This window comes from Cellulomonas sp. JZ18, assembly GCF_009720485.1.
Classification (GTDB): Bacteria; Actinomycetota; Actinomycetes; order Actinomycetales; family Cellulomonadaceae; genus Cellulomonas.
This window is the reverse complement of sequence record NZ_CP045245.1, coordinates 2640082-2697032: the sequence shown is the minus strand read 5'-3', so window position 1 is coordinate 2697032 and position 56951 is coordinate 2640082. Positions and strand designations below refer to the sequence as shown.

At 77.1% G+C, this 56951-nt stretch carries 52 protein-coding genes and 1 pseudogene (2 of these 53 only partly in view); 31 read left to right on the top strand and 22 right to left on the bottom strand.

The features are described from left to right. Positions 1-145 carry the 5' end (the start) of an NAD(P)-dependent alcohol dehydrogenase gene (locus tag GC089_RS12250; RefSeq protein ID WP_155377901.1) on the bottom strand. 863 nt of this gene lie to the left of the window's left edge, so 145 of the gene's 1008 nt are visible here — the first part of the coding sequence; the start codon lies at positions 143-145; the stop codon falls past the left edge of the window. A gap of 115 nt (positions 146-260) precedes the next feature. Here GC089_RS12250 and GC089_RS12245 point away from each other — a divergent pair, with 115 nt between their 5' ends. After that, complete coding sequence (locus GC089_RS12245; protein WP_155377900.1) at positions 261-941, top strand: TetR/AcrR family transcriptional regulator; 681 nt, start codon at positions 261-263, stop codon at positions 939-941. Between the two features lie 4 nt (positions 942-945). Here GC089_RS12245 and GC089_RS12240 read toward each other — a convergent pair whose 3' ends face one another. The 4 genes from GC089_RS12240 to GC089_RS12225 all read right to left on the bottom strand — a co-directional run bounded on the left by GC089_RS12240 (position 946) and on the right by GC089_RS12225 (position 4498). Then, positions 946-1602 carry a response regulator transcription factor gene (locus GC089_RS12240; RefSeq protein WP_155377899.1) on the bottom strand — a complete coding sequence of 219 codons (657 nt, stop codon included), beginning with the start codon at positions 1600-1602 and terminating at the stop codon, positions 946-948. Continuing rightward, entirely contained in the window at positions 1599-2768 is a 1170-nt protein-coding gene (locus tag GC089_RS12235; RefSeq protein ID WP_155377898.1) for a sensor histidine kinase, read from the bottom strand. The genes GC089_RS12240 and GC089_RS12235 overlap by 4 nt, the downstream gene beginning before the upstream one ends. Continuing rightward, entirely contained in the window at positions 2765-3691 is a 927-nt protein-coding gene (locus GC089_RS12230; RefSeq protein WP_155377897.1) for a CPBP family intramembrane glutamic endopeptidase, read from the bottom strand. The genes GC089_RS12235 and GC089_RS12230 overlap by 4 nt, the downstream gene beginning before the upstream one ends. Before the next feature lie 153 nt (positions 3692-3844). After that, complete coding sequence (locus GC089_RS12225; protein ID WP_196250695.1) at positions 3845-4498, bottom strand: TetR/AcrR family transcriptional regulator; 654 nt, start codon at positions 4496-4498, stop codon at positions 3845-3847. 157 nt (positions 4499-4655) lie between these two features. On the opposite strand from GC089_RS12225, the gene GC089_RS12220 reads away from it, so the two are divergent. From GC089_RS12220 to GC089_RS12205, 4 genes are all read left to right on the top strand, one after another. Then, positions 4656-7232, top strand: coding sequence for an MMPL family transporter (locus GC089_RS12220; RefSeq protein ID WP_155377895.1), 2577 nt, complete (start codon positions 4656-4658; stop codon positions 7230-7232). Positions 7233-7333: 101 nt separating this feature from the next. Next, positions 7334-8125 (top strand): hypothetical protein, encoded by a 792-nt coding sequence (locus tag GC089_RS12215; RefSeq protein ID WP_155377894.1) that lies wholly within the window; start codon positions 7334-7336, stop codon positions 8123-8125. Positions 8126-8221: 96 nt separating this feature from the next. Then, positions 8222-8836 carry a uridine kinase gene (locus GC089_RS12210; protein ID WP_155377893.1) on the top strand — a complete coding sequence of 205 codons (615 nt, stop codon included), beginning with the start codon at positions 8222-8224 and terminating at the stop codon, positions 8834-8836. 64 nt (positions 8837-8900) lie between these two features. After that, positions 8901-9524, top strand: a complete 624-nt coding sequence (locus GC089_RS12205) for a hypothetical protein (RefSeq protein ID WP_155377892.1) — start codon at positions 8901-8903, stop codon at positions 9522-9524. A gap of 12 nt (positions 9525-9536) precedes the next feature. On the opposite strand, the gene GC089_RS12200 is transcribed toward GC089_RS12205, so the two are convergent. Beyond that, positions 9537-10205: a TetR/AcrR family transcriptional regulator gene (locus GC089_RS12200; RefSeq protein ID WP_155377891.1), complete on the bottom strand. Its 669-nt coding sequence runs from the start codon at positions 10203-10205 to the stop codon at positions 9537-9539. Positions 10206-10301: 96 nt separating this feature from the next. Here GC089_RS12200 and GC089_RS12195 point away from each other — a divergent pair, with 96 nt between their 5' ends. The 3 genes from GC089_RS12195 (at position 10302) to GC089_RS12185 (ending at position 14247) form a co-directional block, all read left to right on the top strand. Then, on the top strand, positions 10302-11615 hold the full coding sequence (locus tag GC089_RS12195) for an MFS transporter (RefSeq protein ID WP_155377890.1): 1314 nt from the start codon (positions 10302-10304) through the stop codon (positions 11613-11615). 109 nt (positions 11616-11724) lie between these two features. Further along, a complete protein-coding gene (locus GC089_RS12190) occupies positions 11725-13320 on the top strand; it encodes a DEAD/DEAH box helicase (protein ID WP_155377889.1) in 1596 nt (531 codons plus the stop codon). Positions 13321-13743: 423 nt separating this feature from the next. Next, entirely contained in the window at positions 13744-14247 is a 504-nt protein-coding gene (locus tag GC089_RS12185) for an FBP domain-containing protein (protein WP_155377888.1), read from the top strand. Positions 14248-14316: 69 nt separating this feature from the next. Here the strand turns inward: GC089_RS12185 and GC089_RS12180 are convergent, their stop codons facing one another. From GC089_RS12180 to GC089_RS12165, 4 genes are all read right to left on the bottom strand, one after another. Then, positions 14317-15237 carry an alpha/beta fold hydrolase gene (locus GC089_RS12180; protein WP_155377887.1) on the bottom strand — a complete coding sequence of 307 codons (921 nt, stop codon included), beginning with the start codon at positions 15235-15237 and terminating at the stop codon, positions 14317-14319. Positions 15238-15348: 111 nt separating this feature from the next. After that, positions 15349-16044: a response regulator transcription factor gene (locus GC089_RS12175; RefSeq protein WP_155377886.1), complete on the bottom strand. Its 696-nt coding sequence runs from the start codon at positions 16042-16044 to the stop codon at positions 15349-15351. Beyond that, complete coding sequence (locus tag GC089_RS12170; protein WP_155377885.1) at positions 16041-17474, bottom strand: sensor histidine kinase; 1434 nt, start codon at positions 17472-17474, stop codon at positions 16041-16043. Before GC089_RS12170 ends, GC089_RS12175 begins: the two co-directional genes overlap by 4 nt. Positions 17475-17581: 107 nt before the next feature. Further along, positions 17582-18256: a heme oxygenase (biliverdin-producing) gene (locus tag GC089_RS12165; RefSeq protein WP_155377884.1), complete on the bottom strand. Its 675-nt coding sequence runs from the start codon at positions 18254-18256 to the stop codon at positions 17582-17584. A gap of 228 nt (positions 18257-18484) precedes the next feature. Here GC089_RS12165 and GC089_RS20120 point away from each other — a divergent pair, with 228 nt between their 5' ends. From GC089_RS20120 to GC089_RS12130, 8 genes are all read left to right on the top strand, one after another. Further along, positions 18485-18568, top strand: coding sequence for a putative leader peptide (locus GC089_RS20120; RefSeq protein ID WP_370514112.1), 84 nt, complete (start codon positions 18485-18487; stop codon positions 18566-18568). A 206-nt stretch (positions 18569-18774) separates the two neighbouring features. Beyond that, positions 18775-20181 (top strand): dicarboxylate/amino acid:cation symporter, encoded by a 1407-nt coding sequence (locus GC089_RS12160; protein ID WP_155377883.1) that lies wholly within the window; start codon positions 18775-18777, stop codon positions 20179-20181. Positions 20182-20419: 238 nt separating this feature from the next. Next, complete coding sequence (locus GC089_RS12155) at positions 20420-21487, top strand: response regulator (RefSeq protein ID WP_155377882.1); 1068 nt, start codon at positions 20420-20422, stop codon at positions 21485-21487. Next, positions 21484-22452 carry an ATP-grasp domain-containing protein gene (locus GC089_RS12150; RefSeq protein ID WP_155377881.1) on the top strand — a complete coding sequence of 323 codons (969 nt, stop codon included), beginning with the start codon at positions 21484-21486 and terminating at the stop codon, positions 22450-22452. The genes GC089_RS12155 and GC089_RS12150 overlap by 4 nt, the downstream gene beginning before the upstream one ends. Further along, positions 22449-23213, top strand: a complete 765-nt coding sequence (locus GC089_RS12145; protein WP_155377880.1) for a PHP domain-containing protein — start codon at positions 22449-22451, stop codon at positions 23211-23213. The genes GC089_RS12150 and GC089_RS12145 overlap by 4 nt, the downstream gene beginning before the upstream one ends. Beyond that, complete coding sequence (locus GC089_RS12140) at positions 23210-24697, top strand: glycosyltransferase family 2 protein (protein WP_155377879.1); 1488 nt, start codon at positions 23210-23212, stop codon at positions 24695-24697. Before GC089_RS12145 ends, GC089_RS12140 begins: the two co-directional genes overlap by 4 nt. Beyond that, positions 24694-24885: a hypothetical protein gene (locus GC089_RS12135; protein ID WP_155377878.1), complete on the top strand. Its 192-nt coding sequence runs from the start codon at positions 24694-24696 to the stop codon at positions 24883-24885. Before GC089_RS12140 ends, GC089_RS12135 begins: the two co-directional genes overlap by 4 nt. Further along, a complete protein-coding gene (locus GC089_RS12130; protein WP_230684777.1) occupies positions 24882-26702 on the top strand; it encodes a cell wall metabolism sensor histidine kinase WalK in 1821 nt (606 codons plus the stop codon). The genes GC089_RS12135 and GC089_RS12130 overlap by 4 nt, the downstream gene beginning before the upstream one ends. A 32-nt stretch (positions 26703-26734) precedes the next feature. Here GC089_RS12130 and GC089_RS12125 read toward each other — a convergent pair whose 3' ends face one another. Then, positions 26735-29047 carry a glycoside hydrolase family 65 protein gene (locus tag GC089_RS12125; RefSeq protein WP_230684776.1) on the bottom strand — a complete coding sequence of 771 codons (2313 nt, stop codon included), beginning with the start codon at positions 29045-29047 and terminating at the stop codon, positions 26735-26737. 29 nt (positions 29048-29076) lie between these two features. Between GC089_RS12125 and GC089_RS19160 the strand changes: the two are divergent. Further along, positions 29077-29688 (top strand): annotated as a pseudogene (locus tag GC089_RS19160) (PfkB family carbohydrate kinase); the annotation flags it as partial. Between the two features lie 443 nt (positions 29689-30131). Here GC089_RS19160 and dinB read toward each other — a convergent pair. Then, complete coding sequence (dinB, locus tag GC089_RS12115) at positions 30132-31328, bottom strand: DNA polymerase IV (protein ID WP_155377876.1); 1197 nt, start codon at positions 31326-31328, stop codon at positions 30132-30134. 122 nt (positions 31329-31450) lie between these two features. Beyond that, positions 31451-32443, bottom strand: coding sequence for a DUF2891 family protein (locus tag GC089_RS12110; RefSeq protein WP_155377875.1), 993 nt, complete (start codon positions 32441-32443; stop codon positions 31451-31453). A 486-nt stretch (positions 32444-32929) separates the two neighbouring features. Here GC089_RS12110 and GC089_RS12105 point away from each other — a divergent pair, with 486 nt between their 5' ends. The 7 genes from GC089_RS12105 (at position 32930) to GC089_RS12075 (ending at position 38860) form a co-directional block, all read left to right on the top strand. Beyond that, positions 32930-33949 (top strand): hypothetical protein, encoded by a 1020-nt coding sequence (locus GC089_RS12105; protein ID WP_155377874.1) that lies wholly within the window; start codon positions 32930-32932, stop codon positions 33947-33949. After that, entirely contained in the window at positions 33946-34464 is a 519-nt protein-coding gene (locus tag GC089_RS12100) for a phage holin family protein (RefSeq protein WP_155377873.1), read from the top strand. Before GC089_RS12105 ends, GC089_RS12100 begins: the two co-directional genes overlap by 4 nt. Next, the gene (locus tag GC089_RS12095) at positions 34461-35219 is read left to right on the top strand and encodes a DUF3618 domain-containing protein (RefSeq protein ID WP_155377872.1); all 759 of its coding nucleotides are present in this window, start codon (positions 34461-34463) and stop codon (positions 35217-35219) included. Before GC089_RS12100 ends, GC089_RS12095 begins: the two co-directional genes overlap by 4 nt. 127 nt (positions 35220-35346) lie before the next feature. Beyond that, a complete protein-coding gene (rlmC, locus tag GC089_RS12090) occupies positions 35347-36471 on the top strand; it encodes a 23S rRNA (uracil(747)-C(5))-methyltransferase RlmC (RefSeq protein WP_155377871.1) in 1125 nt (374 codons plus the stop codon). A gap of 46 nt (positions 36472-36517) precedes the next feature. Continuing rightward, a complete protein-coding gene (locus GC089_RS12085; protein WP_370513996.1) occupies positions 36518-37552 on the top strand; it encodes an LLM class flavin-dependent oxidoreductase in 1035 nt (344 codons plus the stop codon). Between the two features lie 153 nt (positions 37553-37705). Beyond that, on the top strand, positions 37706-38368 hold the full coding sequence (locus GC089_RS12080; RefSeq protein ID WP_196250693.1) for an alpha/beta fold hydrolase: 663 nt from the start codon (positions 37706-37708) through the stop codon (positions 38366-38368). 72 nt (positions 38369-38440) lie between these two features. Further along, a complete protein-coding gene (locus GC089_RS12075; protein ID WP_230684775.1) occupies positions 38441-38860 on the top strand; it encodes a DUF5684 domain-containing protein in 420 nt (139 codons plus the stop codon). Between the two features lie 137 nt (positions 38861-38997). On the opposite strand, the gene GC089_RS18460 is transcribed toward GC089_RS12075, so the two are convergent. Next, positions 38998-40377: an NYN domain-containing protein gene (locus tag GC089_RS18460; protein ID WP_196250692.1), complete on the bottom strand. Its 1380-nt coding sequence runs from the start codon at positions 40375-40377 to the stop codon at positions 38998-39000. A gap of 117 nt (positions 40378-40494) precedes the next feature. Between GC089_RS18460 and GC089_RS12065 the strand changes: the two genes are divergently transcribed. Beyond that, on the top strand, positions 40495-42306 hold the full coding sequence (locus GC089_RS12065; RefSeq protein ID WP_155377868.1) for a SpoIIE family protein phosphatase: 1812 nt from the start codon (positions 40495-40497) through the stop codon (positions 42304-42306). After that, positions 42303-42581 (top strand): acylphosphatase, encoded by a 279-nt coding sequence (locus GC089_RS12060; RefSeq protein ID WP_155377867.1) that lies wholly within the window; start codon positions 42303-42305, stop codon positions 42579-42581. Before GC089_RS12065 ends, GC089_RS12060 begins: the two co-directional genes overlap by 4 nt. Before the next feature lie 17 nt (positions 42582-42598). Here the strand turns inward: GC089_RS12060 and GC089_RS12055 are convergent, their stop codons facing one another. From GC089_RS12055 to GC089_RS12030, 6 genes are all read right to left on the bottom strand, one after another. After that, entirely contained in the window at positions 42599-43009 is a 411-nt protein-coding gene (locus GC089_RS12055; protein ID WP_155377866.1) for a VOC family protein, read from the bottom strand. A 5-nt stretch (positions 43010-43014) separates the two neighbouring features. Further along, positions 43015-43461, bottom strand: coding sequence for a helix-turn-helix transcriptional regulator (locus GC089_RS12050; protein WP_155377865.1), 447 nt, complete (start codon positions 43459-43461; stop codon positions 43015-43017). A 49-nt stretch (positions 43462-43510) separates the two neighbouring features. Next, a complete protein-coding gene (locus tag GC089_RS12045) occupies positions 43511-44185 on the bottom strand; it encodes a hypothetical protein (protein WP_155377864.1) in 675 nt (224 codons plus the stop codon). Positions 44186-44237: 52 nt separating this feature from the next. Then, complete coding sequence (locus GC089_RS12040; RefSeq protein ID WP_155377863.1) at positions 44238-45137, bottom strand: ABC transporter permease subunit; 900 nt, start codon at positions 45135-45137, stop codon at positions 44238-44240. Then, complete coding sequence (locus GC089_RS12035) at positions 45124-46143, bottom strand: ABC transporter ATP-binding protein (protein ID WP_155379195.1); 1020 nt, start codon at positions 46141-46143, stop codon at positions 45124-45126. The genes GC089_RS12040 and GC089_RS12035 overlap by 14 nt, the downstream gene beginning before the upstream one ends. A gap of 79 nt (positions 46144-46222) precedes the next feature. Beyond that, positions 46223-47539 carry a hypothetical protein gene (locus GC089_RS12030; RefSeq protein WP_155377862.1) on the bottom strand — a complete coding sequence of 439 codons (1317 nt, stop codon included), beginning with the start codon at positions 47537-47539 and terminating at the stop codon, positions 46223-46225. A 94-nt stretch (positions 47540-47633) separates the two neighbouring features. Between GC089_RS12030 and GC089_RS12025 the strand changes: the two genes are divergently transcribed. From GC089_RS12025 to GC089_RS18455, 5 genes are all read left to right on the top strand, one after another. Next, entirely contained in the window at positions 47634-48311 is a 678-nt protein-coding gene (locus tag GC089_RS12025; protein ID WP_155377861.1) for a response regulator transcription factor, read from the top strand. After that, a complete protein-coding gene (locus GC089_RS12020; RefSeq protein WP_155377860.1) occupies positions 48308-49771 on the top strand; it encodes a cell wall metabolism sensor histidine kinase WalK in 1464 nt (487 codons plus the stop codon). Before GC089_RS12025 ends, GC089_RS12020 begins: the two co-directional genes overlap by 4 nt. 104 nt (positions 49772-49875) lie before the next feature. Beyond that, the gene (locus GC089_RS12015; protein WP_155379193.1) at positions 49876-53322 is read left to right on the top strand and encodes a bifunctional proline dehydrogenase/L-glutamate gamma-semialdehyde dehydrogenase; all 3447 of its coding nucleotides are present in this window, start codon (positions 49876-49878) and stop codon (positions 53320-53322) included. After that, positions 53319-54104 (top strand): alpha/beta fold hydrolase, encoded by a 786-nt coding sequence (locus GC089_RS12010; RefSeq protein WP_155377859.1) that lies wholly within the window; start codon positions 53319-53321, stop codon positions 54102-54104. Before GC089_RS12015 ends, GC089_RS12010 begins: the two co-directional genes overlap by 4 nt. Beyond that, positions 54101-55141 (top strand): triacylglycerol lipase, encoded by a 1041-nt coding sequence (locus GC089_RS18455; RefSeq protein WP_196250691.1) that lies wholly within the window; start codon positions 54101-54103, stop codon positions 55139-55141. Before GC089_RS12010 ends, GC089_RS18455 begins: the two co-directional genes overlap by 4 nt. 15 nt (positions 55142-55156) lie before the next feature. On the opposite strand, the gene GC089_RS12000 is transcribed toward GC089_RS18455, so the two are convergent. Beyond that, positions 55157-56581, bottom strand: coding sequence for a DHA2 family efflux MFS transporter permease subunit (locus tag GC089_RS12000; RefSeq protein ID WP_155379192.1), 1425 nt, complete (start codon positions 56579-56581; stop codon positions 55157-55159). A gap of 345 nt (positions 56582-56926) precedes the next feature. After that, a protein-coding gene (gene mtnN / locus GC089_RS11995; RefSeq protein WP_230684774.1) for a 5'-methylthioadenosine/S-adenosylhomocysteine nucleosidase crosses the window boundary here: on the bottom strand, positions 56927-56951 show its end. It continues 683 nt past the right edge of the window; the window shows 25 of its 708 coding nt (coding positions 684-708); its start codon lies off the right edge, out of view; the stop codon is at positions 56927-56929.

The following is a 56951-nucleotide window of genomic DNA, read 5'->3' as shown; positions in this document are numbered from 1 at the left end:
CCGCGCGCATCCGGACGAGCACCTCGCCCGGGGCGGGCCGCGGACGGGGGACGTCGGCGAGCCGCACGACCTCCGGTCCGCCGAAGCGGTCGGCGACCGCCGCGCGGGTCGTGGTGGACGTGGGCGCGGTGCTGGTCTCGCTCATGGCCGTCTCCCTTACGTCGTAAGTCTTACGTCGTAAGGTAGACCGTCCGCACCGCCGCGTCCAGAGGCCGGCCGCGGCCCCGTCGTACAGTGAGGGCCGATCGCGAGGAGGTGGGATGCCCACGCGCAGCACGGCTGCCCGCGCGCGCCTGACCCGCGAGCGCGTGCTCGAGACTGCTCGCGACCTCGCCGACCGCGAGGGCCTGGACGCCCTGACGATGCGCCGCCTCGCGGAGGCCCTCGGGGTCGAGGCGATGTCGCTGTACCACCACGTGCCGAACAAGGACGCGATCCTCGACGGCCTCGTCGAGCTCGTGTTCACCGAGATCGAGGCGGAGGTGGGGGGCTTCGGCTCCACGTCCACGCCCGGCACGTGGCGAGGAGACCTGCGTGCCCGCGTCCTCGGGGCGCGCCGCGTCCTGCTGCGGCACCCGTGGCTCCCGGGGCTGCTGGAGGCGCGCGCCGTGCTCGCGCCGACGATGGCGCGCTACGTCGACGGCGTGGTGGGGCTCATGCGCGACGGGGGCCTCTCCTACGACCTCGTGCACCACGCGCTGCACGCGCTCGGCAGCCGCATGTACGGGTTCACCCAGGAGCTGCGGCTGGACGACCCGGACGGCGGTGCCACCGAGATCGACCCGGCGCTGCTGGCGATGGTGCCGAACCTCGCGGGCATGCTCGCCGAGGTCGTGCACGACGACCCCGGGAGCACCCTCGGCTGGTGCGACGACCAGAGCGAGTTCGAGTTCGGCCTCGACCTGCTGCTGGACGGCCTGGAGCGGCTCGGGCGGCGCTGACCGCTCAGGTGACGATGCCGCGCCGGTACGCGTGGACCACGGCCTGCACGCGGTCCCGCAGGTCGAGCTTGGCGAGGATGCGGGAGACGTACGTCTTGACGGTCTCGTGGCTGAGGACGAGCTCCGCCGCGATCTCCGCGTTGGACATGCCCTGCGCGACCAGCCGCAGCACCTCGAGCTCGCGCGGCGTCAGCCGCTCCTCGTCCGCCCCGGGCGGCGGGCTGACCCGGCTGGCGTAGCGGCCGACGAGGCGGCGCGTCACCTCCGGTGCGAGCAGCGCGTCCCCGGCCGCGACGACGCGGATGCCGTCCAGCAGCCGCGCCGGTGGCGCGTCCTTCAGCAGGAACCCGCTCGCGCCCGCCCGCAGCGCCTCGTACACGTACTCGTCGAGGTCGAACGTCGTCACGACGAGCACCTTCACGGGATCGGTGACGCCCTCGCCCGCGAGCCGGCGGGTCGCCGCGATGCCGTCGAGGACCGGCATCCGCACGTCCATGACGACGACGTCGGGACGCAGCCGCCGCGCGAGCGCCACCGCGGAGCGTCCGTCCTCGGCGGTCGCCACCACGGTCATGTCGGGCTGGGCGTCGACGATCGTCGTGAAGCCGGTGCGGATGAGGGGCTGGTCGTCGCACACCAGCACGCGCAGCGGGTCGGTCACGTCGCGTCCCCCTGCGGCACGCGGGCGCGCACGACCCACGGTCCGCCGGGGCGCGCCCCCGCCTCGAGGTCACCGCCGAGCAGGGCGACACGGGCGCGCAGGCCCGTGAGCCCGCGGCCGCCGCCGGCCGGCACGACGGCGTCGCGCGGGTGCACCCCCGGCACGGCTGCCTGCGTCGCCACCTCCACCGTGACCTCCTCCTCGCCGTGCTGCACATGGACGGTCGTCGGGCTGCCGTGCGCGTGCTTGAGCGCGTTCGTCAGCGCCTCCTGGACGACGCGGTGCACGGCCACCGCCGTGCTGCCGGTGGTGAGCGCCGCCGCGCCCTCCTCGACGTGCTCGACCGGCTGCCCCGCCCGCCGCGCCTGCGCGACGAGCTCGCGCACGTCGCCCGCGGCGGGGCGCCGACCGGCGGTGGTCGCGTCCGGGTCCAGGACGTCGAGCAGGTGCCGCAGGTCGCCGATCGCGCGTCGTCCCGTGGCGCCCACCTCCGCGAGGGTCGCGTCGAGCCGTGCGGGGTCGGTGGTGAGGTACCGCGCGGCCTCGGTCTGCACGACCATCGCCGTGACGTGGTGGGTCACGACGTCGTGCAGCTCCCGGGCGATGCGCGCCCGCTCCGCGCCGCGGGACGCCTCGGCCACGCGCCGGCGCTGCGCCGCCTCGGCCGCCCGCGCCCCGCGCAGCCACGCGCCGGCGCCCCACGCGACCGCCAGGGCGAGGAGGAAGGCCACGTACCCGCCGACGTCCTCCCCGCCGCCCTGCCGGGCGACGCCGACGGCGAGCGCGACGTAGGCCGCGGTCGCGACGGCGGCGGTGGTGCGGCGGAACCGGTCCAGGTGCAGGCCGGTGCTCAGCAGCGCGATCGGCAGGGCGACGCTCGCCGTCGTGTGGTAGCCGCGCAGCTGGTCGACGGCGAAGCCCGTCACCACCAGTGCGAGGCACACGAGCGGCAGCCGCCGGCGCACGGCCAGCGGCGCCGCCTGCAGGGCGACCACCGCGACGGCCAGCGCGTCCCCGGGCCGCTGCGGCACCTCGCCGAGCTGCGTGCCCTGGCCCCGGAGCGCGGGGACCAGCGGGCTGAGCGCGAGCGCGGCGGCGAGGGGCAGGTCGCGCACGACGAGGGGCAGGCCGCGCCAGACCTCGGCGAGGCGTCGCGGGTCGCTCACGCCCCGACGGTAGCGGGCGGAGCCTGCGCGGGCGTCGCCCCGTCCGTCGCCCTGCCCGTCGCCCTGCCCGTCGCCCTGCCCGTCGCCCTGCCCGTCGCCCCGCCGGTGCCTACGGCCGTCGACCGGCGGCCGCGGCGGGGCAGCAGGCGCCCGCGGCGGTGCGCGAGCCGTAGGAACGCGACGGTGAGGGCGACGCCCGCGAGCACGGCGGGCAGGCTCGCCTCGGGGCCGAAGGCGCCCCCGGACAGCAGCACCGGCCCGGACGTCGCGCCGTCGAGCAGGCCCTGCGGCGTGCCGTTGCCGGACACCTCCGTGCCGAACACGCCCGACGCGACGAGGTTCCAGCCCAGGTGGATGCCGATCGGCAGCCACAGGGTGCGGGTCGCGGCGTAGGCGGCCGCCAGCATCGCCCCCGCCTCGATCGCCACGGCGGTGCCGCCCCAGAGGCTCGCGCCGGGGTTCGTGAGGTGCACGGCGCCGAACAGGACCGCCGTCAGGACCAGCGCACCCCACGTGCCGGCGCGCTCCTCGACCACCCGGAACAGCACGCCGCGGAACAGCAGCTCCTCGGTCACGGCCGCGGCGGTCATGAAGCCGACGAGCCCGAGCGCGGTCGTCGCCGACCCCGGTCCCTCGACGCGGTACCCACCGAGCGCCGCGACCGTCGCGATGACGGCCGTGAAGACCAGCGCCCCGAGGGCCACGCCGCGCGCGGTCGCCCCGGCGGCGCCGGCGCGCGCGACCTCGACGACCACCCGGCGCTCCGTCCGTGCGACGACCCATCGGTAGACGACGAGGGCGAGCGCGGCCGCGGCGACCCCCAGGACGAGGGTGGGCAGCCACCTCCCGTCGACCGCCGTCACGGCGGCGCTGCCGACCGCGGTGGCGAGCCCCACGGCTCCGAGCTGTGCGAGCAGGCGCATGACCGGTCCTCCCGTTCGTGCCGCGGTCGGTCGCCGCGGCCCGTCCCGGACGCTACGGAGCGCGTGCCGTGCGCCGGGTCCCCGTCACGCGGACAGCGCAGGTCCCTCGCGCGGGGGACAGGCGGCCCGAACGGGGTAGCCGACGGCGCCGGGTCAGCGGCGCGAGCCGCCCGCCCACCGCCGGGACAGGGCCGACGTCGCCTCGGGCGCCCCCGCGACCTCCAGCGGGGCGGTGCCCGCGGTGAGCCCGTCGACGAGCACCTGCAGGTAGCGCCGGTAGAGCTCGGGGTGCTCGGGGGAGTGCCGGGCGACCTCGGTGACCATCCACAGCACCACGACGAGGTCGTGCACCGTGACGCCGGCGCGCAGGTCGCCCTCGGCGGTCGCCCGTGCGAGGAGGTCGTCGATGGCGTCGGCGATCGCCGGTCCGGGGTCGGGGACCGTCTGCTCGTCGAAGGTGAGCGCGATGTCGCGCAGCCCGAGGTTGGCGGCGAGCAGCGCGGCGATGCCGTCGAGGACGAGCACGAGGCCGTCACGGGCCCGCTCGGCGCCGCGCGCCTGCTCCGCGACGCGCAGCAGGTCGCGCGCGGGCTCCTGCAGGGCCGCGCTCACGAGCTCGTCCTTGTCCGCGAACCGGTTGTAGACGGTCCCGACGCCGACGCCCGCGCGGTGCGCGATCTCGTTGAAGCCGACCGCGAGGCCGCGCTCGGCGAACAGCGCGCGCGCCGCCTCGACGATCCGCTCGCGGTTGCGCTGGGCGTCGCGGCGCAGGCTGCGGCCCGTCCCCGTCGCGCCCTCGACCGTCATGCGCGGCAGGCTACCGCTGATGCGGGGGATCAACTTCCGGCCCTCGTGCGTTGGAAGCGGATGACCGGCATCAAGTTCGTCGCCTACGATCCGGGTGCTCCCCCTCGGCCTCCGCAGCGTCGCGGTGCCTCCCCACGACCTCGCAGGAGAGACCTCCATGGCAGGACTGCTCTACCGGCTCGGCCGCTCGTCGGCCCGGCACCCGTGGCGCGTCGTCGCCGCGTGGCTCGTCGCGCTCCTCGTCGCGGGCGCCGCGTACCTCGGGTTCGGCGGCACGCTCGTCTCGACCGTCAGCATCCCCGGCACGGCGACCGACCGGCTCACGCAGCGCCTGCAGGACGAGCTGCCCGGCACGAGCGGCGGCACGGGCACGGTCGTCTTCTCGACCGCGGACGGCGAGGCGTTCGACGACGACCAGCGGACGGGCGTCGCCGCGGCCGTCGCCGCGGCGGCCGAGGTCGACGGCGTCGAGACCGCCGTCGACCCGTTCGCCACCGAGGCGCAGCGCGCGCAGCAGGCGCAGCAGCTCGAGGACGGGGCCGCGCAGCTCGCGCAGGGGCGCGCACAGCTCGAGGCCGGGGAGGCGCAGCTCGCCGCGTCGCGCGCGCAGCTCGACGCGGGCCAGGCGCAGCTCGACGCCGCCCGCGCGCAGCTCGAGGCCGGGGCGGCGGCCGGCGCTGCCGCGGGGGCGTCGCCCGCCCAGCTCGCGGCCGGGCAGGCGCAGCTGGCCGCCGCGCAGGCGCAGCTGGACGCCCAGCAGGCGCAGCTCGACGCCGGGCGCGCGGAGCTCGAGGCCGGTGCGGCCGAGCTCGAGGCCGGGCGTGCGCAGCTGGAGGCGCAGGAGCCGCAGCTCGAGCAGGGCCGTGCGCTGCTCGACATGGCCGCGGAGATCCGGCAGGTCTCCGAGGACGGCTCGGCCGCGCTGGCGACCGTCGTCTTCGAGGACCCGCAGTTCGACGTGACGCCCGAGACCAAGGACGCGGTGATCGCGGCGGTCGAGGGCGCGACGCCCGACGGCGTCGAGGTCGCGTTCTCCAACGAGCTCGCCTCGGGCGTGCCGCAGCTCGGCGGCGCCGCGGAGGCGATCGGCGTGGCGGTGGCCGTCGTGGTCCTGCTCGTCATGCTCGGCACGCTCGTCGCCGCCGGGCTGCCCCTGCTCAACGCGCTGCTCGGGGTCGGCGTCGCCGCGCTCGGCACGCTCGCGTTCTCGTCGGTCGTCGAGATGTCGTCGGTGACCCCGGTGCTGGGCCTCATGCTCGGCCTCGCGGTCGGCATCGACTACTCGCTGTTCATCCTCAACCGGCACCGCCAGCAGCTGCGCCGGGGCATGTCGGTGCCCGAGTCCATCGGCCTGGCGACCGGCACGTCCGGCAACGCGGTCGTGTTCGCGGGCAGCACCGTGCTCATCGCGCTGCTCGCGCTGAACGTCACGGGCATCCCGTTCCTCGGGCTCATGGGCACGGCGGCCGCGGCGAGCGTGGCGGTCGCGGTGCTGCTGGCCGTGACGCTCACGCCGGCGCTGCTCAGCCTCGCCGGCACGCGCGTCCTGCCGCGCAGGGCCCGGGAGGCTGCGGGCGAGGAGCACCACGCGCCCGCCCGCGTCATGTCCACGCCGCGCGCGGTGCTCTCGCTCGTGCTCGGCGTCGCGGTGCTGCTCGTGGCGGCGCTGCCGGCCGCCTCCATGCGTCTCGGCCTGCCCGACGGGTCGCAGGAGGCCACCGACACCACGCAGTACGCCGCCTACACGACCACCGCCGAGGAGTTCGGCGAGGGCGCGAACGGCACGCTCCTGGTCGTCGCGGACGTGCCGGACGGCGTCGCGCAGGACGAGCTCACGGGCCTGCAGGCCGACCTGGGTGCCGTGCTCATGGAGCAGGACGACGTGCGCGCGGTCGCGCCCATCGGCACGAACGAGGACCGCACGGTCCTCGCGTTCCAGGTGCTGCCGGGCAGCGGCCCGAACGACGTCGCCACCGAGGAGCTCGTGCACACGCTGCGCGACCTCACGGTCGACGACCCGGCGGCGACGTTCTCGGTCGCGGGCGTCGCCAGCGCCAACATCGACATCTCCGAGAAGCTGAGCGACGCGCTGCCCGGCTACCTCGCGCTCGTCGTCGGGCTGTCGCTGCTGATCCTCGTCATGGTGTTCCGCTCGGTCCTCGTGCCCCTCGTCGCGACGCTCGGGTTCGTGCTGTCGCTGCTGGCGACGTTCGGCGCCGTCACGGCCGTCTACCAGTGGGGGTGGCTGGGCGAGCTGTTCGGCGTGCACGACCCGGGCCCCGTGCTGAGCTTCCTGCCGACGATCGTCATCGGGATCCTGTTCGGCCTCGCGATGGACTACCAGCTGTTCCTCACCTCCGGCGTGCGTGAGGCGTACGCGCACGGGGCGACGGCGCGGCAGGCGGTCGCGGAGGGCGTGCGGGCCGGCCGGGCCGTCGTCACGGCCGCCGCGATCATCATGGTGTCCGTCTTCGCGGGCTTCGTGTTCTCGCACATCGCCGTCATCCGGCCCATGGGCTTCGCGCTCGCGTTCGGCGTGCTGGTCGACGCGTTCGTCGTGCGCATGACGCTGGTGCCGGCGTTCCTGCACCTGGTGGGGGAGAAGGCGTGGTGGCTGCCGCGCTGGCTGGACCGGCTCCTGCCGGACGTCGACGTCGAGGGCGCGCGGCTCGAGCGCGAGCACCCGGTCGTGCCGACCGGTGCCGGCAGCCGCGCGGACGCACCCGTCGCCTGACCACGACGGCGGGCCGTCGCACCGACCCGGTGCGGCGGCCCGTCGGCGCGTCCGGCCGGACCGGTACCGTGCGGCCGACGCACCCGTACCGAGGAGCCCGCATGGCCTTCATCCCGCCCGGACAGCGCTGCACCGACCTCAGCGACCTCGTCCGGCTGCTGCAGCGGTGGGTGGCCGAGACGTCCGAGGCCACCGTGTCCGACGGCGCCTCGGCGCACCCCGCGTACGTGACGGCCCTGCTCGGTGGGGTGGAGTGCGTCCTCGCCGGCGACACCACCCGCGCGGGGGTGCAGGCCTTCCTCGGCCGGATGGACCACCGCACGACCCTGTGGGTGGTGCCCAGCCGCACGGGGCGCATGTGCCGCGTGGCCGTGGGCGACGACGTGGCACCGCTCGACGGCTTCTTCCTCTACACCGAGCAGCCGTTCTGGGCGCCGCGGCTGCTCGACGCGGCGAACGTCGTCGCGGTGCGCGTGCTGCAGGCCGTCGCCGTGCTGCACCGGCGCGGGCACCAGCACGTGCGGGTGTCGCCGGGCATGTCGGCGTCGGGCATGTACTGGCACCTGACGCTGTCGGTCGCCCCGGGGTCGGTCGGCGAGGACGCGGGCCGGCGCGAGCTGTCCTGGTCGACGGGGAACGGCACGGACGTCGTCGGCCTCGACGTCACCGCCTCCACGACCCCCGACGCGGTCGCCGACGCCCTCGTCGCGGCCCTGCCCGCGTTCGGGCGCCCCTGGCGGGACTGGACCTACGCCGGCTGGTACGCCGAGCTGCTCGCGCTCGTCGAGCGCGAGCGGCGGCTGCCGATCTCCTTCGCCGACTGGTTCGACGAGTCGCAGGGGTGGGAGGTCGGCTGGGGGACCGGCGTGCGGTTCCCCGCGCCGCCCGTCTGACCCGTCCGTCCGACCCGTCCGTCCGACCTGCCCGTCCGACCCGTCCCGCCACGGCCGGCACGACGCCGCGGGACGTGCCGTGGTGGGGTGGTGCACGTGCCCGTCCGTCCCGTCAGCCCCGCCGCGCTCGTCGACCACGTCGTCGGCCTCGTGCTCGGCGGGGACGGGCGGCGGCGCGTCCTCGTCGACGGGGCGGCGCCGCTGCGTCCGGGCGACCTCGCCGACGCGCTCGTCGAGCCGCTGCGCGCGGCCGGGCACGCCGTGGCGCGGGTGCACGCGGACGACTTCCTGCGGCCCGCGTCGCTGCGGTGGGAGCACGGCCGGCAGGACCCCGACGCGTACCTGGAGGACCGGCTCGACGCGGGCGCCCTCGCGCGGGAGGTGCTCGACCCGTTCGCCGCCGAGGGCCGGTACCTGCCGACGCTGTGGGACGCGGCCCGGGACCGCGCGACCCGCGCCGCGTACGCGACCGTGCCCGAGCGCGCGGTCCTCGTGCTCGACGGCGAGCTGCTGCTCGGGCGCTGGTTCGACGCCGAGCTGACCGTGCACCTGACCGTGCGGCCCGCGACCCTCGCGCGCCGGCTGGGCCCCGAGCGGGCGTGGCAGCTGCCCGCGTTCGCCCGGTACGAGGACGAGGTCGCGCCGCAGGACGTGGCGGACGTGGTCGTGCGCACCGACGACCCGCGGCACCCGGCCCTCGTCGAGCGGTGACGCGCCGCCGGGCGGTGCCGTCCGGTGCGCCGGCCCACCCGGCGGTCCGGCTACGGTCGGGCGCGTGCCCACCGTGACGACCCCCGACCCTCCCGCGCCCGCACGCGCCCGCCGTGGCCTGCTCCCGCGGGCCCTCGTGCACGTCGGCGGGCTGGCCCTCGGTCTCGTGGTCGGCGCGTGCCTGGCGGCCACGGTCCGCGAGCTCGCGCTGCTGTGGGTGGTGCTGTTCCCCGCGGTGCTGTGGGGCACGGCGAACCGGTCGGCCGTCGCGTCGGCAGCGCGCCGCCCGTTCGACCTGACGCGCGCCCCGACCGCCGACCTCGTCGCGATGACCATCGGCGTCGTGCTCGCCGTGCCGGCGGCGCTGACCGCCGTCGACGGCGACGCGTGGCGGGCGGCGGCGCTCGTCACGGTGGTCGCCGTGCTCGGGTTCACGCTGCTGGGGCACGCGGCCACGCTCGACCCGGACGCCGCGGAGGGCCCCGGCCGGCGCGGGGGACGCGTCGCGCGGCTCCTCGACGGCGCGCTGCGCGGCCTGCGCACGACGTCGGGGCTGACGAACCTGTACCTGGCGGCGCTCGGCACCATGCTCGCGTTCCCGCAGGCGTCCGAGTGGCTGCCGGTCGCGGCGGTCGCGGCGACCGGGGCGCTGCACGCCGTGCTCGACGGGCGGCGGCCGCCGCGCTGACCCGCGCCGCGCTCAGCCCGCGGCGGTGTCCGCGGCCGGCAGCGCCCGGGCGGTGCGCGCGTGCTCGGCGCACGCGTCGCGGTCGAGGCCGACCAGCGCCAGGGCCGCGTCCGCGACGGCCTCGGCGGTGCGCGCGTCGAGCGTCTCCGGCGCCCGTCGGCGCTGGAGGATGACGCTCTCGACCAGCCCCAGCACGAGCGCGGCGGTGCGCACCACGTCGGCCGGTGGCACGCCGCAGGCCGCGACCAGCGCCCGGTAGGCGTCCTCCAGCTCGCCGCGGCGCTCGTGGAACGGCGCGAACCGCTCGTCGTCCAGCTCCGGCAGCAGGTAGAGCGCACCGAGGTTGTCCTCGCCGGCGCACAGCAGCCGCACGTCCCCCGCGCACAGCGACCACAGCCGCGCGGGCGCCGGCTCGTCCCGCGCGAGCAGGTGGCGGGCCGCCTCGAGCGACGGCTGGACCGTGCCGAGCAGCAGCTCGAGGAGCACCGCGTGCTTGCCGGGGAAGTGGTGGTACAGCGTGGCCTGCCGCACGCCCGCGACCTCGGCGAGCGCATGCGTGCTCGTGCTCCCGTACCCGACCGTGCAGAACAGGCGCGCGCCCGCGTGGAGGATGTCCGCGCGCGTGCCGAGGCCGGTGGGGGAGGGACCCGCGGTGCGCGGACGTCCCGCGGGTCGCGGCATGGGCGCCGACGCTAGCAGGGCACGCCGCTGCGGCCGGCGGTCCCGGCTGGTGGGCCCTGCGCGCGTCCCCCCGGTGGGGCGGGGGACGATGTCCCGGTGCGCAGCGAGCTCTCGGGGACCGACGCCGCCGTGCGCTCCGCCCGGCTGGCGCTGCTCGCGCAGTTCGCGCTGTTCGGGGTCATCGGGCCGAGCTGGCTGAGCCGGCTGCCGTCGATCCGCGAGTCGCTCGGGGTGTCCACGGGCGCACTCGGCGCGCTGCTCGTGGCCGGCGCCGCCGGTGCGCTCGTCACCCTGCTCCTGGCCGGGGCGGTCGTCGGCCGGCTCGGCACGCGGCGCACCGTCGTCGTGGCGACGAGCGGTGCGCTGACCGGCCTCGGCCTGGTCGCGGCGGGCACCGCGCTCGGCAGCGTGCCGGTCTTCGCGGTGGGTGCGCTGCTCAACGGTGCGAGCGGGGCGCTCGTGAACGTGCCGATCAACCTCGACGGCGCGCGCGTCGAGCGGCGGGTCGGGCGCACGGTGCTGCCGCACATGCACGCGGCGTTCTCGGTCGGGGCCGCCCTCGGCGCGCTCCTCGGGGCGGTGTCATCCGCGGCCGGCGTGCCCGTGTCCCTGCACGTGCTCGTCGTCGCGGTCCTCGTCGCGACCGGACGGTTCGCCACGGTGCGGCCGGCGACCGCGCTCGACGCCGGACCGTCGGGCGGCGGCCGCGCTGCCCGTGGTGCGGCGCGCGGTGCGGCGCTCGCGGCCTGGACCGAGCCGCGCACGCTGCTCATCGGCGTCGTGCTGCTGGCCTCCGCGCTCGCCGAGGGGTCGGCCGCGAACTGGCTGAGCCTCGCCGTCGCCACGGGGCTCGACCAGCCGGAGGCCGTCGGCGCGCTCGCGTACGGCTCGTTCGTCACCGCGATGACCGTGGTGCGGCTCACCGGCACGCGGCTGGTCGACCGGCTCGGGCGCGTCGTCGTGCTGCGCGCGTCGCAGCTGTGCGCGCTGGGCGGGCTGCTGCTGTTCTGCCTCGCCCCGACGCTGCCGCTCGCGTGGCTCGGCGTCCTCGCGTGGGGCGTCGGCGCCGCGCTGCCGAACCCGCTCGCGGTCGCGGCGGCCGCCGACGAGCCCGAGCGGGCCGCCGCCCGGGTGGCGGTCGCGACGTCGTTCAGCTCGTTCGCGCAGCTCACGGCGCCGCCGCTGCTCGGGCTGCTCGCCGAGGAGGTGGGGGTGCGGCCCGCGCTGCTGCCGCTCACGGTGGCGATCGCGCTCGGCCTCCTCGTGGCCGGCCGCGTGCGCCCGATCGGGCCGCGTGCGACGCCGGCGCACGGCCCGTCCGGGACCGCTGCGGAGGCGGCGGACGGGGGGTCCGCGGACGCACGCGGCGACGGTGTGAGCGAGTCGGCACAGGTCACGGGCCCGCGATAGGGCACACTGGGACCGGCGTGCCGCGATCGAAGTCCTCGCAGAGCGCGCCCGCGTCCCGGCCCGTGGTGCTGGCGGACGCCCCCACGACCGCCGCGAAAGGCGACCCACCGTGCCCAGCTTCTCCTCCCTCGGCCTGCCCGAGGTCCTCGTCCGCTCCCTCGCCGACCGCGGCGTGAGCGACCCGTTCCCGATCCAGGCCGCGACGCTGCCGGACACCCTCGCCGGCCGCGACGTGCTCGGCCGCGGGCGCACCGGCTCCGGCAAGACGCTCGCGTTCAGCCTGCCGCTCGTCGCGCGCCTCGCCGGGCTCGTGCCCGGCACCCGTGCCGTCCGCCGCACGCCCGGTCGCCCGACCGGCCTCGTCCTGGCCCCGACCCGCGAGCTCGCGTCGCAGATCGCCGCCACGCTCGAGCCGCTCGCGCAGGCCGCCGGGCTGCGCGTCACCACCATCTTCGGCGGCGTGTCGCAGCGCCCGCAGGAGGCGGCGCTCAAGGCCGGCGTCGACGTCGTCGTCGCCTGCCCCGGCCGTCTCGAGGACCTCATGGGCCAGAAGGTCGTCTCGCTCGCCGACGTCCGCGTCACGGTGCTCGACGAGGCCGACCACATGGCCGACCTCGGGTTCCTGCCCGGGGTGCGGCGCATCCTGTCCGCGACGCCGGCCGGCGGTCAGCGGATGCTGTTCTCCGCGACGCTCGACAACGGCGTGGACAAGCTCGTGACGGCGTTCCTCAAGGACCCGCTGCGCCACTCCGTCGACTCCGCCGCGTCGCCCGTCGCGACGATGACGCACCACGTCTTCCACGTCGACGGCGCCGAGACGAAGAAGGACGTCGTCCGCCACCTCGCCTCCGGCACCGGCCGCCGCGTCCTGTTCATGCGCACCAAGCACCAGGCCAAGAAGCTCGCCAAGCAGCTCACCGCGACGGGCATCCCCGCCGTGGACCTGCACGGCAACCTCAGCCAGGGTGCGCGCGAGCGCAACCTCGAGGCCTTCTCGTCCGGGGAGGTCCGGGTGCTCGTGGCGACCGACATCGCGGCGCGCGGCATCCACGTCGACGACGTCGAGCTCGTCGTGCACGTCGACCCGCCCGCCGAGCACAAGGCCTACCTGCACCGCTCCGGCCGCACGGCGCGCGCCGGGTCGGGCGGCACCGTGGCGACGCTCGTCCTGCCCGAGCAGGAGCACGAGGTGCGCACCATGACGCGGCAGGCCGGCATCCAGGTGCGGCCGCAGGCGGTGCGTGCCGGTGACGCGGTGCTCGAGCGGCTCGTCGGCGCGCCGATGGCGCCGGTCGTCGCGACCGCGGTGCCGGAGCCGGCGCGGCAGGGCGGCGGCCGCGGGGCCGCGTCCTCCGGGGGCGGCGCACGTCCGGCCGCCCGACGCGGCGAGCAGTCCGGCGCGCGTGGGGTGCAGGGCGGCGCGAGCCGCGGCCCCGCGGGATCGGGTGCGACCTCCGGCGACGGCACGACGCGGGACGCGGCGGGCGGCGCCCGCCGGCGCCGCCGCGGCGGACGCGGCCGGGGGACCGGCACGGGTGCCGCGACCGGCACCGCCGCCAGCGCGGGCCAGTCGCGCGAGCCGGGTCGCCGCGAGGGCGGGGCGCCGCGCGGCACCACCTACTCGACGTCGACCCCGGGGTCCGGGCCGAGCGGGGCCGTGCGCATGTCGATGGGCGCCCGCGCCGGCGCGCGCCGCGGCCGCTGAGCGGCACCTGCCGCCGGCAGGGGCGCGGAAGAGCCGTTGGCCCTGCCGGCGGCGGGGCGTAGCATCGACGGTCGGCCGCCGCGAGGGCGGCGGCCACGACCGGGACGAGGAGCGAGACGTGCGGGACGAGACCGCGGGACGCGAGGTGGCCGTGCAGGCCTGCTCGGCGTCCGCGCGCGATCGCGTCGCGCCCCTCTGACACCCGGACCCGTCCCCGCCCGGCGGTGACGTGACGGCCCGTGCCGTCGCGTCCGCCCTGCCCGGTGCTCGTGGGTCGTGGCGCGCACCGCGCCCCCGGTGTCGCAGGCGCGACGTGGCACGTCCGCCCCGCCGCCGACCGTCCTGCGGACCCACCCGGTCCGTGCGCGCGTGCACCCGCACGCCCCGGCCGGCGGCTCCCGACCCACGGAAGCCGAGACCCCCATGCACGCCCTCACCGAGAAGCAGATCCGCTCCGCCTTCGTCAACGCGTCCCGGCGCGAGGCGACGCAGGCCACCCTCCCCGACCTCGACGCCCTCGACTGGGACCGCCTCGACTACCTCGGCTGGCGTGACCGCAAGGCACCCCTGAACGCGTACGTCGTCCTCGAGGTCGACGGCGAGCCGACCGGCGTGCTGCTGCGCGCGAGCGACGGCACCCGCGCCCGCCGCCGTGCGGTGTGCGCGTGGTGCGAGGACGTCGTCGTCACGGACGACGTGACCTTGTACGTCGCCCGCCGGGGCGGCGCGTCCGGCCGGCGGGGCAACACGATCGGCACGCTCATCTGCACCGACTTCCTGTGCTCGGCGAACGTGCGGCGCCCGCCGACCCGCACCGAGGCGGGCTCGGACGTCGAGGCGGTGCGCGAGGAGATCGTCGCGCGGCGCGTGGCAGGGCTGCGCGAGCGGTCGCTGCGCTTCGTCGCGGAGGTGCTCAGCACCCGCTGAGCAGCCGGTCGGCGCCGGCCGCGTGCAGCGTTCGGGACGTCCCACGTCCCGAACGCTGCACGCCGAGGGTCAGGCGCCCGCCAGCACCTCGCGCAGGCGCGCCGCGAACGCCTCCGGCTCGCCGGGCATGCCGTACTCGTCGCCGAGGAAGCCGCCGTGGCCGCTGGGGAACACCGCGACCTCGGTGCCGAGCCGCTCGGCGAGCGCGTACGTCGCCCGCGAGGTGAGCAGCCCCGCGCTCTCGACCCCCGCCGCGAGCACGACCCGGGTGGGCACCGAGCGCAGCGTGTCGAGGTCCGGCTCGTAGGCCGTGACGGGCTTCGACGCGCCCGACAGCAGCGGGTCCTCGCGCGAGCCGTCGTCCTCGGTGGGCAGACCGAGCTGGGCCGGGTCGGGGAGCTCGGCGAGGAAGTCCTCCGGGAACTCGCCCTGCCAGGACGTCAGCGCGATGAAGGCCGCCATGCCGGCGCCCCAGCCGCGCTCGGCGTACGCGGCGTCGACGCGGGCCGCGGCCGCCGCGGCGCGGTCGGCGTCGGGGAGCACGCCGAGGAGCGGGGGCTCGTGCGCGACGAACGTCCGGACGTCCTCCGGGTGCGCGGTGACCCACGCGAGGCCCGTGACCGCGCCGCCGCTCGACCCGAAGAGGTCGACCGGACCGCCGCCGAGCGCGGCGACCAGCGCGTGCAGGTCCTGCGCCTGCTGCCGCGGGTCGTTCGTGCGGCTGCCGTCGGTGCGGGTGCTGCGCCCGATGCCGCGAGGGTCGTACGTCACGACCGTGCGCTCGGTCAGGTACGAGGCGAGCGTGCCGAACCCGGAGGCGTCCATGGGCTGGCCGATGAGCACGAGCGGCGGCTCGCCGTCCGCCGTCGGCAGCGGTCCGCGCACGTCGTACGCGATGGTGGCGCCCGGCACGTCGAGCGTGCGGAACGCCTGGGTCTCGGTCGTGGTGGGCTCGGTGGCGGTGGGCTCGGTGGTGGTGGGCTCGGTCATCGTCGGCTCCTTCGCGGGTCCGGGTGCGGGTGCGGGTCGGCGCGTGCTGCGTCCACCTGCCTCCGACCCGCCGGCGCGCACGAACTCATCGGGCGGGTCGGCGGCGCGCGCTCAGCGGGCGGTGCGCCCGCCCGTGCGGCCCGCACCCACGACGCCCACCTCGTACGCGAGCACCACGGCCTGCACCCGGTCCCGCACGCGCAGCTTGGCGAGCACGTTGCCGACGTGCGTCTTCACGGTCGCCTCGGAGAGGAACAGCGTCGCCGCGATCTCGCCGTTCGACAGCCCCTCCGCCATGTGCCGCAGCACCTCGAGCTCGCGGGGCGTCAGGTCCCGCAGCCGCGGGTGCACGCCGTCGCCGTCGGCCTGCGCGTCGGCGGCCGGCAGCTGGGGGGCGAACAGCTCGAGCATGCGCCGGGTGACGCGCGGCGAGACCACGGCGTCCCCGGACGCGACCGACCGGATGGCGGCGACGAGCTCCGCGGGCCGGGCGTCCTTGAGCAGGAACCCGCTCGCACCGACCCGCAGCGCCGCGAACGCGTACTCGTCGAGGTCGAACGTCGTGAGGATGAGCACCCGCGTGCCCGGGTGCTCGGCGACGAGGCGCTCGGTGGCCTCGATGCCGTTCATGCCGGGCATGCGCACGTCCATGAGCACGACGTCGGGCCGCAGCGCCGCGACCTGCTCGAGCGCGGCGCGCCCGTCACCGGCCTCGCCGACGACCTCGAGGTCGTCCTCGGCGTCGAGCACGAGGCGGAAGCCCATGCGCAGCAGCGCCTGGTCGTCGACGAGCAGAACCCGGGTCATGCGTCCTCCGTGGTCGTGGTCCAGGGCAGGGTGACGCGCACGCGCCACCCACCCTCGGGTCGTGGTCCGGCCTCGACCGCACCGCCGTACACGGCGGCGCGCTCCCGCATGCCGATGAGCCCGCGGCCGGCCCCACCGGCGTCGGGGACGGGCCCGCGCGGGCCGTCGTCGAGCACCTCGACGACGACGGCGGTCTCGGTGCGGGTCAGGCACAGCTGCACGCGGGGCGTGCCGGGGGCGTGGCGCAGGGCGTTCGTGAGCGCCTCGGCGACCACGCGGTGCACCGCGATCTGCAGCGTCGCCTCGTCGGGCAGGGCCGTGGTCAGGCCGCGGGCGTCGACCGGCAGGCCGGCGGTGCGGAAACGCTCCACGAGCGCGACGAGGTCGTGGCTGCCGGGCTGCGGGGTCATCGGGGCGCCGTCGTCGTCGAGCACGCCCAGGACGCGGCGCATCTCGGCGAGCGCGGACCGCCCCGTGGACGACAGCTCGCCGAGCGCGGTGCGCGCGGCGTCGGGCGAGCGCGTCAGCGCGATGTTCGCGCCGTCGGACAGCGCGATCATCACCGTGATGCTGTGCGCGACCACGTCGTGCATCTCCCGGGCGATGCGCGAGCGCTCCGCGGCCTGCGCGATCTGCGCCTGCTGGTCGCGCTCGCGGGCCAGGGCGTTCGTGCGCTCGACGAGCTCGGCCACGTGCAGGCGGCGGTTGCGCACGCTCGTGCCGATGGACGTCGCGATGAGCAGGACCGCGAGCTCGGCCGACGCGCTGAACACCCGCGCCGGCATGGAGGCGCCGTCGTCGAGCGGCGTGGGTGCGACCGCGAGGACGTCGACGTCCGCGGTCGCCGGGTCCCCGGCGGGCGCGGGGGCGGTCACGGCCGCGTCGACCTCCACCAGGTCGTCGTCCTGCCAGGCCAGCGTGCTGCCGGCGACGACGAGGTACGCGATGCCGACGGTGGCCCAGGTGACGCGCGGTGGGCGGTTCGCGGCGACCGCGTACACCGCGAGGGTCAGGGCGAGGTCGAGCGTGCCCGGCGACCCGGTGAGGGCGTACGACAGCGCGACCAGTCCGGCCAGCGTGCCGGCCACGGTGACGGGCCGCGTGCGCCGCCAGTTGAGCGCGACCGCGCCGGCCACGAAGCCGCCGAGCATGACGGCCAGGATGACTGCGATGCGGCCGTCGCCCACGTCCTCGCGCCGGATCGCGGTGTCGGAGGCCGCCGTGGCCAGGAGCAGGCCCGGCAGCGCGTAGACGACGACGACGACCGCGTCCATCGCGCGGGGGTGCTGCGCGAAGTAGCGGCGCACCGGCCCCAGCCGGCGCGCCTGCAGCTCCGTGAGCGCGCCCCGCACGGGTGCGTCGCCGGCCACGGCGTCGGCGGCCACGGGCGGCGCCGCGGGCAGCGGCGCGGGCAGCGGAGCGGTGGTCACGCACGTCACCCTGCCACGGCCGCCGCGGGCCCCGGCACCGTCGTCGGGTGGAGCCGGCCGCGTCCGGCTCAGCACGCAGGAGGAGGGCCGGAGGCCGGCGGGCGGCGTCAGGGGTGGTGGACAGCGCCCAGGTCGGCGAAGACGCCGCGGTTGAGGGCGAACGCCCGCCGGGCCTCGTCGACGACCTCCCGACGCTGCTCCTCGGTCAGCGGCAGCGCGTCGAGCCGGTCGCGGTACTCGTCCTTGAACGGCGTGACCCTCGGAGCCGCGGCGAAGCGGTAGAACGACAGGCCCTGCTCGCCCAGCCCGTAGTGCCGCTGCATCATCCGGTGGACGACCTGGCCGCCCGACAGGTCGCCGAGGTAGCGCGTGTAGGCGTGCGCGACCCAGCGCGGCAGCGTGGTGGCGTGCTCGCGCAGGTGCGCGGCGTAGCGCGCGGTCGCCGGCAGGACGCGCGCCCGGGCCGGCCAGTCGGCGCCCAGCAGGAACGCGAGGTCGTCCTCGATCGACGGAAGTCGGCGCAGGTCCTCGAGGACGACGGCGGACGCGTCGGGGGTCGTGGCGAGCAGCGCGTCGCCCACCTCCTCGAGCGCGGTGTACACGGCGTGCTGCTGCACGGCCAGGTCCACGTAGGCGTCCCGCGTGAGCGCGCCGGACAGGAGGTGCTCGACGAACGCGCTCCGCTCGGCCGCCTCGTGGTCGGCGCGCGTGCCGGTGCGCAGCCGGACGGACAGCGGCAGGTCGGGGTCGCAGGGGACGCGGGCGGCGTCGGCGACGGTCACGGGGCTCCTCGAGGGCAGGGGGCGGGGCTCACGCCTCGTCGGGAGGTCGCGCCGACTCTAGTCCCGCCGGGCGGTGGTGCCCGTGCCCGTGCGCGTGCCCCTGCTCGGGCTCTGCTCGTGCCCGGCGCGACCCGGGTGCCCGACCCGGGATGAAACCGGCGGGGGACGCTGTTGACACCCACGGCCGCGTCGCGCGGCCGCCGTACGAGACCGGGGGAGCCGTACCGCGTGAGCACGTGGGACCTGACCGAGCGCCGCGCCGTCGACCTGCGCAGGGTCGCCAGCGCGCTGTGTCGCGCCCTCCCGCGCTGAGCCCCGTGCCCGTCCGGCCCTGAACGCCGGACCCGTCCGGCCCTGAGGCCGGACCGCCGCGTCCGACGACGGACGCCTCCTGCTCCTCCCGCGTGACGAGACCAGCACGCACCGCCGACGGCGCCCCCGCGCGCCCAGCGAAAGGCACCGACACCCGTGTCCTCCACCACGACCGACACCACCACGCCCCCAAGCGCCGGCTGCGGATGCCGTCCTTCACCGTGCAGGTGCTCCTGGGCCTCGGCCTGGGCGTCCTGCTCGGCTGGCTCGCGCTGCGCATGGGCCCCGTGAACGCCGACGGGAACCCCAACTGGCTCACCACCACGCTGAGCGAGATCGGCTCGGCGTTCGTGACGCTCCTGCGCGCGATCGTCCCGCCGCTGGTCTTCCTGGCCATCGTCGCCTCGATCGCGAACCTGCGGCAGGTGACGAACGCCGCCCGGCTCGCCTGGCAGACGCTGCTGTGGTTCGCGATCACGGCCGCGATCTCGGTGACCGTGGGCATCGGCCTCGGCCTGCTCTTCCAGCCCGGCGCCCGCACGACGCTGACCGCGGAGGAGGGCGCCGAGCCCAGCTCCACCGGCAGCTGGCTCGACTTCCTCAACGGCCTGATCCCGGGCAACTTCCTCGGCCTGGAGGCCGACACGGGCCTCGAGGCCGGCGCGGACGGGACCTTCACCGCCGACACGTCGATCTCGTTCAACGTCCTGCAGATCGTCGTCGTCGCGCTCGTGGTGGGCATCGCCGCGCTGCGCACCGGCAAGGCCGCCGAGCCGTTCCTCGCGTTCAGCCGCTCGGCGCTGACGGTCGTGCAGAAGGTGCTGTGGTGGGTCATCCGCCTCGCGCCGCTCGGCACGCTCGGCCTCATCGGCCGCGCCGTCGCGACCTACGGCTGGGACCTGCTCGCCCCGCTCGCGACGTTCGCGCTGGCGATCTACGTGGGCCTGGCGGTCGTCCTGGGCGTCGTCTACCCGGTGCTGCTGCGCACCAACGGCCTGAAGGTCGGCGCGTACTTCCGCGGCGCGTGGCCGGCGATCCAGCTCGCGTTCGTGTCCCGCTCGTCCATCGGCACGCTGCCCGTGACGCAGCGGGTCACCGAGCGCAACCTCGGGGTGCCGGCGCCGTACGCGTCGTTCGCGGTGCCGCTGGCCGCGACCACCAAGATGGACGGCTGCGCCTCGATCTACCCGGCGATCTCGGCGATCTTCGTCGCGCAGCTGTTCGGCGTGGACCTGTCCGTGACGGACTACCTGCTCATCGCGTTCGTGTCGGTCGTCGGCTCGGCGGCCACCGCGGGCCTGACCGGCGCGGTCGTCATGCTCACGCTCACGCTGTCGACGCTGGGCCTGCCGCTCGCGGGCGTCGGCCTGCTGCTGGCGATCGACCCGATCCTCGACATGGGCCGCACGGCCGTGAACGTCGCCGGGCAGGCGCTCGTGCCGGCGATCGTCGCCAAGCGCGAGGGCATCCTCGACGTGGCCCGGTACGAGTCGGCGAGCGTCGACGACCTGTTCCGTGACGAGGTCGACCAGGTGCGCGAGGAGCAGGCGGACACGCAGGCCACCGACGCCACCGTGCCCGCCCGCGAGGAGGCCGCGAGCCTGCGCGGCTGACCCCGCGCCCCCGCGCCCCCGCACCACGGCGCCGCGCGCGCCGCCGCACGCCCCGGTCCCGCACCCAGCGGGGCCGGGGCGTGCGCGCGTCATCGGGTGATGTCTGCACGCGACCGCCCGACCCGTCCCCATTCGTCCCGACGCCGCAGGTCAGCGGCCTGCCCGGGACGTCCCCGTCGTGCGCCGCGCCCCGTCGGGCCGGGTTAGCGTGACCGGGGACGGCCCGGGGGGGAGCGCAGTGGACGAGCAGTACGAGGTCCTCGTCGTCGAGGACGACGTCGACACCGCGCAGTACGTGCGCACGGTCCTGGGCCGTCGCGGCGGTATGGCGGTGACGGTCGTGCACGACCCGTCGTCCGCGCTCGAGCAGGTCGCGCAGCACCGGTTCGACGCCGTGGTCACCGACATCCAGATGCCCGGGATGAGCGGGCTCGAGCTGCTCGTCGAGCTCCGCTCGCGCGCGCCCGGCGTGCCCGTCGCCGTCATGACCGCGTTCGCCAGCGTGGACTACGCGGTGGAGGCGCTGCGCCGCGACGCCGACGAGTTCCTCGTCAAGCCCGTCGCGGCGAGCACGCTGCTCGAGCGCGTCACGGCGCTCGCCGCCGAGGGGCGGCGGCGCGCGACCGCGTCGTCCGGCGGGGTCGTGCTGGCCGTCGGCGCGCACCCCGACGACGTGGAGATCGGCGTGGGCGCGACGCTGGCGTCCCACCGGGCGGCGGGCGACACGGTCGTCGTGCTGACGATGTCCGGCGGTGCCGTGGGCGGCGACGCCGACGTGCGGCGGCGCGAGGCGCTGGCGGCGTCGGCCGTCATCGGCGCCCGGCTGTTCCTGCACGACTTCCCCGACACCAGGATGGCGCCCGCCGAGGGGCTGATCCGGGTCGTGGAGGAGACGGTCGCGGACGTGCGCCCCACCGTCTGCTACACGCACTCGCGCCACGACCGGCACCAGGACCACCGCGCGGTGCACGAGGCCGTCATGGTGGCGACCCGGCGCGTCGCGTCGCTCGCGTGCTTCCAGAGCCCGTCCGCCACGGTCGAGTTCCGCCCCGACCGGTTCGTGCCGGTCGACGGCTTCGTCGAGACGAAATTGCAGATGCTTGCCGCGTTCGCCTCGCAGGCCCACCGGGACTACATGGAGCCGGACCTGGTGCGCGCGACCGCGCGGTACTGGTCGCGGTTCGGCACGGGCACGTACGCCGAGCCCCTGGAGACCGTGCGCGCCGCGGCGGCGCTCGGCGCGGGGGAGCGGGCGGCCGGGGCGGCCGTCCTGCACGCGGCGCGGGACGAGGGGGTGGTGGCATGACGCGGGTCCTGGTCACGGGTGCGGGCGGGGCCGCGGGTGTCGCGGTGATCCGCTCCCTGCAGCGCCGCGGCGACGTCGAGGTCCTCGCGGCGGACATGGACCCGTGGGCGAGCGCGCTGTACCTCGTGCCCGCCGAGCGCCGCCGCCTGGTGCCGGCGGGGAGCGCCGACGACTTCGTCGACGTCGTGCGGGCGACGTGCCGCGAGGACCGCGTCGACGTCGTGTACCCCACGGTCGACGTGGAGCTGCCGCACCTCGCGGCGGTCCGCGACGAGCTCGCCGCCGCGGGGACGCTGCTCGCCTCGCCGTCCCTGGCGACGATCGAGACGTGCCTGGACAAGCTCGCCCTGGCGCGCGCGTGCGCGCGCACGGTCCGGGTGCCGCGCACCGAGCTGGTCGGCACGCCGCAGGCGCTCGACGGCTGGTCGTTCCCCGTCATCGTCAAGCCGCGTCGCGGGGCGGGATCGCGCGGGGTGCGCACCGTGACCTCGGCCGCCGAGCTCGACGCCGTGCACGCCGAGGAGGACCTGCTGGTGCAGGACCTGCTGCCGGGCGACGAGTACTCCGTGGACGTGCTCGCGCGGCCGGACGGGCACGTGGTGGCAGCGGTGCCGCGGGCGCGCAAGCGCGTGGACTCGGGCATCGCCGTCGCGGGCCTCACGCTGCACGACGAGGAGCTGGTCGCCACGGCCACCGCCGTCGCGCGCGCGGTCGGCCTGACGTCGGTCGCGAACGTGCAGCTGAAGCGGGACGCCGAGGGCCGGCCGGCGCTGCTGGAGGTCAACCCGCGGTTCCCCGGGTCGATGCCGCTGACGGTCGCGTCGGGCGTCGACATGCCGTCGCTCGTGCTGGACGCGGTGCTCGGCCGCGACGTCCCGGACCACGTCGAGCACCGCGCCGTGGCGAACGTGCGCTACCTCGAGGACGTGTTCCTGCCCGTCGAGGACGTCCTGGCACCGCGATGAGCACCGACGGCCGCGACCTCGCGCCCGGCGCCCCGCGCCTGGACGAGGACCACCACGTGCACTCCACCTTCTCCGACGACGCCGTCTCGACGCCCGCGCAGAACCTGGCGGCCGCCGCGCGCGCCGGGCTGCGGCGGGTCCGCATGGTCGACCACGTGCGCACGACGTCGACGCACGTCCCCGCGATGCTCGCGGCCGTGCGCGCGCTGCCGCCGGTCGACGGGCTCGAGGTGCTGACGGGCGTCGAGGCGAAGGTCCTCGACACCGGCGGCCGTGTCGACGCCCCCGCCGACGTGCTCGCGGCGCTCGGCACGCCGGACGGCCCGGACCGGGTGCTGCTCGCGGACCACCAGCTGCCCGGGCCGGACGGCCCGTGGAGCCCGCGCACGGTGCGCGAGCGGCTCGACGCCGGGGCGGTGCGGCCGGCGGACGTCGTGGAGATGCTCGTGACGGCGACCGCGCGCGCCGTCGAGCGCACCGGCCGCGCCCAGCTCGCGCACCCGTTCTCGGTGCTGCCCAAGGTCGGGCTCACGGAGGACGACGTGCCGGACGACCTGCTGGACGCGCTCGCCGCGGTGCTCGTCGCCTCCGGCACGCCCGCCGAGGTCAACGAGAAGTGGGACTGCCCGGGCCCGCGCGTGCGCGCGCGGTGGGCGCAGGCCGGCGTGCTGCTCGTCGCGTCCACGGACGCCCACGTCGCCGACGACGTGGGCCGGTACCGACGGCTCGCGGCGGCGGGCACCGGCGGGAGGACGGCATGACCGCGGACCTGCTGCGCGACGTGCTCGTCGCCCTGCTCGTCGTCTGCGTCGCGATCGGGGTCCTGCCCGCGCTCGGCGGCCTGTACCAGTACGTGCTGCTGCCCGTGCACGCGTGGCGCAACCACCTCTCGCGGGCGGCGCCGTACCTGCCGAACGTCGCCGTGCTCATCCCGGCCTGGAACGAGGGCGCGGTGCTCACCGCGTCGGTGGGGCGGCTGATGCGGCTGCAGTACCCGCCCGAGCGCCTGCGCGTCCACGTCGTCGACGACGCGAGCACGGACGACACGCCCGAGGTCGTCCGCGCGCTCGCGGAGCGCTACCCGGGGCGGGTCGTGCACCTGCGCCGCGAGCAGGGCGGGCAGGGCAAGGCGCACACGCTGAACCACGGCATCGAGCGCGTCCTGGCGGACGACTGGATGCAGGCGCTGCTCGTCACGGACGCCGACGTCATCTTCCGGCCCGACTCCCTGCGCCGGATGACGCGGCACCTGGCCGACCCGCGCATCGGTGCGGTCACGGCCTACATCCGTGAGGGCAGCGAGCGCCCGGGCGCGGTCGCCCGGTTCATCGGCTACGAGTACGTGACCGCGCAGGCGTGCGCGCGCCGGGCGCAGAACGTCCTCGGCGCGCTCGCCTGCCTCGCCGGCGGCGCGCAGCTGCACACGCGGGAGAACCTCGTGGCGCTGGGCGGGCGCATCGACACCACGACCCTCGCCGAGGACACCGTCACGACGTTCCTCACCCAGCTCGAGGGGCGGCAGGTCGTGTTCGACGGGTCGGCCGTCGTGCTGGCGGAGGAGCCGGACTCGGTGCGGGCGCTGTGGAAGCAGCGGGCGCGCTGGGCACGCGGGAACGCGCAGATCACCCGCCGCTTCCGGCACCTGTGGTTCCGGCCGTCGCGCACCCACCGCCTCGGGTCGTTCGGGTTCGGCCTCATCTGGTTCTCCACCTACGCGCTGCCGTTCACGCTGGTCCTGGCGTCCGTCGGGCTGGTCGGGCTGCACCTGGTCTCGCCCGAGACGGCGACGCGGCTGTTCGGCACGCTGTGGTGGGTCGGCGTCGCCGCGTACGTGTACGTCACCGTGACCGCCCTGCTCGTCGACCTCGACACCGCACGCCGGTCCTGGTTCGAGGCGCTCACGTTCCCGGGGCTCGGCGCGCTCGCCCTCGTCGTCGCGGCGGGCTTCCCCGAGTTCTGGCCCGTGGTCGTCCCCGGCTGGTTCGGGCTCGAGCTGAGCGACGCGGGCCGCGAGGCCCTGCTCCTGCTGCTCTACTCCTGGCCGGCGCTGTCGATGCTCATGGCCCGCGTGGTCCGCGCCCTCGAGGGGCGCCGGTGGGTCGGCTGGTTGTCCCGGCCGCTGCTCTACGCGGTCGGGTACGGCCCCCTGCTGTGCGCCATCACCCTCGACGCGTACGCGCAGGAGCGGCGCGGCGCGGCGATGGTGTGGGACAAGACCGAGAAGACGGGGAAGGTGGCGGCATGAGCGCACCCACGCCGACCGCGGCGCACGGGCAGGTGCCGCGCACGCAGCACTGGGCCACGCTCACGCCGGACGCGCTCGAGGACGAGATCGCGGCGAACCGGCGCGGTGAGCGGTGGACGGTCGTCGCCTCGGCGGTCGCCGCCGCGGCGACGGCGCTCGCCGTCGTGCTGCAGGCCGTGACGCGGTGAGCCCGGCCGCACCGCTGCCCGCGGTCCCGGCCACCGCACCGCCGGAGGCCCGGGACGACGACGCGCCCACCCACCCGCTGAGCGACCTCATCCGGCGCCTCGGGCCGGAGGGCTCGGTCCTCGAGCGCCAGCTGCCGTTCGCGGTCCTGTTCGCGGTCGCGTCGGCGACGTTCGGGCTGCCGGGCGTACGCGTCACGGACACCGCGCCCGTGGTCGTCGCCGCCGGGCTCACCGTGCTCTCGCTCGTGCTCGCGCTCGCCGTGCCGTGGCGGCGCCTGCCGGGCGGCGCCGAGGACGTGCTGCCGCTGCTGCAGATCGCCGCGGTCGCGGCCCTGCGCATGGGCACCGGCGGGCTCGCGTCACCGTACGCCGCGCTGGTGTACCTGCCGGTCATCACGCTCAGTGCGCGGCCCGGGCGCGCCCGCATCGTCGTCGCGACCCTGGGGACGGCGGCGACCGTCCTGACGTCCACCCTGGTGGACCCCGACGTCGAGCAGGACGTCGTCGTGCTGCGCAGCCTGCTCGTGGCGGCCAGCGCGCTCGCGATCAGCGTCTTCGTGCACGAGATGACGCAGCGCCTGCGCGCGCACAACCGCCGCCTGCAGGCGCTGCAGGTGCGGCAGGCGGGTCTGCTGGAGCGCACGCGGCAGGCGGCGGTCGAGCTGCAGCACGTCGCGAGCGCGCAGCGCGCCGCCCGCGAGCAGCTCATCTCCGTGATCGACTCCGCCACCGAGCAGGCCATCATCGCCACCGACCGCGAAGGGCTCGTCGAGGTCTTCAACCCCGGGGCCGAGCGTCTGCTCGGGTACGCGCAGGGCGAGGTCGTCGGGCGCCGGCACCTGACCGACTTCCACCTGCGCAGCGAGATCGACGAGCGACGGGGCCCCCACCGCGCGGCGCCCCGGCCGGACGGCGAGGCGCTCGCCGAGCAGCGGGACCTCGTGGACGCGCTCGTCGCGCCCGTCCGGTCGGGCAGCGCCGACGTGCGGGACTGGACCTACGTGCGCGCGGACGGCACGCACGTGGTGGTCCGGCTGGCGGTGACGCGGCGGCTGGAGCCCGACGGCGCGGTCGGCGGCTACGTCGTCGTCGCCACGGACGTCACCGCGGAGCGGGAGGCGGCCCGCCTCAAGGACCAGTTCATCGGGCTCGTCAGCCACGAGCTGCGCACGCCGCTCACGTCGGTCCTCGGCTACCTCGAGCTGCTCATGGACGGCACCGAGCCGCTCAGCGACGAGCAGCGGGAGTACCTGACGATCGTCGAGCGCAACGCCCGGCGCCAGCTGCGGCTGGTCAGCGACCTGCTGCTGTCCGCGCAGGTGGACGCCGGGACGTTCGCCATCAGCCCGCAGCCCACCGACCTCGCCGCCGTCGCGCGCGCGTCCGTGGCGTCCGCCGCCCCGACGGCCGAGCAGGCGCAGGTGACCCTCGTCGCGGAGCTCGAGGAGGCGCGGCTCGAGGCGGACCCGGTGCGCCTCGGCCAGGTCGTCGACAACCTCGTCTCGAACGCGCTGAAGTTCACGCCCGCCGGCGGGACCGTGCGCGTGGCGCTGACGCCGCTGCCGGACGGCGGCGCGCGCCTGGCCGTGTCCGACACCGGGATCGGCATCCCCGCCGACGAGCTCGCGCAGCTCACGGGGCGGTTCTTCCGGGCGACGAACGCGACGCGCCGCGCGATCCCCGGCGTCGGGCTCGGGCTGTCGATCACCAAGGCGGTCGTCGACGCGCACGGCGGCGGCATGGAGATCCGCAGCACCGTGGGCGAGGGCACGACGTTCCTCGTCACGCTGCCCGCCGTCCCGCCCGGCGAGCGCTGACGGTCCCCGTCCGCCGCGCGGCTCGCGTCCCGTCAGCCGCGCGGCTCGCGTCCCGGCGGCTGCCGGGGCGGCGTCGGCTCGGCGACGGGCACGAGCTCGCGCTCGACCTGCGGGGCGTCGGGCGACAGCGTGAGCTCCTCGTCCTCGTGGCGCAGCACGACCCGCTCACCCGCCAGCAGCCGGTACGTCACCCCGTCGCGCCGGGCGTCGACCTCCACGTGCGACCCGTCGACCCGGACGCGGAACCGCAGCCGGGAGATGCCCGGCGGCAGGCGCGGGCCGACCCGCACGTGCCCGTGGTCCAGCCGCAGCCCGCCGAACCCGCGCACGAGCGCGTCCCAGGCCCCGGCCATCGACGCCACGTGCACGCCCTCCTGCGTCTCGTGGCGCAGGTCGTGCAGGTCGATGAACGCGCACTCGCGCGTGTACCGGTGCGCGAGGGTCAGGTGGCCCAGCTCGGCGGCGACGACGGCCTGGACGCTCGCCGACAGCGACGAGTCGCGCACCGTCAGCGGCTCGTAGTAGGCGAAGTCGCGGCGCTTCTGGTCAGCCGTGAACCGGTCGCCCGCCACGACGAGCGCGAGCACGAGGTCCGCCTGCTTGACGAGCTGGTGCCGGTACAGCTCGGTGTAGTGCACCCGGTCCTCGAACGGCGTCCACCCGTCCGGCACGCGCGCGAAGTCCCAGCGCGGCCGCCGCGTGAACCCGGCGGACTGCTCGGTCACGCCCAGGTCCGCGGCGTACGGCACGACGACGGCGGCCGCCGCCGCCGCCCACCGCGCACGCTCGTCGTCGTCGACGCCGAGCCGGCGCGCCTCGTGCGGCCAGCGCGCCGTGACGCGTACCGCGGCCTCCAGCGACCGCGCCACCACGAGGTTGGTGTACGTGTTGTCGTCGACGACGGCCGTGTACTCGTCCGGTCCCGTCACCCCGTGCACGTGGAACGCGCCGTCGTCGTCGTGGTGGCCCCGGCCCATCCAGAAGCGCGCCCCGTGCACGAGCAGGTCCACCCCGACCTCCTGCTCGAGCGCGTCGTCGCCCGTCGCGGCCACGTGCCGCACGAGCGCGTCCGTGACGTCCGCGGTGACGTGCACGGCCGCGGTGCTCGCCGGCCAGTACCCCGAGCACTCCTCGCCCGAGATCGTCCGCCACGGGAAGGCGGCGCCCGGCAGCCCGAGCGTGCGGGCGCGCTCGACGGCGCGGGGGAGCGTGGCGTGCCGCCACCGCAGGTGCGCCGCCGACGCGTGCGGCAGCACGTGGTCGAGGACCGGCAGCACGAAGCCCTCCGCGTCCCAGAACGTGTGCCCGTGGTACCCGAGCCCGGTCAGGCCCTTGGCGCGCAGACCGGTGCCCTCGACGCGGGCCGCGGCCTGCACGGTGTGCAGCACCGCGAGCCGGACCGCCTGCTGCAGCTCGTCGTCGCCCTCGACGACGACGTCCGCCCGCTCCCACACGTCGTCGAGGAACGCGCGGTGCTCCGCCTCGAGCCGGTCCTCGCCCGCGCGTTCCGCGTCCGCCAGGACCGTCCGCGCGTCCGCGAGCAGCCCCTCGACCGGCCGGCGCCCGCACGCGTACGCCGCGCGGCCGGCGAGCCGCACCCAGCCGCCCGGCGGCAGGTCCGCGTCCAGCACCCACCCGTGCGCGTCCTGCGTCCAGCCGTGCACCACCCCGTCGCCGGCCGTGACGTCGTGCTCGGTCGCCAGGACGACCCCCACACCGGCGAGCACGGTGCGCTGCGCGACCCACGTGCGGCCCGCGTCGTGCCCGCAGGCCTCGCTGACCAGGCCGGGACCGGCGCTGCCGTCGGCCCCGCGGCCGGGGGCGCCCCCCGGACCGGGGCAGCCGGGCACGACCCGCACGCGCACCCGCGCACCCTGCGGGGCGCGCACCTCGTACGCCGTCACGACGAGCTCGCGCCGCACGAGCGACACCCAGCGTCGGGTGCGCACCTCGACCGGGGTGCCGCCGGGCGAGGTCCACACCGCCTCCCGCTCCAGGACACCGGTGCGCAGGTGGAGGCGCCGCTCGTGGTGCTCGAGGGAGCCCGTGCGGACGTCGAGCGGCTCGCCGTCGACCTCGAGGTCCACCCCGCACGCGTCGACGACGGGCTCGAGGCGCTCGTCGTGGTCCGGGTAGCCGTACGCGGGCTCGGGGTAGTCGTGCGGGTGGCGCTCGTACACGGGGGCCAGCAGCGTGCCGCCGGCGACGGCGGGCCGCTGCTCCTCGAGCACGCCGCGCACGCCGAGGTGCCCGTTCGCGACGGTGAGGAGCGCGGCCGTGCGGGGCAGGTCGTCGACGTCCAGCGTCGGCTCGCGCAGGGTCCAGGGCTCGACGGTCAGCGGCACGCGCACAGTGGACCACGCGTCCGGGACGGGTGCACGAGCGCTGCGCGGGCGGACCGCGGGCGGCACCAGCAGGGTGGTCGGTGCGCAGGCCCCCGTCCGGGGCGCGCGGGACGGAGGTGCGGGGCGTGGACGTCGTGGTGGTCGGTCAGGTCGCGCGGGACCTGGTGGTGCGGGTCGAGGCGGTGCCCGCGGCGGGCGGGTCCGCGCCCGTGCACGAGCGGCTGGAGGTGCTCGGGGGCAAGGGGGCCAACCAGGCCGTGGGCTGCGCGCAGCTCGGGCTGCGCACCGCGCTCGTCGGTGTCGTCGGGGACGACGCGGCCGCGGACGCGGTCCTCGCCCGCGCCCGTGCCGACGGCGTCGACGTCGCCGCCGTGGTGCGCAGGAGGGGGGCCTCGACCGCGCTGCTGCTCGACGTGGTCGCCGACGGCGGCGAGCGGCGCCTGCTCGAGCACGTCCCGCAGGACGTCCTGCTGCGCCCGGACGACGTGCGCGCGGCCGCCGGCGTGCTCGGGACGGCGCGGGCCGTCCTGCTGCAGCTGCAGCAGCCGGCGGACGCGGTCGCCGCGGCGCTCGACGCGGTCGGCGACGCGCTCGTCGTGGCGGACGGCGCGCCCGAGGACGACGCGCTGCGCGAGCGCCTGCTCGCGTCCGTGCACGTGCTGCGCGCCGACGACGCGGAGACCGCGCTGCTCGTCGGCGACGCGCCGCAGGGGAGGGCGCCGTCGTGCGGGCCGCGCGCGAGCTGGTCGCGCGCGGGCCGCGGGTGGTCGCGCTCGAGGCGGGCGGCGCGAACGTCGTCGCCTGGGACGGCGGCCACGTCGTGCTGCCGCTGGTCGGCGGCGAGCCGGTGGACCCCACGGGGGCGGGGACGCGTTCGTCGCCGGGCTCACCGCCGCGCTCCTCGCCGGCCACGACGCCCCGACGGCGGGCTGGTGGGCGACCGTGGCCGCCGGGAGCACGGCCGCGCGGCCGGGCGGGCGGCCGGCGCTGGACGCGGACGCGCTCGCGCAGGAGGTGCGCCGGGTGCGCGCGGAGCACGACGGTCATGGGGGCGCCTAGCCCGCCACGTCTGCCGGCCGCCCGGTCAGTCGTCGAGCTGGGGCGCCGCGAACCCGTCGCCGGTGCGCAGCAGGCTGGCCCGGACCACGGCGCCGCCCCCGAACCGCCGCAGGACCGCGTCGGCGGCGGCGTCCAGCGGGGCCCGGTCGGCGTGCTCGAGCGGCAGCACGTCCTGCACCGCCGCGTCCGAGCCGAGGTTCGTCAGGGCGACCCCGACGAGCGTCAGGCCGCGCTCGCGGATCAGCGGCGCCGCGTCGTCGAGCAGGGCCGTCGCCGCCGCGGCGAGCTGCTCGCCGGAGTCCGTGCCGTGCCGCAGGGAGTGCGAGCGCGTCGCGCGCGTGTAGTCGGCGAAGCGCAGGCGCAGCACGACCGTGCGGGCGGTGCGGTGCCCGCCGCGCAGGCGCCGCGCGACCCGGTCGACGAGCCCCAGCAGCGCCGAGCGGACGAACGCCGGCGTGTGCGGGCCCGGTCCGAGCGCGCGCTGCGCCCCCACGGACGCGCGCCGCCGGTCGGTCACGACCCGCTCGGGCGTCCGCCCGTGCACGACCGCGTGCAGGTGGTGCCCGGCCGCGGGGCCGAGGACGCCGACGAGCACGTGCTCGGGCAGCGCCGCGACCTCGCCGGCCGTGCGCAGCCCGTACCCGTGCAGGCGTGCGGCGGTCACCTCGCCGACACCCCACAGCAGCTCGACCGGGAGGGGGTGCAGGAACGCGTCCTCGCCGTCCGGCGGCACCAGCAGCAGACCGTCGGGCTTGGCCACGCGGCTCGCCACCTTGGCGAGGAACGGCGTGCGGGCGACGCCGACGGTGATCGGCAGGCCGACCTCGTCGCGCACCCGCGCCCGCACCCGTGCCGCCAGGTCGACGGGCGCGGTGGCGTCGAGCCGGTGCAGCCCCGCCACGTCGAGGAACGCCTCGTCGATCGACACGCCCTGCACGGCCGGAGTCGTGTCGTGGAACACCTCGAAGACCGCGCGGCTGGCCTCGACGTACGCGTCGAAGCGCGGCGGGACGACCACGAGGTCGGGGCACAGCGCGCGCGCCTGCCGGCCACCCATCGCCGTGCGCACGCCGCGACGCTTCGCCTCGTAGGACGCCGCGAGCACGACACCGCCGCCGACGGCCACCGGGCGGCCCCGCAGGCGCGGGTCGTCCCGCTGCTCGACCGACGCGTAGAACGCGTCGAGGTCGGCGTGGAGGACGGTCGCGCGGCGCTCGGGCACGAACACATGTTCGACCCGCCCACCGACACCCCGCCACCGACACCCGGCCACCGACACCCCGCCACCGACACCCCGCCACCGCACCCCGGCACCGTGGTCGGCGCCGGCGGTCCGGCCGTCGCTCAGCGGCTCGTCACCGCGTCCCACGCGAAGGAGGCCAGCCAGTGCGTGGCGACGAAGTCGGGGTTGTCCAGCGCGCGCAGCCCTACCGCGAGCAGGTCCTCGGCCGCGGCCGCCAGCGCCGGGTCGTCGAGCGCCCGGGCGAGGCGCAGCAGGGCCCCGGCCCGCGAGAGGTTGAGCCCGTCCAGGTGCACGGCGTGCCCGTCGGTCGGGTCCACGACGCGCACCGGCCGCGTCAGCTCGAGCGGTCGCGGCAGGAAGCCGTCGAACCACGGGCGCAGGTCCGCCGGCGGAAGGACGCGCGCCATGAGGTCGGCCTCCGCGAGGCCGGGGGAGAGGAAGTCGTGGCCGCTCGTCTCCCACCGCCCGGCCCAGTCGCGGTCACCGCCGTAGAGCCGCACGGCCTGCTCCCGCAGCGCGTCGGCGCGGTCGGCGAGGCCGAGGTCGTCGGCCGCGGTGAGCAGCAGCGCGAGGCCGAAGGCCGTGTTCGCGTGCACGCCGTGCCGCACCGGGTGCTCGACGCGCGCGAGCCACGGCAGGGCGAGGTCGAGCACCGCGCCGGCGAGGGGAGCGGTCGCGTCGGCCCAGCCGGCGGCGTCCTCGTCGCCCGCGGCGGCGGCGGCCCGGCACGACGCGGCCAGGCGCGCCGCCCAGGCCCAGCCGTAGGGGCGCTCGAACGCGGGGTGCGCCCGCAGGTAGGCCACCTCGCCCGCGATGCGGTCGGGCGTCAGCGTGCTCGACAGCGACGCCCGCAGGCCGTCGTCGACGTGACCCGCGCGCAGCACCTCGACCCCGAGCCAGTGCATGTGGACGCAGGAGTGCCAGTCGAACGACGTGTGGAACGCCGGGTACAGCTCGGCCGGTGCGCGCACGTCGGCGGGCGACGCCGCCAGGTGCACGAGGTGGTACGGCCACGCGGTCGCGAGGTTGGTGCGCACGACGCGCGCGGCGACGGGGGCGAGGGAGGCCGGGTCGGCGGGGGAGGTGCGGGTCACGACCACGACGGTACGGCGACCGGCGCGTCCCCCGGCTGTGCCCGGTCCCGTCGGTCCGGTCCCGTCCCGTCCGCGCCGCCCGTCCCGTCCGCGCCGCCGTCCCGTCCGCGGGCCCCTGCCCCTGGACGCACGTCCGGCCCGCACCGTAGGCGCCCGGCGCCGTGCGCGCGCGCCCAGCGGCGGACCCGCCGTCGACGGCCTTCGCGGCCCGCCCGCGCCGGGCGTTCCGGTGGCGCACCTGCGGTGCTGTGCCTAGCGTCGCAGTACGGCGACGGCGGGGGTGCGCACCCCGTCCCGCCGGCCGGGGCGCACCCCGGCACGACGGCGCGAGCGCAGCGCCCACCGGTCGAGAAGACGGCCACCAGCACACCCCGCCCCCGCGACGACCGCACGGTCGTCGCGTCGGCACCCCCTGCCCAGCGGGGCGGGTCGGGACGACCCCAGCGGTCCGACGGGTGCACGCACCCGTGGTGAGAGGACGACGACATGAGCACCGACTACGCAGCCGGCCAGCCCGGCGGCGCCAGCAGCGGCACGGGATCGGCCACGCAGACCGCCAAGGAGACGGCGCAGACGGCGCAGCAGGAGGCAGCAGGCGTCGCGCAGAGCGCGGTCGACAGCGGCCGCACCGTCGCGCACGAGGCGAAGGACCAGGCGCGGCAGGTCACGGACGAGGCCAAGCAGCAGGCACGCAGCCTGTTCGACCAGGCGCGCACCGAGGTGAGCGACCAGGCCGGTGCCCAGCAGAAGCGGCTCGCGGACGGCCTGCGCGGCCTCGGCGACGAGCTGAGCCGGATGACCGAGAGCAGCGAGGGCGGCCTCGCGAGCGACCTCGCACGCCAGCTCGCGGACCGCACGAGCTCCGCGGCGACCTGGCTGGACGACCGGCAGCCGGGCGACCTGGTGACCGCGGTCTCCGACTTCGCGCGCCGCCGGCCCGGTGTCTTCCTGGCCGTCGCGGCGGGGGCGGGCCTGCTCGCCGGACGTCTGACGCGCGGCCTGAGCGCGGCCGCCTCCGACGAGGGCACCTCGGGCGGCGCCTCGCAGATCCCGGACACGGGCGTGAGCGGCACGACCGGCGCCGTCGGCGGCACGTCGGCCGGCTACGCGACGGGCGCCGGCTACGCCGGTGCGGGTCTCGCGGGCACCGCCGCGTCGGGCGGCACGGGCGCCGCGTACGGCGACACCGGCACCGCGTACGGCGACACGGGCCTCGGCGCGGCGACGACCGGCCCGCTGCCCACCGGCTCCGTCGCGGACGACGCGTCGACGGTCGCGGCCGGGGGCGAGTGGGGGACGCCCGGCGTCGGGTCGACCGAGGACGAGCCCGAGTACCTCGCGGCCTCGCGCGCCGTCTACGGCGAGACGACCGCGACCGGTGACACGGGCGGCGGCCCGGCGCCGGTGCAGTCGACGCCGGGCGGCATCCCGGACGACGAGCAGGGCGTGGGCGGCACCGCGACCGGTGAGCCGTGGCGCGGCGTCGAGCGGGAGGACGAGCGATGACCACCGGGACCCCCGACCCCCTCGGCAGCCCCGGCGCCGCCGGGTACGGCGCGGGTGCGGCGGGCTACCCCGGCACCGGGTACACGGACGCCGGGACGGCGGGGGCCGCGGGCGCGGCCGGCGACGCGGGCGACCGCCCGTCGATCGGGAGCCTGCTGGGCGAGATCACGCAGGACCTGTCCACGCTGTTCCGCCAGGAGGTCGAGCTGGCCAAGGTGGAGCTGACCGACCAGGCCAAGAAGGCGGGCACGGGCGCGGGCATGTTCGGCGGCGCGGCCGTCGCCGCGAACCTCGCCCTCGTCTTCGTCTCGGTCGCGCTGTGGTGGGCGCTGGGCGCCGTCATCAACCGCGGCTGGTCGGCGCTCGTGGTGGCGGTCCTGTGGGGGATCGTCGCGCTCGTGCTCGCCAAGCGCGGGCAGGCGCAGGTCAAGCAGGTGCGCGGCGCACCGCAGACGGCCGAGACCCTCAAGAAGATCCCGAACGCCGCCCGAGGACACGAGGAGAAGAACCGATGAGCACGAGCGACCCGGACCAGATCCGCGCGGACATCGAGCGCACGCGGGCGGACCTGTCGGCGAACGTCGACGCCCTCACCGACTCGGTGAACCCCAAGACGGTGGCGCACCGCAAGGCCGACGAGGTCAAGAGCCGGTTGTCGGACGTCAAGGACCGCGTCATGGGCACGGTCGACGACGCCAAGGACGCGGTGACCGGCACGGCCCACAGCGCGAAGGACACGGTGAGCGACAAGGCGCACGACCTGAGGTCGTCGGCGTCCTCGACCGGCTCGTCCGTCGGCGGCTCGCTGCACGACGCGCCGGGCCGCGCGAAGGACGCCGCCGCGGCCGCGCCCGCGCGTGCGAAGCAGGCGACGGCGGGCAACCCCCTCGCCGCGGGCCTCATCGCGTTCGGGGTCGGCTGGCTCGCCGGCTCCCTGCTGCCCGCCAGCCAGAAGGAGCAGCACGCGGCCACCGCGGTCAAGGAGAAGGCGCAGGAGATGGCGCCGCAGGTGAAGGAGGTCGCCCAGGAGGCGGCTCAGAACCTCAGGGAGCCGGCGCAGGAGGCCGCGACCGCGCTCAAGGAGCGCGCCACGGAGGGCGCCCAGCAGGTCAGGAGCGCCGGCCAGGAGGCGGCGTCCTCGGTCAAGGACGAGGCCCAGGGTGCGCGCGAGCGCGTGCAGGGCAGCGTGCAGGGCGGCGACCAGGGCGGCGACCAGGGCGGCCAGGACGAGGACCAGGGCAGCCAGGCGTACAGCCCGCAGGGCTACTGACGGTCCCGCTCCTCGCGAGCGCGGCGCGGCGGCCCGGTCGACCTCGACCGGGCCGCCGCGCCGCGTGCGCGCACCGTCACACCGGAGCCGCGGGGGGTCCGCCGTCCGCCGCGCCTACCCTGGACGGATGCGCTGCGCCTACCTCGACGCGGGCGTGTGCGCCTCGTGCACGCTCCTGACGCAGGCGTACCCGGGGCAGGTCGCCGACAAGGAGCGCCACGTCCGGGAGGCGCTCGGCGACCCGGCGGGCGTGGCGTGGCTGCCGCCGGTGACGAGCGTCGAGGCCGGCTTCCGCAACAAGGCGAAGATGGTCGTCGCGGGCACGGCCGACGCACCGACGCTGGGCATCCTCGACGCGCACGGCCTGGGCGTCGACCTGCAGGACTGCCCGCTGTACCCGCCGCACCTGCAGGCGGCCTTCGCGCCGCTCGCGGCGTTCGTCACGCGCGCGGGCCTGACGCCCTACGACGTCCCCGCGCGCCGCGGCGAGCTCAAGCACCTGCTGGTCACGGCGAGCCCGGACGGCGAGCTCATGGTCCGGTTCGTGCTGCGCAGCACCGAGGCGCTCGCGCGCGTGCGCAAGCACCTGCCGTGGCTGCGCGAGCAGCTGCCCGCGCTCGCCGTCGCCTCCGTCAACGTCCAGCCCGCGCACGCGGCCGTGCTCGAGGGCGAGCGCGAGGAGGTCCTCACCGAGCGTGCGACCCTGCGCATGCGCGTCAACGGGCTGGACCTGCACCTGCGCCCGCGCAGCTTCTTCCAGACGAACACCGACGTCGCCGCTGCGCTGTACCGGCAGGCCGCGGCGTGGGCGGACGAGGTGGACCCGGCCTCCGCGTGGGACCTGTACTGCGGCGTGGGCGGCTTCGCGCTGCACCTGGCACGCCCGGGACGCACCGTCGTGGGCGTCGAGGCGAGCGCGGAGGCCGTGGCCAGCGCCGAGCAGTCCGCCCGGGAGGCAGGGCTGCCCGGCACCCGCTTCCTCGCCGGTGACGCGACCGCCTTCGCGCTCGCCGCGCCGCAGGTGCCCGACCTCGTCGTCGTCAACCCGCCGCGGCGCGGGCTGGGCGGCCCGCTCGCGCACTGGCTCGAGGACTCGGGCGTGGGGCGGGTCCTGTACTCGTCCTGCAACGCCGCGTCGCTCGCGCGCGACCTGGCCGCGATGCCGTCGCTGCGCCCGCGCCGGGCCCAGGTGCTCGACATGTTCCCGCACACCGGGCACTACGAGGTGCTGGCGCTGCTCGAGCGGGCGTGACCCACCTCGCGGAATGCCCGGCCCGCCGGACGCGGTTGGCACCGGTGTGACCGCGCTCTCCGTGCTCGACCTCGTCCCCGTCCGTACCGACCAGAGCACGGCCGACGCCGTGGCCGCGTCGCTCGCGCTCGCCCGCGTCGCGGACGAGGTGGGAGCCGTGCGCTACTGGGTGGCCGAGCACCACAACATGCCGGCGGTCGCGGCCACGAACCCGCCGCTGCTCATGAGCATGGTCGCGGCCGCGACCACGCGGGTCCGCGTCGGCTCGGGCGGGGTCATGCTGCCCAACCACTCGCCGCTGGTGGTCGCCGAGCAGGTGGCCCTCCTCGAGGCCGCGTACCCCGGGCGGGTCGACGTCGGCATCGGCCGGGCACCGGGGTCCGACCCGGTGACGAGCCACCTGCTGCGCCGGGGGCAGTCGGCCGACGGCGTCGACACGTTCGACGACGACGTCGCGACGCTGCGTGCGCTCGTGCGCCCGCAGGGCGTCGAGGTGCGCGTCGGCTCCAGCACCTACCCGCTGCTCGCGACGCCGCGGGCGACGTCCGCGCCGCAGCTGTGGCTGCTCGGCTCGTCGTCGTACTCCGCGCAGCTCGCCGGACGCCTCGGTCTGCCGTACGTGTTCGCGCACCACTTCGCCGGCCGCGGCACCGACGAGGCGGTCTCGCTCTACCGCCGCACGTTCGTGCCGTCCGAGGAGCTGGCCGAGCCGCGCACGATCGCGGTCGCGAACGTCGCCGTGGCCGCGACCGAGCAGGAGGCCCGCCGCCTCGCCCTGCCGCAGCTGCGCACGATGTGGCGGCTGCGCGCCGGGCAGACCCTCGCCCCGCAGGAGCTCGTCGAGGACGCGGAGGAGAACCCGCTGCCCGCGGCGGCCGACGAGCTGCTCGCGGCGCTGAGCGCGTCGTGGATCGTCGGCGACCCGGCCTCCGCCGCCGACCAGGTGCGCGCGCTCGCGGCGCGGCTCGGCACCGACGAGCTCATGGTGCAGCCGGTCACGGGTGCCGTGCGCGGCACCCCGGCCGACCGCACGCCCTCGCGCGAGCAGACGCTGCGGCTGCTGGCCGACGCGCTCGCCTGAGCGGGTGGGCCGGTCCGGGCACCGGGGCTAGCCTGCCGGGATGAGCGCGCCCGACGACGCCGCGTCCGCCTCCGCCCCGACGCGGCCCCCGCAGCGGCTGCCGCCGCGCTCGCCGGGCTGGCCGCACCGGGCGGGCGGGTGGGCCCGCTGTGGGTGGTCACGCACGGTCGCGGCCGTCCGCTCGTGCTGCTGCACGGCAACGGCGAGGACCACCACGTGTTCGACCGGCTCGTGCCGCTGCTCGGGCCCGGGCGCACCCTGGTCGGCGTGGACTCGCGGGGGCACGGCCGCTCCCCGCGCGGCGACGGGCCGCTGACGACCGCCTCGATGGCCGACGACGTCGCGACGGTGCTGGACGCGCTGGGTCTGCGGGCGGTCGACGTGGTCGGCTTCAGCGACGGCGGCAACGTCGCGCTCGAGCTGGTGCTGCGCCGCCCCGAGCTGGTCGGGCGGCTGGTCGTGGTGGGCGCGAACCTGTTCCCCGAGGGGATGACGCCCGGCTTCCTGCGCAGCGCACGGGCCGCGCACCGCGTCCAGCGTGCGCTCGCCGAGGCGGTGCCCGCGCTGCGCGCGGCCGCCGAGCGCACCGCCCTGATGACCGAGCACCCGCGCATCGACCCCGCCGCCCTGGCGCGCGTCGCGGTGCCCGTGCTCGTGGTGGTCGGGGAGCGGGACCTGGTGCGTCCGGAGCACACGGCGCTGATCGCCGGGGCGATCCCCGGTGCCCGCACGGCCGTCGTGCCCCGAGCGGGCCACCTGCTGCCCGTGCGTCACCCGCACGAGCTCGCCGCACTCGTCGAGGGCTTTCTCGACTGACGTTGCGCCGTTCGGGGGGCGTTCCTGGACAAACGGCACGAACGGGACACGCACCCCGCTACGGTTCGCGCCATGCTCACCGCACTCACCACCACGTCGGCGGACCCGGCCGTCGCGATCGGCACCCTCGTCGGCACCGTCGTCGCCGCGATCTTCGGGATCGTGATCGCCGGCCTGCCCACGGCCGGCGTCTTCCGCAAGGCCGGCGAGCCCGGCTGGCAGGGCTTCGTGCCGATCCTCAACACGTTCGTCCTGCTCAAGATCGCGGGCCGCCCGCTGTGGTGGTTCCTGCTCCTGCTGGTGCCGGTCGTCAACGTCGTCGTGCTCATCGTCCTGTGGAACGACGTGTCGAAGTCGTTCGGGCACGGCCCGGGCTTCACGGTGGGCCTCGTGCTGCTGCCGCTGATCTTCCTGTACGTCCTGTGGCTCGACGGCAGCACCTACCGCGGCCCCGCCGCCGCGCAGCCGGCGGCCGCTCCCGCCGTCGCCTGACCCGCCCTCGTCCGTCCCACGGCCCGGTCGCCCCGCGGGGCGGCCGGGCCGTCCGCTGCCCGCTGCCCGACCGATCCGCCACGGGGGCGGCGCCTGCGGCGGGCGCGCCGCACGCCCGCGTCGCGCCCGGGCGGTGCTCAGGAGTCCGCGAGGCCCCCGCCGACCCACGTGCGGATGGCCTGCGCGTCACCGCTCGTCAGCTCCATGCGCGCACCTCGGCACAGCCCGATCACGTTGTCCGCCCACGCGGACGCCAGCTCGCGCGCGGTGCGCGGCTCGGACAGCGACAGGCCCGTGTACAGCACGCCCGACACGACGAAGTTCACGGTCGAGCGGCCCACCTTCGCACCCGCCTGCTGGCACGCCTCGTGCACGCGGCGCGACGTGCCCACGCGCTCGAACGGGTGCTCGGCCAGGTCGCCGGCGAGCCGCTCGAGCAGCACGCGGTAGTGCTCCTGGCTCAGCCCCGGCGTGTCCGTCACCGCGATGACCTGCTTCTGCAGCTCCGTCGGGTCCGTGTCCGCGACCGCCCCCGGCAGGTCCGCCTCGCCGAAGCGGCGCGGGTCCCACACGTGGCCCGGCGGCCGCGTCGACACCGCGAGGTCGGGCAGCGAGCGGGCGAGCCAGGCCGTGAAGCCGCCCGCGCCGCCCCACTGCGTCGACGACAGCGACGGGTCCGCGGTGAGGGCGACCTGCGCCACCGCGCCCATCGGCACGGGCCGGTCCGCCGTGCGCACGTGCCGTCGGACCGCCCGCCGTGCGCGCGACTCCGTGGGCCCCGTCACCGGCGCCGCGGCCGGGCGCGCCCCCTCGACGGCCGGCTGCGCACCCGACGACGTGGCGTCGCCGGCGGCGGGCGTCGGCGCGGGTTCGGGCGGCACCGGGGCGGCGTCCTCGTCCCGGGCCGGCGTGCGCTGCGCGGGCACCTCGGGGGCCGTCCCGGACGGTGAGGCCGCCCCCTCGGCGTCGAGTGCCGAGGCGGTCTGCGTGACGAGGTCCGCCAGCGCGTCGGCCCCGACGACGCCGTCGGCGACCGACCGGTACGCGCTCGCGGCCGGGCTCGCGGTGATGATCGTGACGCGACGGTCGTCGGCGCGGCAGCGCTGGGCGAGGGGCGTGAAGTCGGCGTCGGCGGAGACGATGACGAACTCGTCGTACCGCGTGGGCGCGGCCAGCGCGTCCACCGCGTCGAGCACGAGGTTGATGTCGGCGCTGCTCTTGCCCTGCTGGGTCAGCGACGGGCAGTCCACGACGCGGAACCCGGCGCGGGTGAAGTTGGGCCGGTAGCGGGCGTACACGGAGGGGTTGAGGTAGCACGCACGCACCAGGAAGCGGCGGGTGACCTCGCCGTCGGTGTCGGCGCCCTGCGCGAGCTCCGCGAGCCAGTGGCCGGGGTTCGTCGCGAACGCCTCCGCCGCCGCCGGGTCCAGCCGCTTGAGGCCGATGTACACGTTGTCGAAGTCGACGAGCAGGGCGCTGCGCAGGACGCGGGGCTGGTCGGTGCCGGAGACGCTCACCCCGCCATCCTGCCGGTCCCGACGGTGGGGCGCGGCCGGTGCGCCACCGGGGCGGCGTGCCGCGGCGTCCGGGCGACGTCACGGGCGCCGCGTCCCCGCCTTGGTTAGGGTCCTGACGTGCGATCGCCCTGGTTCCTGCGCGCCACCGCGCGCGACCCGATGGGCGAGCTCGTGCGCGCGACCGACTGGACGGCGACGCCGCTCGGTGCGCCGGCGACGTGGCCCGCGGGGCTGCGGGCGGCCGTCGAGCTGTGCCTGAGCACGCGCTTCCCCGTGCTGGTCACGTGGGGGCCGGCGCTGACGATGCTCTACAACGACGGCTACCGGGAGATCCTCGGCACCCGCAAGCACCCGTCCGCCATGGGTGCCCCGCTCGCGCAGGTCTGGCCCGAGGTGTGGGACGACATCGCGCCGCTCCTGCGGGAGGTCCTCGACCACGGGCGGCCGACGTGGGTGGCGGACCAGCGGCTCGTCATGCACCGCTCGGGCTTCGACGAGGAGACGTTCTTCACGTACTCGTACAGCCCGCTGCGCGACGCGCAGGGGCGCGTCGCGGGCCTGCTCGACATCGCGAGCGACACCACGCACCTCGTCGTGGAGCAGCGCCGGGTGCGGCTGCTGGCCGAGCTGTCGCGCACGCTGCAGGGCGCGCCGAGCACGGTCGCGGGGGTCGTGACGGCCGCGGTCGCGCTGCTGGACGGCGGGCCGGACGTCGTGGCGGTGCAGGTGCACCTCGGACGGCCGGGGGAGGTGGAGGTCGTCGGCGCCTCCGCCACGCCGGCCGGCGCGGCGCGCCCGCTGGTGGCCGAGGCGGTCGCGGCGGGGCGGGTCGTCGAGGACGGGCACGTCCTGGTGCTGCCGATCCGCCTCACGGAGACCGACCGCCGCACCGGGGCGGTCGTGCTGCGGCTGAGCCCGCTGCGACCGGTGGACGACCAGACGCGTGCCTTCGCCCGCGTGGTCGCGGACACGATCACGGCGGCGGTCACGTCCGCGCTGCGGCTCGAGCGGCAGGTCGCCGCCGTCACGCGCGTCTCGGACGTGCTGCAGCACGCGATGCTCGAGCCGCAGGTCGCACGGGAGGACGTCGCGACGCGGTACGTGCCCGCGGTGCGCGACCTCACCGTCGGGGGCGACTGGTACGACGTGGTCGAGCTGGGCGGGGGACCGGACGCGGAGGACGCCGGGCACGACGGGTGGCACGACGGCCCGCTCGACGGTGCGCACGACGGCCCGCACGGCGGCCCGCTCGGGATCGTCGTCGGCGACTGCGTCGGTCACGGCCTGGAGGCGGCGTCCCGCATGGGGCAGCTGCGCAGCGCGGCGCGGGCGCTGCTCCTGCGCACCGCCCGGCCGGCCGACGTCCTGGACGGGCTGGACGCGTTCGCGCGCACGCTGCCCGGGGCCGAGATGGCGACCGTGCTGTGCGGCGTGGTGGACCCCGACGCCGGGACGTTCACGTACTCCTCGGCCGGGCACCCGCCCGGGGTCGTCCTGCACGCCGACCGCACCGTGACGTGGCTCGCGGGCGGACGCGGACGCCCGCTGACGGTGCCGGCGGGGCCCCGGCCGCAGGCCGTGGTGCCCGTCGACGCGGGCGACGTGCTCGTGCTGTGCACCGACGGGCTGCTGGAGCGCCGGGGTGCCGGTCTGCGCGAGCGGCTCGACCTGCTCGCCACGGTGCTCGCGGACCTGCCCGTCGACGCCTCCCCGGACGCGCTCGCGGACGAGCTGCTGGCCCGGATGGCGCCCGAGGGCTCCGCCGACGACACCGTGCTCGTCGTGCACCGCGTCGCCGCGCCGTCGCCCGCGGCGGCTGCCGCGCCCGGCACGGCCGCGCGGGCCGTGCCGGCCCCGCGCTGGCCCGCCCACGACGCGGCCGGCGCGGTGGTGGCGGCGCTGCGCGCCGAGCGCGAGGGCGCGGCGTGAGCGACGTCCGGCGGGTGCGCGTGCGGGTGCGCGGCGTCGTGCAGGGCGTCGGGTTCCGCTGGTCGTGCGCGCGCGAGGCCGAGCGCCTCGGCGTGCGCGGCTGGGTCGCCAACCGCGCGGACGGGTCGGTCGAGGCCGTGGCGGAGGGCGCCCCGGACGCCGTGGACGCGCTGGTCTCGTGGTGCGCGCACGGGCCGTCCGGGGCGTCGGTCGCCTCGGCGGACGTGATTGAGGAGCCGCCCGCCGGGGACCGCGGGTTCGTCGTCGAGCCGTAGCCGCCCGCGCCGCCGCGTCAGGCGAGCTGGTTGATGCGGATCATGTTCCCCGCCGGGTCGCGGAAGGCGCAGTCGCGCAGCCCGTACGGCTGGTCGACCGGCTCCTGCAGGACCTCGGCGCCGGCCTCCTCCATGCGCGCGAACGTCGCGTCGAGGTCGGAGGTGCCGAGCACGATCGACGCGTAGCTGCCCTTGGCCATGAGCTCGGCCAGGGTGCGCCGCTCGTCGTCCGTGAGGCCGGGCATCGCCGACGGCGGGTAGAGGACGATCGACGTCTGCGGCTGCGACGGTGGGCCGACGGTGATCCAGCGCATCGTCCCGTGGCCGACGTCGAGGCGGACCTCGAAGCCGAGGACGTCGCGGTAGAACGCGAGCGACTCGTCCGGGTCCTCGACGGGCAGGAAGGCGGAGTGGATGGTGAGGTCCATGCCGCTCACGCTAGGGACCCACCGGTGCGGGGCGCTTCTCGATTCCTGACCGGTCGCATCACCTGCTTCGCGACGCACGGGAGGAGCCCGCGCCCGTCGTCGGCGGCGCGCCGCCGGTAGGCGCTCGGCGACATCCCCACGAGCTCGGAGAAGCGGGTGCTGAACGTGCCGAGGGACGAGCAGCCGACGGCGAAGCACACGTCCGTGACGGACAGGTCGCCGCGGCGCAGCAGCGTCATGGCCCGCTCGATGCGCCGCGTCATGAGGTAGCTGTAGGGCGACTCGCCGTACACCGCGCGGAAGCGCCGGCTCAGGTGCCCGGCCGACAGGTGCACGTCGCGCGCGAGCGCCTCGACGTCCAGCGGCTGGGCGTAGTCGCGGTCGATCCGGTCCCGCACGCGGCGCAGCAGCACGAGCTCACGCAGGCGGGCGTCGTCCCGGGTGACGGTCACGGGCCCAGCCTGCCGCGTCGGACGCCGTGCGCCCAACCGCCGCAGGGGGTCAGGCGTCGCGGCGGACCACGCGCGCGGCCCGCGCCGCGAGCACGCCCGCCGGCCCCGTGCGCCCCACCCGCAGACGCAGGAACGCCGACGCGTCCGGACCGCCGGGCACGCGCCGCGGCAGCGAGTCCACGGCGACGAGCCACTCCGGCCAGCCGAGCAGGCGGGCGAGCGCCATGAGCCGCTCGGACTCCTGCTCGGACTCGCCCAGCTCCTCGCCGAGCAGCTCGCGGACGTCGTCCGCCGCGTCGGGCCGCCCGGAGAGGGCGGCGAGCGCCGGCGCCGCGTGCGCCCCGCGCGGGCCCGACCACATGGCCGTCTCGTCGTCGGGGTCGGCCTTGGCGGGGTCCGACACGTACGCGACGAGCTCCTGCGGCCCGTCCCACGCCCACAGCTCCATGAGCTCGTCCCGCGTGACGAGCACGGTGACCACCGGGCCGGCGAGGGCGGCCGCCAGCGTCACGGTGAGGTCCTCGACGTGCTGGCGGCGCGCCGCGACGTGCCCGAGGGGCGCCTCCGGCACGGCGACCACCCAGCCGTCCTCGGCCGGGCCGACCCAGCCGCTGAAGCGCTCCGCCGTCAGGGCGGCGACGACCGCGTCCCGGTCGGCGCGCGTGAGCACGACGGCGTAGGTCAGGCCGTCCGGTCGGTCGACGGCCGGTCCGAAGATCGTCATGGGGGCGAGTCTGGCACCCGGGCGCGGGCGTCCGCGCGGGCGGACGTCGTCCTCAGGACGAGACGTCCGCGGTCGTGAACCGGGCCCAGGCGAGGGAGCCGAACACCGCGACCCACGCCGCCTGCACGCCCAGGCCCTCGGCGAGCACGCCCACGTCCGGCTGGACGCGCAGCATCTCGGCGAAGTCGAACCAGTGCGTCGTGAGCAGGAACGGGTGGATCGCCGCCAGCTGCGGCAGCTGCCCGAGCACGCTCGAGACGACCGCCACGACGACGGTCGCCGCCATCGCGCCGACCGGCACCTCGGTCAGCGTCGAGAAGAACAGCCCCACCGCGACCAGCCCCGTCATCGACAGCCCGACGTACGCGACGACGCCCGCGACCCGCAGCACGCCGGCCGCCAGCGGGATCGTGTCGCCCGACAGCAGCGTGAGGTCCCCGAGCCCGAACAGCACGGCCCCGACGACGAGGCCCACGAGCGCGATCGCGAGCACCGCCGCGGCCGCGAACGCCAGCGCCGCGACCGCCTTGACGAGCAGCAGCCGGCCGCGCGCGACGGGCACGACCAGCAGGTACCGCAGGGTGCCGGCGGCCGCTTCGCCCGCCACGGCGTCGCCCGCCGTGATGCCGATGGTCAGCGGCAGCAGGAACGGCAGGCACAGGAACAGCGACGCGACGACGAGGAACAGGCCGTTGCCCGTCACGCGCGTGACGAACGGCGGCCCCTGCCCGGCCAGCGCCGTGTCCTGCGTGAGGAACAGGACGAGCCCGAGCAGCACGGGCACGAGGGCGAGCCCGACGAGCAGCACGACGTTGCGCCGTCGCCCGAGCACCAGGCCCAGCTCGGAGCGCAGCAGGCGGCCCAGCGCGCCGCGGCGCGGGGCGGCGTCGTCCGGTGCGGTGGGCGACCCCGGCGGCGGCGCGGCGGCGGTCGCCGTCTCAGCGGGCGACATCGAAGCCCTCCCCGGTCAGCTCCACGAAGACCTCCTCGAGCGACGGGCGGCGCACGTCGAACGCGACGAGGTCCACCCCGGCACGCACGAGCGCGGCCGCGACCTCGTGCGGCGGCGGTGCGTCGTCCGGCAGGCCCGCGACGAGCGTCGGCTCGTCGGCCGGGGCGGGGGCGTGGGCGTCGAGGCGCGCGTCCGGCAGGCCCAGGCGGCGCAGCTCGGCGACCCCCGCCTCGACGCAGGCCGGCGTGGTGCGGACCACCACGTGCACGCCGCGCCGTGCCGTCAGGTCCGCGCGCGGCCCCTGCAGCAGCAGCCGGCCACGGCCCATGATCCCGACGTGCGTGCACACCTGCTCGATCTCGCTGAGCAGGTGCGAGGACACGAGGACGGTCGCGCCGCCGTCGGCGAGCTCGCGCACCAGGTGGCGCACCTCGCGGGTGCCCTGGGGGTCCAGGCCGTTCGTCGGCTCGTCCAGCACCAGCAGGTCCCGGGGACGCAGCAGCGCCGCCGCCAGGCCGAGCCGCTGCTTCATGCCGAGCGAGTACTGGCGGTAGCGCTTGTCCCGTGCGGCGGTCAGGCCCACGCGCTCCAGCGCGTCGTCCACCCGTCGGGTGCGGGTGCGCGGGTCCGTCGTCGCGTCCGCCGCGTCGACCCGGCCGAGGTTCGCGCGCCCGGACAGGTAGGGGTGGAACGCGGGGCCCTCGACGAGCGCGCCGACCCGGGGCAGCACCCGCGCGCCGGCGTCCGGCATGGGCTCGCCGAGCAGGTGCACCGTGCCCGCGGTGGGACGCACCAGCCCCAGCAGCATGCGGATCGTCGTGGTCTTGCCCGACCCGTTCGGGCCGAGGAAGCCGAACACCGCACCGCGCGGCACGTGCAGGTCGAGCGCGTCGACGGCGACCTGCCCGGTCGCGAACCGCTTCGTCAGTCCCCGGGTGGCGACGGCGGGCGCCGTCGCGGCGCCGGCCCGCGGCACGGCGGGCCGCGGGGGCTCGTCGGTGCGCATCACCGCACCAGCCTGCCCCCGCGGCACCGCGGGACGCGCGCCGGGCGCGTCGGTCCTGCCCGTGGCGACCACGCCGGCCTCAGCCGGCGAGGTCGAGCAGGGTCTGCGCGGGCACCGCGCCGGCGAGCACGCGCCCGTCGTCGAGCACGAGCACGGACAGCAGGGTCGACTCCAGGAGGCGGCCGCCCTCGACGGGCGTCGTCAGCTGGTCGTACAGCGCCTGCTGGTCCAGGTCGGGCAGCGGGCCCTCGCCGTCGCGCGGCACGAACTGCTCGTACAGCTCCTGCGCGCCCGCCGAGCCGAACGTCTTGTCCGGCACCGCGAGCCCGGCGACCGCCGCCGGATCGGCGGCCAGCAGGCCCGCGACGTCCACGCCGGCGACCTGCACGACCGCGTCCCACCCGTCGCCCGTCACCGTGACGCCCTCGGGCAGGGGCGGCTCGGCCGTCGGGTCCTCGAGGGCCTCGGCGAGCGCCTGCGCGTCGGCGGCGTCCGCGGGCGCGGCGGGCGGTGCGTCGGGCAGCGGCACGAGGACCTCGCGCACGTCCGCGCCGGGCGGCGGCGAGAACGACAGCACCTGGTCGGACGGCGCCGCGAACGTCACGTCGGTGAACCCGACCTCGAGCGCGGGCGTCGCCGCGTCGTCGCTGCTCCACACCTGCACCCGCAGCGGCGTCCACGTCGCGGTGTCGACCGCGACGACGACGCGCCCCACGAGGGTGTCCGCACCGCGCGGGGTCACGACCACCTGGTAGGCGTCGCGGCCGGCGACGGTCGTGGCGGCGTCGACACCGACCGTGGCGTGCTGCTCCGCCCGCGCGAGCGCCGCGCGGCCCAGCTCCTCGGGCGTGGGCAGGTCGCCCGCGACGTCCGGGCTCGCCGCGTGCTGCGCGGCGAGCGCGTCCAGCCGCGCGCGGTCCGCGTCCGCGAGCGCGTAGTGCACGACCTCGTCGTCCGCCGACGAGTACGTCCACGCCTCGGGGCCGTCGGCCACGACGGAGTACTCCGACGCCTGGCCGAGCAGCGACACGCGCGAGCGCTGCTCGCCGTCGGTCCACACGCGCAGCGTCGACGAGCCGCCGAGCAGCCCGATCGGGTCGGCCCCGCCCACCTCGGCCAGCGAGAGGTCGGGCAGCCCGAGCCGGGCCGTGTGCACGACCGTGCCGGACAGCGCCTGGGGCTCGGCCTCGAGCACGCGCGTGACCAGCTCCTGCGCCGTCACGTCCGGCAGGCCGGCGGTGTCGGCGGTCGCGAGCAGCGGCGGCGCGGTGAACGCGGCGCCGACCGCGACGACCGCGGCCGCCGGGACGGCCCACCGCGCGCGGTGCCGGCGCACGGGGGCGGGGGAGCCGGCGTCCGTGGGTGCGGCGCCGGGCACGGGTGCGGTGGTGTCCATGGCACCCACCCTGGCCCGGTGGCACTGAGGGGCCCCTGAGAGGCGTGCGCGGCGCTCGCGGGCCCGCCGGCCGCCGCGGTGGGATGCTGCCGGGGTGCGGGTTCTCGTGGTGGACGACGAGGTCGGGCTGACGCGCGCGCTGCGCCGCGGGCTGGCCGCCGAGGGCTTCACGGTCGACGTCGCGCACGACGGCGAGACGGGCCTGGCGATGGCCACCGACGGGGAGTACGACGTCCTCGTCGTCGACGTCATGCTGCCCCGCCGGCACGGGTACGACGTCGTCACGACGCTGCGCGAGCGCGAGGTGTGGACGCCGGTGCTCATGCTGTCCGCCAAGGACGGCGAGCACGACGTCGCGGACGGTCTCGACGTGGGCGCCGACGACTACCTGACGAAGCCGTTCTCGTTCGTCGTGCTCGTGGCGCGCCTGCGGGCGCTCGTGCGCCGCCCGGTCGCCCCCCGCCCCGCCGTGCTGCGCGCCGGCGACCTCACGCTCGACCCCGCGACGCGCGAGGTCACGCGCGGGGACCGGGCCGTCGAGCTGACGGTGCGCGAGACGGCCCTGCTGGAGTACCTGCTGCGGCACGGCGACCGCGTCGTCGGCAAGCTCGAGCTGCTCGACCACGTCTTCGACACCGGGGGCGAGGACCCCAACGTCGTCGAGGTGTACGTGGGGTACCTGCGCCGCAAGCTCGGCAAGGACGCCGTGACGACCGTGCGCGGCGCGGGCTACCGGATCGGCGCGGTCGCCGCCGTGGCACCGGGGGCGTGAGCGGGTCCGCGCGTCCCCGGCGGGCCCTGTCCCTGCCCGACCGGCTCACGCTGCTCGCGACGGGCGTCGTCGCGGTCGCGCTCGTCGCCGGCGCCCTGGCCCTGTCGGGCGTGCTCGGGGCCAGCCGGGTCGCCGCGCTCGACGAGGTCGTGCGCGCCCGTGCCGCCACCGTCGCCGCGCTCGTCGCGGACGACCGCGTGCCCGACCCGCTGCCGGTGGCCGAGCCGGGTGAGGTCGCGCAGGTGCTCGACGCGGACGGCGGCGTCGTCGCCTCGTCGGCGACGGCGAGCCGGACCCTGCCGGTCCTCGACCCGCCGACCCTCGCCGCGTGGCGGCGCGACGCGGCCGACGCGGTGCTGGTGCGCAGCACCGAGGCCAGCGCGTACGACGCGCACGCCCGCGTCGCGCTGCTCCCCGTCACGCTCGACGGCGCGCCCGCCACGGTCGTCGCGAGCGTCCCGCTGGACGAGGTGCGCGGTGTGCTCGACGCGCTGCGGCTGGCGCTGCTGCTCGTCGTCCCGGTGCTCACGCTCGGCGTCGCGCTGCTCGTGCGCACGCTGCTCGGCCGGGCCCTCGCGCCCGTCGAGGACCTGCGCGCCGCCGCCGACCGGGTCGCGCTCGCGGGCGGCCCGGGCTCGCTGCCCGTCCCGGCCGCCGACGACGAGCTGGCCGCGCTGGCCCGGACCCTCAACGCGATGCTCGACCGGCTCGAGGCCTCGGCGGCGCGGCAGCGCACCTTCGTCGCGGACGCCGCCCACGAGCTGCGGTCCCCGGTCGCCGCCGCGCGCGCCGCCGTGGAGGTCGCCCGGGCGCACCCGGCCGCCTACCCGCTCGCGGACCTCCTGGCCGACCTCGAGCCCGAGGTCGCACGCATGCAGGCGCTGGTCGACGACCTGCTCGTGCTCGCGCGCGTCGGTGCGGCCCCGGTGCCGCGCGGACCGGTCGACCTGGCGGAGGTGGCGGCGGAGGCGGCGTCGTCGGCCGCGCCCGTGGCGCAGGAGCGCGGCGTGCGGGTGGTGGTGACGGGCACGGGCTCGGCGCTCGGCACGCCGGACGGCGTGCGGCGCGTGCTGCGCAACCTCGTCGTGAACGCGGCGCGGCACGCCGCGACGCACGTCGAGGTGACGGTCGCCGACGGACGCGCCGTCGTCGACGACGACGGTCCGGGCATCCCCGCCGCGGACCGCGAGCGCGTCTTCGCCCGGTTCGTGCGGCTCGACGACGCGCGCGAGCGCGACGCGGGCGGCACCGGTCTGGGGCTGGCGATCGCCCGGGAGGTGGCGCGCGAGCTCGGCGGCGACGTGGTCCTCGGGACGGCGCCCGCCGGCGGCCTGCGGGCCGTCGTCACCCTGCCGCCCGCGGGCGACGGGGTCGCGCGGGTGCGCGCCCCCGGGGCGGGGCCGATGATGGGTCATCCCGCGGGCGACCCCCGCGCACGCCCGACCCCGGAGAGCACGTGACCGTCGACGACCGCACCGACGACCGCACGACCGGCCCCACCGGGCCGCGCACCGCCCGTCCCACCCGCACGACCACGGCCGACGACCGGTACGGGCCCGAGGACCTGCGCCGCCTCGAGGACGACGCCGTCGCGCTCGTCCGCCGCTGGCTCGACGCGAGCCGGGCCGCACCCGTCGACCCCGCCGCCCGGCAGCTGGCCGACGTGCTGGCGGACCCGCACGGGCTGGCCTTCACGGTCGGCTTCGTCGACCGCGTCGTGCGGCCCGAGGACGACCGCGTCGCCGCCCGTGAGCTCGCCGCGCTCGCCCGGACCGCACCGGCGTTCCTCGCCCCGCACCTGCGGCTCGCCGTGCGCGCGGGCGCCGCCGCGGCCCGGGTCGCACCGGGGGTCGTGGTGCCGGTCGTGCGCCGCGCGCTGCGCGCGATGGTCGGGCACCTGCTCGTCGACGCGTCCGAGCGGCGGCTGGGGCCCGCGATCGCGCGGCTGCGGCGCCCCGGCGTCCAGCTCAACCTCAACCTGCTCGGCGAGGCCGTGCTGGGGCGGCGGGAGGCGGACCGCCGCCTGGCCGGCATCCGCGCGCTCGTCGAGCGCGACGACGTCGACTACGTGTCGGTCAAGGTCTCCGCCGCGGTGGCGCCGCACGCGCCGTACGCGTTCGACGAGGCGGTGGACGAGGTCGTCGAGCGGCTGGCCCCGCTGTACGAGCGGGCCGCGGCGACGGGCACGTTCGTGAACCTCGACATGGAGGAGTACCGCGACCTCGACCTCACGGTGGCGGTGTTCACGCGTCTGCTCGACCGCCCGGCGCTGCTCGGCTGGTCCGGCGGGATCGTCCTGCAGGCGTACCTGCCGGACGCCGTCGCCGCGATGCTGCGCCTGCAGGAGTGGGCCGCGGCCCGGTGCGCCCGCGGGGGCGCGCCGGTCAAGGTCCGGCTCGTCAAGGGCGCGAACCTGCCGATGGAGCGGGTCGAGGCCGCGATGCACGGCTGGCCGCTCGCGACGTGGTCGACCAAGCAGGAGACCGACACGCAGTACAAGCGGCTGCTGGACGTGGCGCTGCGGCCCGCCGCCGTCGACGCGGTGCGTCTCGGCGTCGCGGGGCACAACCTGTTCGACCTCGCGCTGGCGTGGCTGCTCGCCCGCGCGCGCGGCGTCGAGGACGCGATGGACGTCGAGATGCTGCTCGGCATGGCGCAGGCGCAGGCGGACGTGGTGCGCCGTGACGTCGGCCGGCTCGTGCTGTACGTGCCCGTCGTGCACCCGCGGGAGTTCGACGTCGCGATCGCCTACCTGGTGCGGCGCCTCGAGGAGGGGGCCAGCCCCGAGAACTTCATGTCCGCGGCGTTCGACCTCGCGGACGACACGACGTCCTTCGAGCGTGAGCGGGCGCGCTTCTCGGCCGCGCTGCGCGCGCTCGACGACGCCGTCCCGGCGCCGCACCGCACGCAGGACCGGTCGCTGCCGCCCGTGCCGGTCGGGGACGCGCCGTTCGCGAACGCCCCCGACACGGACCCCGCCGTCCCCGCGAACCGCGACTGGGCGCGTGCCGTGCTGGCCCGCGCGCCCCGCTCCACGCTCGGCGCGCAGACGCTCGCCGCGGCCCGCCTCGAGGACGCCGACGCGCTCGACCGGGTGCTCGCGCAGGCCGTCGCGGCCGCCGGCGGCTGGGCGGCGCGCGGCGGCGCGGGGCGGCGCGCGGTGCTGCGCGCGGCGGCCGACGCGCTCGAGGCCCGGCGCGGCGACCTGCTCGAGGTCATGGCGTCCGAGGCCGGCAAGACCCTGGACCAGGGCGACCCGGAGGTGTCCGAGGCGGTCGACTTCGCGCGGTACTACGCCGACCGCGCGCCGGAGCTGGAGCAGGTGCCGGGCGCACGGTTCGTCCCGGCGCGCCTGACGGTGGTGACGCCGCCGTGGAACTTCCCCGTCGCGATCCCCGCGGGCTCGGTGCTGGCCGCGCTCGCGGCGGGGTCGGCGGTCGTGCTCAAGCCCGCGCCCCCGGCGCGGCGCTGCTCGGCCGTGCTCGCCGAGACGCTCTGGGCGGCCGGCGTGCCGCGCCACGTCCTGCACCTCGTCGACGTCGACGAGGCGACCCTCGGCTCCGCGCTCGTGTCCGACGCACGCGTCGAGCGCGTCGTGCTCACGGGCTCCTGGGAGACCGCGGAGCTCTTCCGCGCGATGCGCCCGGACCTGCCGCTGCTCGCGGAGACGTCGGGCAAGAACGCGGTCGTCGTGACGCCGTCGGCGGACCTCGACCTCGCGGTGCGGGACGTCGTCGCGTCCGCGTTCGGGCACGCGGGCCAGAAGTGCTCGGCGGCCTCGCTCGTGGTCCTCGTGGGCTCGGTCGCGCGGTCGCGCCGGTTCCGCACGCAGCTGCTCGACGCCGTCACGTCGCTGCGCGTCGGGTGGCCGCAGGACCCCACGACGCAGATGGGTCCGCTCGTCGAGCCCGCGTCGGGCAAGCTCCTCGACGGGCTGACGACGCTCGGGCCGGGGGAGCGCTGGGCGGTCGAGCCGCGCCGCCTGGACGCCGAGGGGCGGCTCTGGACGCCCGGGGTGCGGGTCGGCGTGCGGCCGGGATCGGCCGCGCACCGCACGGAGTGGTTCGGCCCGGTGCTCGCGGTCATGACCGCCGACACGCTCGACGACGCCATCGCGCTGCAGGACGACGTGGACTACGGCCTCACGGCCGGTCTGCACTCGCTCGACCCGGACGAGGTCGCGCACTGGCTCGCGCACGTCCAGGCGGGCAACGTCTACGTGAACCGCGGGATCACCGGCGCCGTCGTGCAGCGCCAGCCGTTCGGCGGGTGGAAGCGCTCGGTCGTCGGCCCCACCACGAAGGCCGGGGGACCGCACTACCTGCACGGGTTCGGCACCTGGCTGGACGACCCCGCGACGGCCACGCCGCCCGCGGGGGCGCAGCCGGCGGGCACCGCGTCCGTCGCCCCCGCCGTCCCGGGACCCGCCGGGCGCCTCGTGGACGCCGCCGCCCGCTCGGGCCTCGCGGACGCCGACGTCGCGGCCGTCCGCGCCGCCGCCGCCGCGGCCTCCCGCACGTGGACCACGGACCTCGGCGTGCCGCGCGACGTCACCGGCCTGGAGCCCGAGCGCAACGTGCTGCGGCACCTGCCCGTGCCCGTGCACGTGCGCCTCGCGCAGGGCGCGCCCCTGCGCGACCTGCTGCGCGTGCTCGCCGCCGGCCTCGTCGCCGGCGCGCCGGGCGAGGTGAGCGTCCCCGCAGCGCTGCCCGCGCCCCTCGCCGCCGTGCTCGCGGACGCCGGTCTGGCGGTGCACGTGCAGGACGACGCCGGGTGGGCGGCCGACCTGCCGCACCTGCCCGAGGGACGCGTGCGTCTCGTGGGCGGTGACGGCGCCGCGGCCGCCCGCGCCGCCCAGGGCCGTGCCGACCTCACCCTGTACGCCGGGCCGGTGACCTCGTCCGGCCTCGTCGCCCTGCTGCCGTTCGTGCGCGAGCAGGCGGTGAGCGTCACCGCCCACCGCTTCGGCACGCCCGACCCCCTCGCCGACCGCGTGCTGGAGGCCCTGTGATCCCCGTGCCGAACGGGCTGAACGTCCGCATCGACCGACTGCGCGTCGACGGGCTGCCGATGCGCACCTGGACGTGCTGGCGCGACGACGTCGACCGCCGTCCGCCCGAGCAGCGGCGCGACGTCGTGCTCGTGCACGGCATCGGGGTCTCGTCGCACTACTTCCAGCCGCTCGCGGGCGAGCTGGCCCGCGACGGGGTCGTGCACATGCTCGACCTGCCGGGCTTCGGCGACGTGCCGCGACCCGACCGGCGCATGGACGTCGAGGACTTCGCCGCCGTCGTCGAGCGCTGGCTGCGCAGCGCGGGCCTGGACCGGCCCACGCTCGTGGGCCACTCGATGGGCGCCCAGGTCGTCGTCGAGCTCCTCGCCAAGGCGCCCGAGCTCGCCGGGCACGCCGTGCTCGTCGGGCCCACCACGGACCCGCGGGCGCGCTCGGCGCTGCGCCAGGGCGTGCGCCTGCTGCGCACCGCCGTGCACGAGTCGCTGCGCACCAACCAGACGATCCTCGTGGACTACCTGCAGTCCGGGCCGTACTGGTACGGCGTGGTGCTGCCGAGCATGGTCGCGTACCGCACCGAGGAGCGGGTGCAGCAGGTGCCCCTGCCGGTCCTCGTGGTCCGGGGCGAGAACGACCGCATCGCGCCGCTGCCCTGGGTGCAGCAGGTCGCGGCCGCCGCCCCCGACGGGCGGTGGGCGCAGGTGCCGGGCGGCGGGCACGCGGTGTTCGCGAACCACGCCCGGGAGGTCGCCGCGCTGGTCCGGGAGCACCAGGCCCGATGAGCGGGACGCAGGGGGGAACGGGCGCGCCGCGCCAGGAGCAGGAGCCGGGCGTGCGCGTCGGCTGGCGGCGGCGCGCCGAGCAGGCCGTCGCGTGGGCCCGCGACTACGCGTGGATCGTCGGGGCGCAGGCCCGCGCGACGCTGGCGCCGCCGCCGCCGCGGGAGCTGGCGACGGGGTCGCGCGCGCCGGTGGTGCTGCTGCCCGGCATCTACGAGACCTGGCCGGTCATGGACGGGCTGGTGCAGGCGCTGCACGCGGCGGGACACCCCGTGCACCCGGTGCCGGCGCTGGGCTACAACGGCCGTTCGCTCGAGGAGTCGGCGCGGCGGGTGGTCGACCGCCTCGACGGGCTCGACCTCGACGACGTCGTGCTCGTCGCGCACTCGAAGGGCGGGCTCATCGGCAAGCTCGTGCTGGGCACGCCGGGCGTGGGCGACCGCCTCGCCGGGATGGTGGCGGTCAACACGCCGTTCTCCGGCTCGGTGTACGCCCGCTGGTTCCCCGTGCGCGCGGTGCGGGCGCTGTCGCCCGTGGACCCCGACATCCTCGCGCTGGCCCGTCAGGTCGCGTCGAACGGGCGCATCTGGTCCGTCTACGCGCGGTTCGACCCGCACGTGCCGGCCGGCAGCGAGCTCGCCGGCGCGGCGGCGAACGTCCGGCTGCCGGTCGACGGCCACTTCGCGCCGCTCGCGGACGCGCGGGTGCACGCGGTCGTGCTCGACGGCGTCACGCGCCTGGCCGCCGCGTGGCAGGGCCGCTCGGCCGTCCCGCCCAGCGCGGCCGCCGTGGACGCGGTGCGCGCCGCGCACGGCCACGCCGGGGCGGGGGCCGTCGCGGGGGACGGGCTCGTCGCCACCGCCGTCGACGTCGTGGCCGCCGCGTCCGCGACGCACCGTCCCACCCACGACGTGCCCGCCCACGACGTGCCCACCCGCGACGTGCCCGCGCACGACGTGCCCGCGCACGACCCGGCGGGCCCCGACGCAGCGGGGCCCGCCGACGCGGACGTCGACGGGCCCCGGGGCGCCGCGGGCTGAGCGGGCGCGGGTCGGTCAGTGCCCGGCGGGGCGCTCCGCGCCGGCCGGTGCGGGCCGCACGAGCAGCGCGGCGGCGATCGCCGGCAGCGACAGCACCGCCCCGAGCAGGAACGCGCCGCGCACACCGCCCGCGGTCGCCGTCACGGCATCGACCCCGTCGGTCGCCAGACCGGTCGAGACGGCCGTGAGGACCGTGACGAACACCGCCGTGCCGGCGGCGCCGGCGACCTGCTGCACCGTGCCGATCACCGCGCTGCCGTGCGAGTACAGCGCCTGCGGCACCGAGCCCAGCGCCGACGTGAACAGCGGCGTGAACACCAGCGCCAGACCGGCGGACATGGTCAGGTGCGCCCCGACCAGGACCCACGGCGAGCCGCCCTCGTGCAGCAGCAGCGCCATGGCCCACACGGCGAGGGACACCAGCACGGTGCCGGGCACGAGCAGCGGACGCGGACCCACCCGGTCGTACGCGCGCCCCACGAGCGGCGCGAGCAGACCCATGAGCAGACCGCCGGGCAGCAGCAGCAGCCCCGTGCGCAGGGTGTCGAGGCCGAGCACGTCCTGCGCGTAGATCGGCAGCATGATGATCGAGCCGAACAGCGACATCATCATGACGGCCATGAGCGCGACGCCGACCGCGAAGGTCCGGACGCGGAACGTGCGCAGGTCGAGCAGCGCGTCGTCGCGGCGCTGCAGGCGCAGCTGGCGCGCGACGAACACGCCCAGCCCCGCGAGGCCCACGAGGATCGCCCCGACCGTGGTCGCGTCGACGCCGCCCGCGGCGGCCGCCTCGCCGATGTGCGACAGCCCGAAGACGAGGCCGCCGAAGCCCACGGCGGACAGCACGACCGACAGCACGTCGACCCGCGCCCAGCGCGGCTCGGTGACGTTCGGCAGGCGCACGGCGGCGAGCACGAGCGCGGCGAGCGCGATCGGCAGCACGATCCCGAACATCCACCGCCAGCTCAGCACCGACAGGATCAGCCCGGACACGGTGGGGCCGATGGCCGGCGCGACCGAGATCACGACGGAGATGTTGCCCATCGTGCGCCCGCGCCCCTCGGGCGGCGTCACGTTCATGACCGTCGTCATGAGCAGCGGCAGCATGACGGCGGTGCCGAGCGCCTGGACCACACGGCCCGCGAGCAGCAGCTCGAACCCGGGGGCGACGGCGCAGACGAGCGTGCCGAGCGAGAACGCGCCCATCGCGCCGAGGTACGCCTGCCGCGTCGTGAGCCGCTGCAGCAGGAAGCCCGTGACGGGGATGACCACGGCCATCGTCAGCAGGAAGCCGGTCGTGAGCCACTGCGCCGCGGACGCGGTGACGCCGAGGTCGTCGCGCAGCCGGGGCAGCGCGACGCCCATGATGGTCTCGTTGAGGATGACGACGAACGTCGACACCAGGAGCAGGGCGACCGCGAGGCGGTCGCGTGCGGACATGGTCGGGGCGGCGCCGTCCGCGGCGGGCACGGGCCCGGCCGGGGCCGGGGCCGGCGTCGCCGGACGGTCGTCGACCGTGGCGGTCGAGGCGTCGAGGTGCTGGTCGGTCACGGGTGCCACCTGTCGTTCGAGGGTCCTGCGGGTGCGCGGGCGCGCGAGAGCCACCGGGCGGTGGCCACGTCGTCGGGGTAGGACGAAAGTCTCTGGCGACAACCCCGCCCGGGTCGAGGTGATTCCGACCGGGCGGCACGTCACCCACCCGCTGTCGACCGTCCCCGGTCCCCGAACTCGTCGGGGGTGGGGGCACGGATCCGCGCCACCACCCCCGACGGGACGTCGAGCCGCTCAGCGGGCCGGCGCGAGCACCTGG

Bases quoted from the DNA above. Each gene is read 5' to 3' on its own strand.
- GC089_RS12245 (WP_155377900.1), top strand. From the start codon at position 261: ATGCCCACGCGCAGCACGGCTGCCCGCGCGCGCCTGACCCGCGAGCGC.
- GC089_RS12230 (WP_155377897.1), bottom strand. From the start codon at position 3,691: ATGCGCCTGCTCGCACAGCTCGGAGCCGTGGGGCTCGCCACCGCGGTC.
- GC089_RS12225 (WP_196250695.1), bottom strand. From the start codon at position 4,498: ATGACGGTCGAGGGCGCGACGGGGACGGGCCGCAGCCTGCGCCGCGAC.
- GC089_RS12220 (WP_155377895.1), top strand. From the start codon at position 4,656: ATGGCAGGACTGCTCTACCGGCTCGGCCGCTCGTCGGCCCGGCACCCG.
- GC089_RS12215 (WP_155377894.1), top strand. From the start codon at position 7,334: ATGGCCTTCATCCCGCCCGGACAGCGCTGCACCGACCTCAGCGACCTC.
- GC089_RS12200 (WP_155377891.1), bottom strand. From the start codon at position 10,205: ATGCCGCGACCCGCGGGACGTCCGCGCACCGCGGGTCCCTCCCCCACC.
- GC089_RS12185 (WP_155377888.1), top strand. From the start codon at position 13,744: ATGCACGCCCTCACCGAGAAGCAGATCCGCTCCGCCTTCGTCAACGCG.
- GC089_RS12180 (WP_155377887.1), bottom strand. From the start codon at position 15,237: ATGACCGAGCCCACCACCACCGAGCCCACCGCCACCGAGCCCACCACG.
- GC089_RS12175 (WP_155377886.1), bottom strand. From the start codon at position 16,044: ATGACCCGGGTTCTGCTCGTCGACGACCAGGCGCTGCTGCGCATGGGC.
- GC089_RS12160 (WP_155377883.1), top strand. From the start codon at position 18,775: ATGCCGTCCTTCACCGTGCAGGTGCTCCTGGGCCTCGGCCTGGGCGTC.
- GC089_RS12150 (WP_155377881.1), top strand. From the start codon at position 21,484: ATGACGCGGGTCCTGGTCACGGGTGCGGGCGGGGCCGCGGGTGTCGCG.
- GC089_RS12145 (WP_155377880.1), top strand. From the start codon at position 22,449: ATGAGCACCGACGGCCGCGACCTCGCGCCCGGCGCCCCGCGCCTGGAC.
- GC089_RS12140 (WP_155377879.1), top strand. From the start codon at position 23,210: ATGACCGCGGACCTGCTGCGCGACGTGCTCGTCGCCCTGCTCGTCGTC.
- GC089_RS12135 (WP_155377878.1), top strand. From the start codon at position 24,694: ATGAGCGCACCCACGCCGACCGCGGCGCACGGGCAGGTGCCGCGCACG.
- GC089_RS12105 (WP_155377874.1), top strand. From the start codon at position 32,930: ATGAGCACCGACTACGCAGCCGGCCAGCCCGGCGGCGCCAGCAGCGGC.
- GC089_RS12100 (WP_155377873.1), top strand. From the start codon at position 33,946: ATGACCACCGGGACCCCCGACCCCCTCGGCAGCCCCGGCGCCGCCGGG.
- GC089_RS12095 (WP_155377872.1), top strand. From the start codon at position 34,461: ATGAGCACGAGCGACCCGGACCAGATCCGCGCGGACATCGAGCGCACG.
- rlmC (WP_155377871.1), top strand. From the start codon at position 35,347: ATGCGCTGCGCCTACCTCGACGCGGGCGTGTGCGCCTCGTGCACGCTC.
- GC089_RS12075 (WP_230684775.1), top strand. From the start codon at position 38,441: ATGCTCACCGCACTCACCACCACGTCGGCGGACCCGGCCGTCGCGATC.
- GC089_RS12055 (WP_155377866.1), bottom strand. From the start codon at position 43,009: ATGGACCTCACCATCCACTCCGCCTTCCTGCCCGTCGAGGACCCGGAC.
- GC089_RS12045 (WP_155377864.1), bottom strand. From the start codon at position 44,185: ATGACGATCTTCGGACCGGCCGTCGACCGACCGGACGGCCTGACCTAC.
- GC089_RS12040 (WP_155377863.1), bottom strand. From the start codon at position 45,137: ATGTCGCCCGCTGAGACGGCGACCGCCGCCGCGCCGCCGCCGGGGTCG.
- GC089_RS12035 (WP_155379195.1), bottom strand. From the start codon at position 46,143: ATGCGCACCGACGAGCCCCCGCGGCCCGCCGTGCCGCGGGCCGGCGCC.
- GC089_RS12030 (WP_155377862.1), bottom strand. From the start codon at position 47,539: ATGGACACCACCGCACCCGTGCCCGGCGCCGCACCCACGGACGCCGGC.
- GC089_RS18455 (WP_196250691.1), top strand. From the start codon at position 54,101: ATGAGCGGGACGCAGGGGGGAACGGGCGCGCCGCGCCAGGAGCAGGAG.
- GC089_RS12000 (WP_155379192.1), bottom strand. From the start codon at position 56,581: ATGTCCGCACGCGACCGCCTCGCGGTCGCCCTGCTCCTGGTGTCGACG.